This is a genomic window from Cupriavidus sp. GW822-FHT03E04, assembly GCF_058801495.1.
Map to the genome: position 1 here is coordinate 1 of NZ_JBXANI010000031.1, position 54,705 is coordinate 54,705.

The window sequence follows — 54,705 nt, forward strand, 5'->3', positions numbered from 1 at the left end:
CCCATCTTCCCCATGACTGCATCTCCATGTTCAGTTTAGGAAGAATAGGTCTTTCTTTGTTTTGTCTCCACCCTCTTTGCCGGTCAAAGAAAAGTGACCGGCAGCCCCCGCAGGGGGATGTCGTATGGCCCTTGGGTGCAAGAGCCATCGCCGATGAAAGAAACAGCGACACCCCAAGCAGAGCGATGTCGTATAGCTGTTGGGTGCAAGCTGCCATCGCCGCCCAAAGAAACAGCGACCAACCCAATCACTCCAACACCCCCCGATACCTAGTCACCGCCAACAACACAATCTCATCCAGCCCAGCATCTTCACTCCCATCCAGCCGCGCCAGCAAAGCGCGCCGCATACGCGGCTCCCAGAAACGCTTGATATGGCTGGCGATATCCGCCACCGCTTCTTCGCGGTCCGGCATGGCTTCGAAGAAGGTGCCGATCTGGTTCGCCATCTTGACGAGGTTGTCGGAGTTCATGCTTGTTCCGTCCTGCTGTGCAAACGTTGGGGGTGGGAGTAGACCACGTGCCGGCCGGCGCGTACAAAGCCGGCCAGCGTGACGCCGGCATCGATCGCCAGGCGTACCGCGAGCGCGGTCGGGCCGGATACGGCGGCCAGCACGCCGACGCCGGCGCTGGCGGTCTTCAGCACCATTTCGTAGCTGGCGCGGCTGGTCACCAGCACGGCGCCGCGCGAGCGGTCCTCGCCGGTGCGTGCCAGCGCGCCGATCAGTTTGTCGAGCGCGTTGTGGCGGCCCACGTCTTCGCGGACCAGCGCAACCTGGCCGTCGGCGCGCAGCCACGCGGCGGCGTGCGTGGCGCCGGTGTGGCGCAGCAGTTCCTGCCGGGTCTGCAACTGCGCGAATGCGGCGTACATCGCCTCGTCGCTGAAGCTGGCGCCGCTGCTCACGGGTGCCGGGGCGCGCATGACTTCCTGCAGCGATTCGGTGCCGCACAGGCCGCAGCCGGTTCGGCCCGCCATGGCGCGGCGCCGATCCTTGAGCGCGGCGAAGGCTTGCGCCGCGATGCGCAACCGCACCGCGATACCTTCGGGGCGGACCTCGGTCTCTATCTCATAAACATCGCGCGGGCTGGCCACCAGCCCTTCGCTCAGGCTGAAGCCCAGCGCGAAGTCTTCGAGATCGGCCGGCGAGGCCAGCATGACCGCATGCGAGATGCCGTTGTACTCGAGCGCAACCGGCACTTCCTCGGCAATCTCGTCGTCCTCCAGTGCCAGCTCGCCCAGGCGGCTGCGGCTGACCGCGAAGGTGCTGTGGGTGGCCGGCTCGGCGTCGGCCATGGCGAGTTCGCAGAGTGTCATGCCGGCCCTGCCTCGGCGCTGGCCGCCTGCAGCAACTGCATCTGCTGATCGTGGAAATCGCGGTACTGGCGCTGCCATTCGGACGGCTGCGCCACCGGCATGACCTGCACCGCGGTGACCTTGTACTCGGGGCAGTTGGTCGCCCAGTCCGAGTTGTCGGTGGTGATCACATTGGCGCCGGACTCGGGGAAGTGGAAGGTGGTGTAGACCACGCCCGGCTGCATGCGCTCGCTGACGATGGCGCGCAGCACGGTTTCGCCCGCACGGCTTTGCACGCCGACCCAGTCGCCGTCCTTGATGCCGCGTTCCTCGGCGTCGTGCGGATGGATCTCCAGGCGGTCTTCGTCATGCCACATCACGTTCTCGGTGCGGCGTGTCTGTGCGCCGACGTTGTACTGCGACAGGATGCGGCCCGTGGTGAGAATCAGCGGGAACTTGCGGTTCACGCGTTCGTTGGTGGGCACGTAGCGGGTGATGATGAACTTGCCCTTGCCGCGCACGAATGCGTCGATGTGCATGGTCGGCGTGCCCTCGGGCGCGGCGTCGTTGCACGGCCACTGGATGCTGCCGAGTTCTTCCAGGCGCTGGTAGCTGACGCCGCTGAAGGTGGGCGTGAGCCGCGCGATCTCGTCCATGATCTCGGAAGGATGCTTGTACTCCATCGGATAGCCCAGCGCGTTGGACAGCAGCACGGTGGCTTCCCAGTCGGCATAGCGCGCCTTGGGCGGCATCACTTTGCGCACGCGCGAGATACGGCGCTCGGCGTTGGTGAAGGTGCCGTCCTTCTCCAGGAAGGACGAGCCCGGCAGGAATACGTGCGCGTACTTGGCGGTCTCGTTGAGGAAGATGTCCTGCACCACGATGCATTCCATGGCCGACAGCGCGGCTGCCACGTGCTGCGTGTTCGGGTCGGACTGCACGATGTCTTCGCCCTGGCAGTACAGGCCCATGAAGCTGCCGGACAGCGCGGCCTCGAACATATTGGGAATGCGCAGGCCCGGCTCCGGGCTGATCTCCACATTCCACGCGGATTCGAACAGCCCGCGCGTGGTGGAATCCGACACGTGGCGGTAGCCCGGCAGTTCATGCGGGAACGAGCCGATGTCGCACGAGCCCTGCACGTTGTTCTGTCCGCGCAGCGGGTTCACGCCCACGCCTTCGCGGCCGATATTGCCCGTGCACATGGCGAGGTTGGCGATGCCCATCACGGTGGTCGAGCCCTGCGCATGTTCGGTCACGCCCAGGCCGTAATAGATCGCGGCATTGCCGCCGGTGGCGTACAGGCGTGCGGCGCCGCGCAGTTGCCCGGCGGGAATGCCGGTGATCTCGGCCATGGCTTCCGGCGAGTTCTCCGGCAGCATGACGAAGTCGCGCCATTGCTGGAACGCACGGTCCTCGCAACGCTCGGCGATAAACGATTCGGCCATCAGGCCTTCGCTGACGATCACGTGGGCCATCGACGTCACCACCGCCACATTGGTGCCGGGACGCAATTGCAGGTGGAAGTCGGCGCGCACGTGCGGCGAATCGACCAGGTCGATGCGGCGCGGATCGATCACGATCAGCTTGGCGCCGGCGCGCAGGCGCTTTTTCATGCGCGAGGCAAACACGGGGTGGCCGTCGGTCGGGTTGGCGCCCATCACCATGATGACGTCCGCCTTCTCCACCGAGCGGAAGGTCTGCGTGCCGGCGGATTCGCCCAGCGTCTGCTTGAGGCCGTAGCCGGTGGGCGAGTGGCAAACCCGCGCGCAGGTATCGACGTTGTTGTTGCCGAAGGCGGCGCGCACCAGCTTCTGCACCAGGTAGCCTTCCTCGTTGGTACAGCGCGAGGACACGATGCCGCCGATGGCATCGCGGCCATGCTTGGCCTGGATGCGCTTGAATTCGGAGGCCGCGTGGCTGATCGCTTCTTCCCACGACACTTCGCGCCACGGATCCGTGATCCTGGCGCGGATCATCGGGTTCAGGATGCGGTCTTTGTGGGTCGCATAGCCAAAGGCGAAGCGGCCCTTCACGCACGAGTGCCCCTCGTTGGCCTGGCCGTTCTTGTACGGCACCATGCGCACCACTTCATTGCCCTTCATCTCCGCCTTGAAGGCGCAGCCCACGCCACAGTAAGCGCAAGTGGTGACCTTGCTGTGCTCCGGCTGCCCCATGCGGATGATGGAGGTCTCGGCCAGCGTGGCGGTAGGGCACGCCTGCACGCAGGCGCCGCACGACACGCAGTCGGAATCCATGAAGCTGTCGCCCTGCCCCGCCGTCACGCGCGAGTCAAAACCGCGGCCGCTGATGGTGAGCGCGAAGGTGCCCTGGGTTTCCTCGCAGGCGCGCACGCAGCGATTGCACACGATGCACTTGGAGGGATCGTAGGTGAAATACGGATTGGACTCGTCCTTGGCCTCGGCGCGGTGGTTCGCGCCGTCGTACCCATAGCGCACTTCGCGCAGGCCGACCACGCCGGCCATATCCTGCAACTCGCAGTTGCCGTTGGTGGGGCAGGTCAGGCAGTCGAGCGGATGGTCGGAGATATACAGCTCCATCACGCCGCGGCGCAGGTCGGCCAGCTTGTCGGTTTGCGTCTTCACCTTCATGCCGGCTTCGGCCGGCGTGGTGCACGAGGCGGGGAAGCCCCGCCGGCCTTCGATCTCGACCAGGCACAGGCGGCAGGAGCCGAAGGACTTGAGGCTATCGGTGGCGCACAGCTTGGGCACGTTCACACCGGCTTGCACGGCGGCGCGCATCAGCGAGGTGCCGGCGGGCACGGTCACGTCGACGCCGTCGATCTCAAGGGTGACCTGCTGTTGTGAATCGCTGGCCGGCGTGCCGAAGTCGATTTCGTTGCGTGTGTTCAAGGCGGGCTCCCGCTGCGGCCTGGGCCGCATACTGGTGATTCAGAGTGGCGCAGTGGCAGCGCCGGTTCGATAGGCTGAGGCGCTACGCTCAGGCAGCTTTGGCTGGCGCTGCCACGCCAAAGTCTTCCGGGAATGCGTCTAGCGCCGACAGCACCGGGTACGGCGTCATGCCGCCCATGGCGCACAGCGATCCGCCCAGCATGGTGTCGCACAGGTCGCGCACCAGCTTGACGTGCTTCACCGGCTGGTCGCCCGCGATGATCTTGTCGATCACCTCGACGCCGCGCGTGGAGCCGATCCGGCACGGCGTGCACTTGCCGCAGGATTCGATGGCGCAGAATTCCATCGCGTAGCGGGCTTGCCTGGCCATGTCGACGGTGTCGTCGAACACCACGATGCCGCCATGCCCCAGCACCGCGCCAAACGCGGCGAAGGCTTCGTAGTCCATCGGCGTATCCAGCCGCGACACCGGCAGGTACGCGCCCAGCGGGCCGCCCACCTGCACCGCGCGGATGGGCCGTGCGCTGCGAGTGCCCTGGCCGTAGCCCTCAAGCAGTTCGCGCAGGGTCACGCCGAAGGCTTTCTCCACCAGTCCGCCCTGGCGCACATTGCCGGCGATCTGGAACGGCAGCGTGCCGCGCGAGCGGCCCATGCCAAAGTCGCGATAGAACTGTGCGCCGCGCGCGAGGATCACCGGCACGGTGGCCAGCGAGATCACGTTGTTGATGATGGTGGGCTTGCCGAACAGCCCTTCGATGGCCGGCAGCGGCGGCTTGGCGCGCACCACGCCGCGCTTGCCCTCCAGGCTTTCCAGCAGCGCGGTTTCCTCGCCGCAGACATAGGCACCGGCGCCCTTGCGCACTTCGAGCCGGAAGCGCCGGCCGCTGCCGCGGATATCGTCACCCAGCCAGCCGGCCGCCTGCGCGATGCCAACGGCGGATTCCAGCACGGCGATAGCGTGCGGATATTCAGAGCGCACGTAGATGTAGCCATGCTCCGCGCCGACAGCTAGGCCGGCGATGGTCATGCCTTCGATCAGCATGAACGGGTCGCCTTCCATCACCATGCGGTCGGAGAAGGTGCCGGAGTCGCCTTCATCGGCATTGCAGACCACGTACTTGATGGGCGACTGCGCGTTGCGCACCGTCTGCCACTTGATGCCCGTGGGAAACGCCGCGCCCCCGCGTCCGCGCAGGCCGGAATCGGTCACTTCCTGCACGATCTGCGCGCCGTCCAGCGCCAGCGCGCGGGTCAGGCCGGCATAGCCATCGTGTGCGATGTAGTCCGCGAGCGAGAGCGGATCGGTGATGCCCATGCGGGCAAAGGTCAAGCGCTCCTGCCCCTTGAGGAACGGGATTTCCTCGGTGAGCCCCTGCGCCAGCGCATGCGCGCCACCCGCCAGGAAGTCGGCATCGAACAGCGCGGCGACATCTTCGGCGGTAACCGGCCCATAGGCCACACGTCCGGCGGGGGTCTGCACTTCAACCAGCGGCTCAAGCCAGAACATGCCGCGCGAGCCGTTGCGCACCAGTTCGATGCTGGCGCCACGCGCCGTGGCCTCACGCGTGATGGCGCGGGCCACCGCATCGGCGCCCATGGCCAGCGCGCTGGAATCGCGGGGTACGAAAACGGTGATGCTCATGCTTGCACCTCCTGGTCCACTGCCACGTCCGCGCAGGCTTTGATCAGGGCATCGAAGCGCTGCGCCGTGACGCGGCCAGCCAGCTCCCCGTCGATCATCACGGCCGGGCCACAGGCGCACTGGCCGAGGCAATACACCGGCTCCAGCGTGAACTCGCCATCGGCGGTGGTTTCATGGAATCCGCAGCCCAGCGCGCGCTCGGCGTGCGCGGCAAGGGCCTCGCTGCCAACCGACTGGCACGCTTCCGCGCGGCAGACCTGGACCACGTGCCGGCCCGGCTTGCTGTCGCGAAAGTGGTGATAGAAGGTGACCACGCCATGCACCTCGGCGCGCGACAGGTTGAGCGCGCGGGCAATCTCGGGCAAGGCGTCGGCGGGCACGTAGCCTACCGTGTCCTGGATCTCGTGGAGGATGGGCAGCAAGGCGCCCGGCATGTCGCGGCGCGCGGCCACGATGCGGGCGACCGGGTCGCGCACGGCGCTGGCGGCTGGCTTGGCAGCGGAATCAGACATCGAGTCTCCTGGTGGCGCAGCTCGGGCCGGCGCAAGCGCTCAAGCGCGGCGCCAGCGGCAGACGTTGTGGCGCATTGGCTTGCGCGTCTTGCCAGGATTTGCTGCGGGGTGCGGCACGCCGTGTCGCGGCGACCGCGTTATATGCTATTTTTTTCATATCTTGGGGGCTCTGAACGGGCATTCCCCATCTCGCCTGGGCAGTTAAGCGGGCTTTTATCGGGTGCTATGCCTCTTCGAGCGGACTATAGGCAGTTGGCCACGTTCGAGCAATATGCTATTTTTCTCATATGATTCGCATCTCGATCCTGCCCCACCTCCAAATCCGCGACGACAGCGATGCCGCCAGCGCCCCACTAGACGTGTCCCGCCTGGTCACCTTGCTCGGGCATATCGAAAGCACAGGCAGCATCAGCCAGTCGGCGCAGGCGACCGGCCTGTCCTACCGCTACGCCTGGGGCATCCTGCGTGACGCGCAAACCCTGTTCGGCGGCGCGCTGATCGTCAAGACCCGCGGGCGCGGCAGCGCGCTGTCGCCGCTGGCACAGCAACTGGTGTGGGCCAGCAAGCGCATTGCCGCGCGGCTCTCACCCACGCTGGAGAGCCTGGCCTCGGAACTGGAAATCGAACTGAAAAAGCTGGTGGACCAACCCGGCCCCACGCTGCGCCTGCACGCCAGCCATGGCTTCGCGGTGGCGGCGCTGCATGATTTCCTGGATGCGCACCAGGTGCGCCACGACCTGAAATACTGCGGCAGCCTTGAGGCGGTTGCGGCACTTGCGCAAGGTGCCTGCGATATTGCCGGCTTCCATGTGCCGATCGGCGAATTCGAGCGGGACATGCTGGCGAGCTTTGCCACATGGATTCGCCCGCAGACCCATTGCCTGATTCAGCTCGCGGTTCGCTCGCAAGGCATCTTCGTGCGCCCCGGCAACCCGAAGCAGGTCACCACGCTGCAAGATCTCTGCCGCGCCGACGTGCGCTTCGTCAACCGCCAGACCGGTTCCGGCACGCGGCTGCTGCTGGACCTGATGCTCAAGGCGCGCGGCATCGACAGCGGGCGCATCGAGGGTTACAGCAATGGCGAGTTCACCCACGCCGCGGTGGCCGCCTATATCGGCAGCGGCATGGCGGATGCGGGGTTCGGCGTGGAGACGGCGGCGCGCCGCTTCGGGCTGGATTTCGTGCCGGTGCTCAAGGAACGGTACTTCTTTGTGATCGAGCGGGAGCGCCTGCAAAGCCCAGCACTGGCCGGCGCCGTCGCGGCACTCAGGAGCGCCGGTTTCCGGCAGGTGGTGGATGCCCTGCCCGGCTATGACGGTAGCCTGACCGGTACGGTATTGACGCTGGAAGAGGCGTTCCCCGACCGCGCGGGCCCGAGCGACTGACCAGGCTGGAGCTAGCCGGATCTAGCGCGCAGGCGCGCCGTCCGGCACGGCCTCGATCCGCTCGACGCGGATGGCCGGCGCCCACGTGCCGGGCTGGTTTGCGCGCAGCACGGTGCCGGTCACGCCCACCTTCTGGCCGCGCAACGCCTCGGCCTCGCCGACAGGGAATTTCTCCAGCACCCATGCCTCGCCATCAGCGGTGACCAGCACCGGCTGCTGGAACAGGGCGCTGCCCTTGACCATCACCGTGCCCGTCAAGGCGATGGACCGCCCGGCCGGCACCGCGTGCACGCACGCAGCCAGCACGACGGACAGGGCAGCAATCAGGAGCAGGATTCGGCGCATGAGGTTTGTTGGATTGACAAGTCCGGGCGGCGAACATCGCCGCCCGGGAGCCGCCGGAGGCAGATCCGGCGAGCCTGCGCTTAGCGCGGTCAGTACAATCAGTACACCACGACGGATAGCGTAGCGCCGGCAGGCACGCGCACGGTCTCGCTGAACGTGGCACCCCCGTTGCTGCGAACCACCGGGAAACTACCATACGGCTGCAACGTGGCGGGCACGGCCACCGGCAGCTTGCGCGAGGCGCGGAACAGGTCCGGATCGATCAGCGGGAGCGTGAAGCCGCCGTCGACACGGGCCGGGTAGCCGTAACGCGACGGCGACGTCGCGGCTGGCATCAGCGAATTGCTGGTCACGCTCCAGCGCAACAGTTCCTGGCTAAAGCCGGAGTCCGGGCGCGCGGCCTTGATGGCCTGGTCGAGCACGGTCTTGGAGTCCGCGCTGGAAGTCCGGCCCAGCAGGTCCTTGTAAAAGGCCAGGCCGAGTTGCCGGTCCAGGAAGCCGCCGAAGCTGCCCGACACCGAATAGCTCTCGCAGGTGGCGCCGAATCCAGTGAAATTCAGCATATTGCAGTTGAAGTTGCCGTTGCCATAGCTCACGTAGTCCCTGAAACGCACGTCGCGGATCGCGTTGTACGTGGGGTCGATGGTCTGGCTGGCGAAGTCCTCCATCATCATCGCGGACATTTCTTCCAGCCAGCTATCGAATGCGTACTGCTGGCCGGCCTTGACGCCGCGGCGGTAGAAGTTCTGCATATGCATCCCCTCGTGCGCCATGGTCATCTTCATCGACTTCAGGCCTTCGGCGCCGCCCAGGTACAGGGTCTCGGAATCGAGATAGAGCGACAGCGACTCGTTGCTGCGTGAATCCGAGGTGGCCTTCAGGTTGTGCAGGCCCCAGAAATAGCCCACGGTGCCGAATGGCTTGCCATTGTTGTCGAAGTTGAGCACGACGATATCCACCGGCTGGCCGCTGCCGGCGATCAGGTTGTTGTAGCTGTGCGCGCCCCACAACGGGCCGCCGACCGAGGTCAGCATGTCGTAGATGCCGCCGCCGCTAGCGAAGGCGGCAGCCAGCGTGTCGACGAGGGTGCCGGTGACCTTGCCAGGCGCCGACTCGGTGGTCTCCACCCAGATGTTGACGGTGGTGGCGTCTGTCGTGCTCACTTGCTTGACCAGCGTGGCCGCGCGGCGTGTGCCGTCGGTGTGGTACCAGCTCTTGGTATCGTTGAGCACGGAAGCGAGCGGCGGTGGCGGTGCGATTTCGGAAAGGCTGGCCACCTGCTTGCCGCCGGCCAGTGCTGCCCAGCCGGTGCGATTGAACTCGGCAATGTCGCGCAGCGTTTGTTCGTCCTGCCCGGTGGAGACCGACTGAATCGAGAGGTTGCCCAGCACGGACTGGATCACCGACAGCGACAGGCCGGCCGGCATGGCCTGCGCCGTGGCGCCGTTGGTGTAGAGCAGCGTCACGGCCTTGCCATTCACGCCGCCGATGGCAACGGGCACATCGGCTGGCGCGCCGGTGGTGTTGGAGGCAGACCAGACGCCGACGCCGGAACCCGAGTAATTGCTGGCATCCACGGCGCTGCAGCCGCCGCAGGCCGGCGCCAGCGTGGGCGGCACGGGCGCGCTGGCGACCGGCACGGAAGGACTCGCGTTTGTCTGGGCGGCAGCTGGCGCATCGCCGCCACCGCCACCGCAGGCGGCGACAGACATGGCGGCCAGCAGGGCAGCGAGCTGGCTTGCGCATTGGCGGAAGAGAGGACCCCTCATGTTCTAAAGCTCCGATTCTTGTTCTGTGGATGCAGGCCTGGGCGCACGAAGCCTAAGCCACACAAATAACGGCATCCGGGACAAGAGCTTTAACGAGGGAGAAAACTGCAGGCGAGTGCCAGAAGCGCTGCGCAAGCCAATGGATTCAGGCCTTGGCGGCGCCGCGCCAGCGCCGGTACATCGCCATCAGGGGCGTGGCCGATGAGCCGTGCAGCACCACCGATAGCACCACCACGCAGAGCGTGGCGTCGGCCAGCATGGCCCCGTGGCGGAAATCCGCACCATGCGCAAGCGCATAGGCCAGGTAGTAGACCGAGCCGATGCCGCGCACGCCAAACCAGGCAATGAGCCGCCGCTGCGGCGGCTGCAGCGCAACCCCGATGGTGGAGATCCCCACGGCCAGCGGGCGCACCACGAGGATCAGCGCCAGGCCCAGGCCAAGGTACTCCCAGCGCAGCATCCGTACGGAGAGCAGCGCGCCCACCGCCACCATCACGCTAAGCTCGGCTAGCCGCTCGAGGTCCAGCGAGAACTCGCTGACGGTGTGCGCCAGGTAGGCGGCAGCCTTGTCGTGCTGCACGGCCGTGCTCTCCTGCTCCGAGAACACGGTCGCGCCCAGCACTTCGTCGGCCTCGACGTCCTGGTTCTCCTGGTGCTCGACGTGGCGCATGGCCATGCCCGCGGCAAACACCGCCAGGAAGCCATAGCTGTGCACGGCCAGCGCGGCGCCGTAAGCCAGCCCGATCAGGCCGACGGCGAAGAAGCTCTCCATGCCGGCCGCGCCACGCTGGCGCTTGCGCAGGGCCAGCACCGCGCGGCTGCACAGCCAGCCCATGCTCCAGCCCAGGGCCAGGCCAGCCAGCGAGGCCCACAGCAGGTCGACCCACAGCCAACGCTGCCAGCCAACGCCGGCATCCTGCGCGCCCATCAGGCCAAGCGCGAGGATGACGAAGGGAAACGCGGCGCCGTCGTTGAGCCCGCCCTCCCCGGTCAAGCTAAAGCGCATCCGGTCGCGGTCCTGCGTATCCTCGACCTGCACGTCGGAGGCCAGCACCGGATCCGTTGGCGCCAGGATGGCCGCGAGCAGCAGGGCCACGCCCGCAGGCAAGCCCATGGCCCAGAAGCCAATCGCGAACAGCATGGCGATGGTCAGCAGCATCCCCACCGTGGCCAGCCGCAGGGCAACGCGCCAGAGGCGATCGCGCGGATGCACACGCAGCCGCAGCCCCACCGCGAACAGCGATACCAGCAGGGCGATCTCCGTCACGATCTCCAGCGCAACCGCATGATCGCGATCCGTCACATCGCCCCGGATCAGGCCAAGCCCCCATGGCCCGAGCCCGATGCCGAACAGCAGGTAAAGCGCCGACGCCGACAGCGGCAGCCGCTTTACCTGCGAACTGATCAAACCCATGGTGATGAGCAACGCGCCGATGACCCAAGCCCAGGTACCAAACAAGGAACACCTCCTGTAGCGAGCCTTCACTGAGAATAGCCGGAGCCAGGCAGGGCATGCACCGGGGTGAGACGTGCGAAGCGCGCGTGGCATTCAACTTGCTGTGCATCCATGCCTGGCCCGGCGGGCACGCCATGCCGCACTGCGCGCGGCGACTATGCAAGAATGGCTGGCAGCACTTGAAAAAGCTACCGAAGAGGAAGCCTTGCCGATGCTCAGACCGCGCTTTCTTTCGCTCCTCCTGGCATTGCCGCTGGTGGTCGGCCTAAGCGCCTGCTCCACATCGGACGTGCTCAATGCCTTAACCCAAAGCAAAGCCTATGCCCTGAGCACCAACGTGCCCTACGGCGACGGCGAACGCGCCAGGCTCGACATCTATGCGCCGCGCCAGCCGGCGTGCCCAGGCCAGGCGCCGGTCGTGGTGTTCTTGTATGGGGGCACCTGGAACAGCGGGGAAAAGGCCGAGTACGCCTTCGTCGCGGCAGCGCTGGCCGCGCGCGGCATCCTGACCGTGATCCCGGACTATCGCCTCTACCCCGAAGTCAGCTATCCGGATTTCCTGGTGGACAACGCGCGCGCGGTCGCGTGGACGCGGCGCGAGATCGCCGGCTACGGCGGCGACCCGCAACGGCTGTTCCTGATGGGGCACAGCGCGGGTGGCTACAACGCCGCCATGCTCGCGCTCGATGCGCGCTGGCTCGGCAGCTTCGACATGAGTCCCGCCCTGCTGCGCGGCTGGATCGGGCTGGCAGGGGCCTACGATTTCCTGCCGATCGAGAATCGCCAGGCGCAGCCGGTGTTCCACCACCCCGACTACCCGCCCGGTTCGCAGCCGATCGACTACGCCGATGCGCGCTCACCCGCAGCGTTCATCGGCGTGGACGACGGCGACCGCCTGATCAACCCGCTGCGCAACTCCGCGCAAATGGCAACGCGGCTGGAACAACGCGGCGTGCCCGTGCAGTTCCGCAGCTATGCCCGGCTCTCCCACACACTGCTGATCGGCGTGTTCGCCGACCCGCTGCACTGGCTGGCGCCCGTGCGCGACGACGTGGCCAGCTTCATCCTGCAGCGCGCCGGTTGCAGGAGCGCGGCATGAGCGTGGCGTCTGCCTGCCTCTATATCTGCAGGTTCGACAACGCCACCGGCTACGGCTACGGCAAGGGCTGCCGGCACCCGCGCAAGACGTCGTCGCGGCGCGCGAAAAAGAAGGCTCAGTAGACTTCCGGCACGATCATGTTGTCGGGCACCGGCTGGCGCGAGTAGTCGTCGTGCCGCTCGCGCTGCGGCAGCACCACGGGCGGCTGCACGCGCTCTTCATAAGGCATCTGCTGCAGCAGGTGATGGATGCAATTGAGGCGCGCTTTTTTCTTGTCGACCGCCTGCACCACCCACCACGGCGCCTCGTCGATATGCGTGCGCTCCAGCATGATTTCCTTGGCGCGGGTGTAATCCTCCCAGCGCCGGCGGGATTCGAGATCCATCGGGCTGAGCTTCCACTGCTTGAGCGGATCGTGGATGCGGGAGAGGAAGCGCAGGTGCTGCTCTTCGTCCGAGATCGAGAACCAGTATTTGATCACCTGGATGCCGGAGCGCACCAGCATGCGTTCGAACTCCGGCACCGAGCGGAAGAACTCTTCGTACTGGTCGTCGGTGCAAAAGCCCATCACGCGCTCCACGCCGGCGCGGTTGTACCAGCTGCGGTCGAACAGCACGATCTCCCCCGCCGCCGGCAGGTGCGAGACATAGCGCTGGAAATACCACTGGGTGCGTTCGCGGTCGTTGGGCGCCGGCAGCGCCGCCACCCGGGCCACGCGCGGATTGAGCCGCTGGGTGATGCGCTTGATCACGCCGCCTTTGCCGGCCGCGTCGCGCCCTTCAAACAAGATCACGACCTTGTGGCCAGTCTCCACCACCCAGCTTTGCAGCTTGACCAGCTCGCCCTGCAGGCGGAACAGCTCGCGAAAGTACAGCCGCCGCGCAGCCCGCTCGTCGTCGTCCAGGCCGCCGGCGGCTTCGCCGAACAGCGTATCGACATGGTGGTCTTCCAGCTCCAGTTCGAGTTCTTCGTCATAGTGATCGGCCACCTCGCGGTGGATACGCCGAATCAGCTCGTTCTCGTCTGGTCTCATTGCTAACTCCTGTTCGCAACAACGTGGTGACTGGCAGGCTAACCGCGAGATGTGACGCGCTCGTGAATGGTCACCCGTGCGCTCAGTAATCGCCCTGCTTGCGGAAGGCCCAGCGCCCCGCCAGCACGGTGAAGCTGGCCACCAGCACCACCAGCACCCAGAAACCGTGCGGATGGTCCGCCAGCGGAATCCCGCCCACATTCATGCCGAAGAAGCCGGCCACAATGTTGATCGGCAACGCCAGCACGGTGACCAGCGTCAGCGTGAACAGCGTGCGGTTGGTCTGCTCGTTGAGCTTGGCCGCGATCTCTTCCTGCAGCAGCTTGATGCGCTCGACCAGCGCGGCCAGGTCGCTCAGCACCAGCGAAAATTCCTCAGTGGAGGAGCGCAGATCCTGGATGTCCTGGTCCTGCAGCCAGGCGGGAGGCCGGTTGAGCAGGCGGAACAGCGCGCCAGGCTCGGGCGCGAGCAGCCGCTGCAAGCGCACCAGGCCGCGGCGCATGGAGCCAAGCTCCGCGCGGTTGCCGTGCAGACGATGCGAGAGCAGGCGATCCTCGACCTGGTCCACGGTCACGCTGGTTTCGCGCACGATGCGCACCAGCACATCGGCCTGGTCGCGCAGCAAATGCACCAGCAGCGCCAGCGGCGTGTGGAACAACTCGCCCTGGCGCACCGAGGCGCGCAGCTGGTCAACCGAGCGCAGCGGCTTCATGCGCGCTGTCACCAGGATGCGGCGGTCGGCGCAGGCCCACAGCGTGGAGATATCGGTGGTGGCCACGCCGAAGTTGTAGATCACGTCATTGACCACCGCAAGCAGCGCCGTATCCAGGCGCTCGATGCGGGTGGAGCGCGAGCCCTCGCGCAGCGCCTCGAAGAATCCCTCGGGCAGGTCGAGCTGGCCCTTGAGCCAGCGCTCGCACGCGCTATGCGACAGATTGAAGTGCAGCCAAAGAAACTCGTCGCCCGACGCAGGCTGCCCGAGCCACGCGGCCGCCGCGGCGGAATCGATGGGCTGGCCCGGCTCGCCGGGCAGGAAGCGGAAGCCGCTGACCAGACCAACCGGATCGGAGCCGTAGCTGGCTTCGACGATAGCCGCATGCATGTGGTGCCTCTTCGAAAACGCGAATTCGCGAAGATGGGACATTAGCATGCGGGGATGACGGACGGCACCCGGCCATGGGCTGCGGTCTAGGGCATCTCGCTCTTGCCTGCGCCCGCCCGGCCCCTCCCACTGCGTGGGGGGAGCGAACCAGAGAGAGCAGAAAACGATATTCCGTGTAGCCGTGATTCCCGCCTCCAGGCGGAAATCACCCAAGCGCGATGCAAACCGAGGCGTGGAGGTTTGAATCTCCCGTTATGCGGCGCCTCGTCGTCAGGCCAAAAGAGCGGAAAAGAGGGACCCGTGTCTGAGCATCGCCTTAAGGCGATGTGAGTTTGGGTCCCGGCCGCTCTTTTGGTCTGGCGACGAGGAGTCTTTCGCCGCATCCGGGTCGCCTTCTTTGCCTACTTTCTTGGCGAGACAAGAAAGTAGGTCGCCGCCCCGCAGGGGTGGTGAAACTGCAGTTGCCCTTGACGTTGAGCAGTTGCAGTTGCAGTCAACCTACCCCACCCAATCCCCTCACCCGAACTTGCGCCGGGCATCCAGCGCCAACCCGGAACCAATGCCGCCAAACAGATCGCCCTCGATCCGCTGCGCCCCGGGGATCAGCTCGGACAGCCGCTCACGCAGCAAAGGCACGCTGCTGGACCCGCCGGTAAACAATACGGTGTCGATCGCATCCGCCTGCACGCCCGCATCGCGCAACAACGCCTGCACCGTCACCTCGGTCTTGCCAACCAGCTTCGCAATGGACTGGTCAAAGTCAGCGCGGCTGATCGCCATGGTCTCGCCCGGGGCGATGCGCCCGAGGTCGAGCTGCGTCTGCGGCTCGCCCGACAAGGCGATCTTGGCGGCTTCCACCTGGATCGCGAGCCAGTGGCCGGCGCGCTGCTTGATCAGGCTGATCAGGCGGTCCAGCTTTATCTTGTCGGCGGCATCGCGATAGTTGTCCATCACGTGCGACCATGCCTTGCGGGTGTAGACCAGGTTGATGGTGTGCCAGCTCGCCAGGTCGAAATACTGGCCCGAAGGCATCGCCTTGCCATTGCGCAGCTCGCTGCCCAGGCCCAGGAATGGCATCACGCTCGCCAGGCTCAAGCTCTTGTCGAAGTCCGTACCGCCGATGTGCACGCCGCCGTTGGCCAGGATGTCGCCACGCCGGTCGACCTTGCCGGCCCGCTCGGGCGACAGGCGCACTAGCGAGAAGTCGGAGGTGCCGCCACCGATGTCGGCCACCAGCACCAGTTCCTCACGCGCGATCGTGGCTTCATAATCGAAGGCCGCGGCGATCGGCTCATACTGGAACTCGATGTCCTTGAAGCCGGCATCCGCCGCGATCTCGCGCAGCGTCTGCTCGGCGAGCTGGTCGGCCTTGGGGTCTTCGTCGATGAAGAACACCGGGCGGCCCAGCACGACCTTGTCGAAGCTGGCGCCGGCCGAGGTCTCGGCGCGCTGCTTGAGCTCGCCGATGAAGTGCGAGAGCAGCTTGCGAAACGGCATGGCCTGCCCCATGACCTCGGTGCTGTCCTCCATCATCGAGGTGCCGAGCAGGCTCTTGAGCGAGCGCATCAGCCGGCCTTCATAGCCCGCCAGGTAGTCGCCAAGCGCGGCGCGGCCGTAGCTGACCAGCGGATCCTCTGAATGGAAAAAGATCACGGAGGGCAGCGTGAGCTTGCCATCTTCGAGCGGCAACAGCGTGGGTTGTCCCGGCCGGCACCAGCCCACCGTGGAATTGGACGTGCCGAAATCTAGGCCGCAAGCGTTTGACATCATGTTTCTGGTTTCTTCCCTACTGCATGGTTAAGTCCGGGCCGGGATGGCCGTGCTGGCTGGGCCGTCTTTTTTCCGCGCCGGACGTTGCGGCCAGCATGATAGCAAGCCCGGCCGGCACGCCAGGGCCACGGGAGTGCTCAAGCAGGCGCATTCAGCAGCGCGAGTATCTGCTGGTGCAGCCGCGGGTCGCCGCAGGCCACCACGGTGCCGCCCTGCTGCGCATCCCCGCCGGTCCAACTGGTCATGACGCCGCCAGCGCCTTGCACGATGGGAATCAGCGCCTGCACGTCGTAGGCCTTCAGGCCGGCCTCGACCACGGCATCCACATGGCCTGCCGCGACCATGCAGTAGGCGTAGCAATCGCCGCCGTAGCGCTGCATGCGGGCGGCGTCCGCCACGCGGCGGAAGGCGGCGAACTGCGCCGCGTCCTCGAACATCTCCGGCGTGGTGCACATCAGCTTGGCCTGCGCCAGGTCGGCGCACGGCCGGGTACGCAGGGGCTGGCCGTTGAGCCATGCCTGGCTGCCATCGCCGCTGAACCGCTCGCGCGTGAACGGCTGGTCCATGATGCCGATCACCGGGCGCTGGCCGTCGTTGAGCGCGATCAGCGTGCCCCAGAGCGGCAGCCCGGTAATGAAGGCACGGGTGCCGTCGATGGGATCGAGCACCCAGGTCAGCGGCGAGGTGCCGGCCACGCGGTCTTCTTCTTCGCCCAGGATGCCGTGCTCCGGGTATTTCGCCAGGATCAGGTTGCGCATGGCGCGCTCGGCTGCCTTGTCGGCCGCGGTGACCGGGTCGAAGTGCCGGCCGCCCTTGTCCTCTACCGCCGGGGCGCTGCGGAAGTACGGCAGGCTGGCGTTGCCGGCGGCCTGCGCGAGGCCTGCGGCGAAGTCCATGTATTCGATAAGCTGCTCTGCGGTCAAAGGCATGCGGAGGTCCTGGGGTCCGTGGATGGTGTCGGGGCGGCGGCCGTATGCGGCTGCGGGCAGGCCGGGCTGCGCGCGCGCTGTGGGGCAGCGCTGGCCACGCGGCCCGCCAGCATTGTAGCGGGCCGTGGGAGGCGGGCATCGATCGCCTTTGGCGTCTCGCGGGCGGAGTGCTAATGTCAAGAGTGCGGGTAGCCGTCCATGCGTCGCCCAGCAGTCCGTACCTTCTTTCGCCGAGCTCGCTGAGTGACTCCGGGGACACCCGTTGCCGACGTGCCCGCGTGCCAGGAAAAATTTCCGTCCCGCGTGTAAGTTCGTGCCGCCACCGTCGACAAAGGCACATAAACCGTTGCAGCCGCACCTGCGAGCGCCACGGAACATTGGAGAATGACGGTGGACACAGCCTCCCAGCTATCGCGGCCCGCACAGGGCCGCCGCGGACAAACGTCCGCCTCCATCCAGCCGGCATGGGTGCGCATCACCCATTGGCTCAACGCCATCGCCGTCATCATCATGGTGATGAGCGGCTGGCGCATCTATAACGCGTCGCCACTGTTCGGCCTGCATTTCCCCAAGGGCATCACGCTCGGCGGATGGCTGGGCGGGGCACTGCAGTGGCACTTCGCCGCCATGTGGCTGCTGGTCGCCAACGGGCTGTTCTACTTGTTGATGAACGTCCTCACCGGACGGTTCCGCCGCCGCTTCCTGCCGCTGTCGGTGCCCGCCGCGCTGCGCGATATCGCCGCGGCGCTGCGCGGCCGGCTGGCGCACCCGGACCTGGCTGAATACAACGCAGCCCAGAAGGCCATGTACCTGGGCGTGGTGGTGGTCATCGTGGTCACGGTGCTGTCCGGCCTGGCAATCTGGAAGTCGGTGCAATTCCCGCTGCTGCGCGACCTGATGGGCGGCTATGACGCGGCGCGCTGGGTCCACTTCGTGTGCATGAGCGCCATCGTGCTGTTCATCGTGGTGCATGTGGCCATGGTGGCGCTGGTGCCGCGCACGCTGCTGATCATGCTGCGCGGCCGCTGATCGCCGGCCGTGTTCACGCAAACGCATCCACAGAACTGAATCCACAGAGCCGCATCGCGGAGAACCGCCATGAACAAATCCAAACCCATCGTCACGCTAGACCGGCGCCTGATCCTGCGAGACGCCGTGCGCGAACTCGATATGCCGTCGCGCCGCCTGTTCGCCAAGCGCGCCATCACGCTGGGCGGGCTGTCGATGCTGACGGGTTGCAGCCTGAGCGACGACGCCTCGGTGGAGCGCTTTCTCACCGCGGTATCGCGCTTCAACGATCGCGTGCAAGGCTGGCTGTTCGACCCCAAGCGGCTCGCGCCCACCTACGCAGAGTCCATGATCACGCGGCCGTTCCCGTTCAATGCCTTCTACGGCGAGGACGAAGTACCCGAGGTCGACGGTGCCGACTTCCGGCTGGAGGTCGGCGGCATGGTGGCGCGCAAGGATCCGTGGACGCTCGAGCAGCTCTACGCGCTGCCGCAGACCTCGCAGGTCACGCGCCATATCTGCGTGGAAGGCTGGAGCGCCATCGGCAAGTGGGGTGGCACGCCCTTCTCGGAATTCCTGCATCGCGTGGGTGCCGACACCAGCGCGAAGTACGTGGGCTTTCGCTGTGCCGACGACTATTTCACCAGCATCGACATGCCCACCGCGCTGCATCCGCAGACGCTGCTGACCTTTACCTACGACGGGGAGAAGCTGCCGCCCAAGTACGGCTTCCCCATGAAACTGCGCATGCCGACCAAGCTTGGCTACAAGAATCCCAAGCACATCATGGCGCTGTACGTCACCAACACGTATCCCGGCGGTTACTGGGAAGACCAGGGATACAACTGGTTCGGCGGATCCTGATCCGCTTGAAATTGGCCGGCATGATGCCGGCCTGCACACTGACCAACCCAAGGAGATCTTCATGAACAAAATTTTCGCAGCCACCCTGCTCTCGACCACGATGCTGTTTGCGGGTCATGCCTTTGCCCAGGACTCCATGAAGAAGGATGCCATGAGCAATGACAGCAGCATGGCCAAGGACACCATGGGCAAGGACACCATGGGCAAAGACAAGATGAGCAAGGACAAGATGAGCAAGAGCCACGACAAGATGAGCAAGGACAAGATGGGCAAGGACAGCATGAGCAAAGACTCCATGAGCAAGGACTCGATGGGCAAGGACACCATGGGCAAGGACACGACGAAGCAGTAAGCAGTGCGCCCGCTTGCCTGCCAGGCGAGCGGCGGGCCATGTGACAACGCCCCGGCTTTTGGCCGGGGCGTTGCTTTTCGGGCGCAAGGAATCTCAGGCATCACTCACGCGTCACTTCGGCGTCACTTAAGCATCACTCAGGCGTATCGGGACATACCCGCAGCTGCCGTCACTGAAAGGCGGATGAAAGCACTCGCGCCTACTGTGCTTGGTAAGCCATTGGGGTGCGCCTAAGCGCGCGCGCTTGCTGTCGATGACGATCTGTGGCGGAAACCAGCGTAGCCTCGCGCCGCGCCAGCTTCCTCCGATTCGCGCGCAATTCCGCAAAAAATACCGCGCGTAGCCTGGTCCGCCGTGCCTGCCTTGCCGCAGATGCGCGGCCCGGGTTTCACTGCAGGCGAGGGAGACAGCCTCATGGAACTATTCGAACACCTGGCCCTTGGGTTCTCCACGGCGCTGACACTGCAGAACGTTGGATACTGCTTTCTCGGCTGCGTGCTGGGAACGCTGATCGGCGTGCTGCCCGGCATCGGGCCACTGGCAACCATCGCCATGCTGCTGCCGGTGACCTACACGCTGCCCCCGGTGGCTGCGCTGATCATGCTGGCCGGCATTTACTACGGCGCCCAATACGGTGGTTCCACCACCGCCATCCTGGTTAACCTGCCGGGTGAGTCGTCGTCGGTGGTGACCACCATCGATGGCTACCAGATGGCCAGGCGAGGGCGAGCGGGGGTGGCGCTGGCAACCGCCGGCCTAGGCTCCTTCTTTGCCGGCTGCGTGGCTACGCTGATCCTGGCCGCGTTTGCTACGCCGCTGTCGGAACTGGCATTCAAGTTTGGGCCCGCCGAGTATTTCTCGCTGATGTGCCTGGGCCTGATCGGCGCCGTGGTGCTGGCTTCGGGCTCGCTGCCCAAGGCCGTGGCGATGATCGTGCTGGGACTGCTGCTGGGCCTGGTCGGCACGGACGTGAACTCGGGCGCCGCGCGCTTCTCCTTCGACGTGCCGGAGCTGACCGACGGTGTCGACTTCGTCGCACTGGCCATGGGCATGTTCGGCTTTGCCGAGATCATCGCCAACCTGGAGCAGAAGGAAAACCGCGAAACCTTTACCGATCACGTCACCAACCTGTGGCCCTCCAAGGCGGACTTCAAGCGCATGGCGCCAGCGGTGCTGCGCGGTACCGCGCTCGGCTCCATCCTCGGGATCCTGCCCGGTGGCGGCGCGGCGCTGGCTTCCTTCGCGGCCTACTCGCTGGAGAAGAAGACTTCCAAGTACTCGCATGAATTCGGCAAGGGCGCCATCGAAGGCGTGGCAGGTCCGGAATCGGCCAACAACGCCGCGGCGCAGACCTCCTTCATCCCGCTGCTCACGCTGGGCATTCCGCCCAACGCCGTGATGGCGCTGATGGTGGGCGCGATGACCATCCACAACATCCAGCCGGGCCCGCAGGTCATGACCAGCAACCCCGCGCTGTTCTGGGGCCTGATCGCCTCGATGTGGATCGGCAACCTGATGCTGATCATCCTGAACCTGCCGCTGATCGGCATCTGGGTCAAACTGCTGCAGGTGCCCTACCGCTACCTGTACCCGGCCATCCTGGTGTTCTGCTGCATCGGCGTGTTCTCGGTCAACAACCAGACCTTCGACGTCTTCACCGCGGCTGGCTTCGGTGTGATCGGCTACCTGTTCATCAAGCTCAAGTGCGAGCCGGCGCCGCTGCTGCTGGGCTTTGTGCTGGGGCCGATGATGGAGGAGAACTTCCGCCGCGCGCTCTTGCTGTCGCGGGGGACATTCACCGTATTCCTGACCCGTCCGTTGTCGCTCGGCCTGCTGATCGCGGCCGGGCTGCTGGTCTGCATCGTTGCCCTGCCGTCGATCAAGGCCAAACGCGAGGAAGCATTCCAGGAGGAATGACGCCGGCATGGCGACGCCGCCGCGGGCGGGCGCCTCATCGGTAACAGCGTTAGGGAAAGGGCCGGCACAAGCCTACACTGGGAGAGTGCCGGTCCGGCACGGACGGACATCGATGGGGGTATTGAATGAATTACAGTCCCAGGCAACCTGGTCAGCAAACAGCGCCGACCACACCCTGGAAGACACACTTCCAGCAACCCGGCGAAAAGCGCAGGACCTCCCAGCCCGGCCAGTTTGACCCGCAAGCGGTACAGCCCGCCGACAAGAAATAGCGTGACAAAGCCCGTGCCGCAATAGCCACGGGCTTTGTACTTTATAGCGGGGGATTTGGTTTGTCTGTGCGGCCGGGCTGGCGGCCGGCCGGATGCCTGCTAGGCCACGCTGCGCGCTTCCGCGCGGTCGTGGCCGGCCCAGGTCAGGCGCCACCCGGAGGTAGCGGTCTTGGCGACCAGGCCCGAATCCTGAAGCAGCAATAAATGGTGGCTGAGCTTGGATGCATCGGCATTGCCCAGCGCCTTGGCGAGCTGGAGATCCGTCATCATCGCCTGGCTGTCAGCGCGCAGTGCCGTCAGCACGCGGTCCGCGAAGGACATGTCACGCCTCATCTTGCACTCCCGGTGTCTCGAACGCCCCGGCGGCAGCTTGTCACCGCCACCGCCTCGGGTGAGCGTCAGGTGCTGAACGGGAGCACGCCGGCAGCGGCGGCACCCCGCGCTTCTTGCTGCAACGCAAGATGACACGGTCCAGCCTGACGTTCCGTCTCAGTCGCACTTCAGTTGCGCATTATTTGCGCATTATTTGCGCTTTACTCGCGCCTTGATTTGCGCCTTGATTACTTCTTCTTGCCTGCTGCGCCATCATTGCCGACGCGCGACTGGACGGCACCGAACGGTGCTGCGGGCGCGACCGGCTTCTTGGGTTGCTTGGGCTTCTTGGTTTCGCGATTGCCGCGTAATTGACCTTTGGCCATGGTGTGTCTCCACGAGTGGGTTACTGCATTGCGTGCCAGGCGGCAGATCCAGCATACCCGCTTACTCCAGCGTTCAGGGAAATATCGCGCGCGAGGCGCCTGCGCATGACGGAAGCAGGAGAATCGCCTTCGGCCGTCGCCTGATAACCGCGTGCCATCGCCCCGCCAAGTAAATCGGACGCCACCGGGCAAACAGCGTATGCTCGTTGAAGAAAGGAGATCAACATGTCTCAAAATCATGCGATCTACAAGGGGTTCAAGGTTTCGGCCAATGTACGTCGCTCGTTCGACGAAAGCGCCAATGCCGAACTCGCACGGGCGAGCTTTCTCGCCACCGTGACCATCACGCAGGTCAGCGGCGACAGCGGCTCGCTCAGGCTGGTGCCACCTTTGCTCGAGCATGTCGCGCACACGCCGCACGATGCCATCGACCTGGCCGTGTCCTATGCCAGGACCGTCATCGACGACATGTCCACCTTCGTCAAGCGCAAGTAATCCCGCCCCCTCGATTCGCCCGGAATTGCAGTCCATCGCGCGGCCGCCCTGACCGGCCTGGCCGCAGCCACGCCCAGCAAGACTTCCCCACGAAAAAACAGGAGACGACCATGGACCGACAGATCAAGAACAAGGCGGAACTGCGCGCGATGATTCGCGCCGAGCAGCAGAAATTCGCGGAATGCAGCGGCGCCTGCTTCGGCGACGTTTGCTGGCATGCGCCGGACGCAGGCGGCTGCAATTGGAATCTGTCCACCATGGAGGGCGGCGACAGCGCGGCCTGCATCGAGAGGATCCGGCCATTCACGGCCACGCTGCAGGCGCAATACAACATTCCCGACGAGGGGAAGTAAGGCGGCCAGGCGCCTGGTGCCACGTAACTAGTGCCCCAGGCGCTCGATCCGGGCCTTGGCGTTCTCCAGGGCATCCGCCATGGCAAGCTCGCGCGAGCTGAACGCGTTGCCCTGGTTTTCAAAACGGCCGTGCGTATCCAGGGTATAGACCCAGTTCCATTGCCCGAAAGTGCGCTGCGTCAACTCCAGGTTGACGTAATGGCCCTGATAGAAAAAACTCTCCGGCATCGATCACCTCGTTCAGTTACGGCCTGCCGGGCATCGGGCACCGGCTTTCCCGTGATACGACAGGTAGCGCCGGGCCACACCAGCGCCACGAGGGGCGCTATGCGCAACGCCATGTCTATCGTACGCGCAAATCCGCGGGCGAGCGCCGATTGACGGAAAATGGTATCATTGGCAGTCTTGGCCGTTCGCCGACCCTCTTCTCGTCGGCCCAAACGTGCCGGCTGCCAGACATCATCAAAATATTAACGGCAGCCTGTCGGGCGTACACCCGATTCGTTCAGGGCGACAACCGCCCATCACCCTCCCGACCCGGCGGCATGTCCGCTCCGTAACCTGTGCGCATGTACCTGGCGCATCAGCCTGCGCAAGCACGGTCCACTCATCACCAGCTGCCTTTCCCGCGCAAATGCGCGAGACCTGACGTTGCTGGACAACGCAAACACGGCGACCGATCGCCAGAAGAGAGCACGCGGCGCACCATGAGATGCGCTCAACGTTGCCTCAGATCGTCCGCCCGCATAAGGGCAACACCTTGAATCAAAGCATCAATCGCACCAATAGCACCACCCGCGCCACCCGCGCCAATCCGTACACGGTGTCGGTCTACCCGATACAACAAGAGCCAGGCGTGTGGTTTGCGACCTATCTGATCGCCGAATACAAGAACGGCTCCGAATGCATCGTCGCCAACGTCTCGATGCGCCATGCCACGCATGGCACCGAAGCCCAGGCTAAACAGGCCGCCCGACGCGCGGCCGAGAGCGTCGCTGCCGATATGCGCCTGCAATAAGCCGGCCACACGAAAAGCAACCCGCATGCGTCTCAACCTACTGTGCAGCAGGTCTTGCTGCAAAAGGATCATCCTTGGCTAAAGAAGAACTAGTGGAATTTGGTGGACAAGTATCGGAAGTACTGCCGGACAACCGTTTTCGCGTCATCCTGGAAAATGGTTTCCAGGTGTGGGCCTATTCGTCCGGCCGCCTGAAGAAGAACCGCATTCGTATCCTGGCCGGCGATCGCGTCACGCTGGAAATGTCGCCCTACGACCTGACCAAGGGCCGGATCAACTACCGCCACAAGTACTGATACTGGTCGGCCGGATACGCTGCCGCGCCGTCAAGCTGTTGGCCCGCGGCCCCTCCCACCCTCTAACGAAAGGAAGAAACATGTCGATCAGCGAAGAATGGGAAGAGATGCACCTGACGCCAGGTGGCTGGGTAGGCGGAAGCTATCGCCACGTGCCGGGACCGGAAGTCACGGTGGAGCGCCCCGCGGATGAAGTGCTAACCGTGCGCAGGCATGTATGCGCAACCTATTGCGGCCCGTCGCGCGCCACGGAAGACAGGACGCCGCAGACCGAAGACATGGCACTGATCGAATCGCTGCTGGCCCGCTTCGGCAGCCCGGCATTCGGCGTCTAGCCAGGCAGTCCGGACCAGCACGATCTCCCGGGCGCTCCCCGCGCCCGTGCCAGCGCCAGGCAACGCGATGACTCAGCCAGGAAACCGCATGCGCGGCATGCTGACACCAACGCGCGAACCAACCGGGCGCAATTCGCCCTCGAAAGGCTGCGCGCCCAGGTCCAGCACGTAGTCTCCTTCGCCAGCCTTGTCATAGAGGTTGTCACGAATCGCTTGCCCGATCGCCAGCCGGCACAATGCCTCGAAGCTGTCGACCATTTCGCCCGCCAAGGCCGCCTCGTTGGCCTGAACCCCGAATGAACGCCTGCCGTCACCGACGAAACTGGTGAAGCGCACACCCGTCGGATGACTGGAGTCGAGAAAGCTGACGGCTACATGGTAGGCGATGCCCTTGCCTTGCCCCGGTAGCGTGCAGAGGAAGTTGGATGGTGTGGCAACCTTGTTCATGACGTATGCGCTCGCGGCGCCGGCGCAACTGCGCACGGCAGGTTTTGACAGGTAGACCGGCAGGGCGGGCATTGCACGGCGCGGTCCCGTTTCCTCTTGCTTCCCATTGCCTGGCGGTGGCCGCCCCCCCTACGATACCAGTTGGCAACACCTGCATCACGGCAAGCACGGGCAACGCCGCGCTACTGGGCCAGATTCTGCCGGCGCAGCGTTACAGCGTAGCGACAGACTCCCCGGGGATCAGCCCGTTAATAATATCTTCACCGAACTTCACGGCACCCCTGCGCGCCGTGCCGATATTCTCCCAAGGGGTACTTTCCAGGCGGAACACGCGCGTGCGTTCACTGCCGGGCCGATGGCCTTCGCGGCAGATCACCACGGACGCGTTGAAGCTGCGATCCGGCTTGGTCCTCGGCCAGGATTGCGCGGGCTGGATCTTGTACACCAGCGGATAGAGGTCGAAACCCTTGTAGCAGGCGGAAGGCGTATTGTTCATGTAGTGCTCCAGGCGGCTTGATGCCGCAGCTGGCCTTGTGCCGGTTCGCTCGCAATGGCCAATGCCTAGGCCCAATGCGCCAGCACGCGGGCAAGCTAGGGAGCCATCAGGCGATCGACGACAATCACGATCGCGTTCCCTGGCTTGTCCTGCTTGCAATGGACGCCAAGGCGTGCGCGCAGATACCGGTCAAGGCTGCGTTGTAGTTGATATAAGGCGTCCTGGTCCGCGTTGCTCAATTGCTCCGCGACGTCCTGCGCCATCTCTATTTCAAGCGCCCTGGCTGGCCAGGTAAAGCTCCTGGCATCAGGGATCTGCCAGTTTGCCGTCACCACGCGTTGCCCCGCCGGCCAGATCCTGACGTCTTGCCCGGTGATCTCGTCAAGGACGGGCTTCACGAAGGCAACGAGATCTAGCATGACGATGCACCGACGAACGATCGGCGCGCCGTCGGTCCGATGGACAAGCAGGACATCCCGGGGATCTCGTCAACTGGCGACGACGCAGCGGTGGCTGGCTGCTCGGCCAAGCCATGGACAGGCGAGGACATGACAGGCGCGCCTGCGTCATCCTCGTGCAACGACGGACATTGCCGCATCTCGCTCTAGGCGTCAGAGCGAGACGACGGATTGCCCGGGAATCGCGCCGTTGATGATGTCCTCGGCGTAACGAACGACACCACGGCGCGCAGCGCCGACGTTGTCCCACGGCACTGTGTCGAGGCGGAACGTACGGGCCTGCGTCCCCTCGGGCTCGCCACCTTCGCGGCAGATCACGACAGCGGCATCGAAGGTCCGGTCCGGCCTGCGTTCCGGCCAGGTGCGCACCACGGCGTGCTTGTACACGAGAGGGTATAAGTCGAACCCTTTGTAGCTGGCAATCGGATTGATGTCCATGATGCACTCCACAGTTCCACTGAGTCCCACTCTACTCCTTCTACTCCTATTAGGAGCCGCTCCATGACCTTTATTTTGGCCGAGCGGGCGGGACTGGCGCGGGAGCAGCCGCCGGGGCAACCGACGGCATGGCTGCCGCATTGCCAATAGCCGCTGCAGCAGCAACGGGGGGCGTAGCAGCAGCGGGAGTAGCGGCGGCGCCAGGCGCGGTCCGCGCGGGCTTTGCCGCCACGGGCTCGGTCAGGGTCAGCAGCATGTCCGCATACCAGGCAGAGTTCAGCCCAAGCACTTCGTCCTCCGCCAGGTCGCGCGAGCCGACGTCGAAGCGAGCCGAGTGGATGCCGAGCAGCATCCACGGCAGGTCCAGCTTGTCGCCCCGGCCATCGCGCATGCGCGAGACTACGAGCGCGCCGCTGGTGCCGCGGTGAGTCCTGGCATCGGTCAGGAAAAACCCCTGGCCCTGGAAACGCAATCCGTACGCGGACGCGACCACGGCCTGGCGCGCAACCGGCAGATGATGGAGCGCGTCATGAAAACCCAGGGGAAACCCAACGATCAACAGGGAGTCGCCCACCTCGACGCGGTCGGAAGGCTGCGCCAGATGTTCCGGCGTGAAGGCCCGGTAAAGCAGCTTGGGCGGCAACGCCTTGCGCTCAATCTCCACCACGGCGACATCGACCGGACCACCGCCGTCCTCGCCTTCGCGCCAGACGGCAAGCCCGTCACGGTACAGCGGAATCGAAAAGCCGATCGAGTCGGCCATGTTTTCCGGCTGGCTGTGCAGTTCGATCTCGATACGGTCCGGGTGGTGCTTGCTTGGCTCGTCGAACACCACATGGCGGCTGGTCACCACGAAGAGCCGGCCATCGCGCTCGAAGAAGAATCCGCTCGCATTGGTCAGCGGCTGCTGGCCTTCGAAGGACGAGACCCGGACGGCGGCTAGAAGGATGGATTCGACCATAGGCATGATGTTTTATGCGCTTGCGCACCTCGATGATTCCCGGTCGGTAAAAAAAAAGCCCCGCTAAGCGGGGCTTCTTTCTAGGCGATTCGAATCGGCTCGATTAGATCGGCTCGATCTTGGTCGCTGCGGGGCCCTTTTGGCCAACGCCTGCGACGTAACGCACTTTCTGGCCTTCTTGCAGCGACTTGAAACCGCCGCCTTGAATTTCCGAGAAATGCGCGAACAGGTCGTTGCCGCCTGCGTCAGGGGTGATGAAGCCGAAGCCCTTGGAGTCGTTGAACCACTTGACGGTACCGGTTTCCATGCTGGATATCCTTTAAACCTTAAAAGTTCTGGATGAGCCTGATGCTCACCAGGCATGACGATCAAGGAAGGAACATGGAGCAAACGAATCGCCGCTTGGAGGGGACGATCCATAACATCTGAGTAACCGCTTGAAAGATCCTGCACCAACGTTTATACAGGGCTGGGATAGGCATGTCAACTTACTGAAGAAAAAAGTGCCTCATTGGTTGCGGGCACGGTCTTTTCCACACCTCGCGCCACGCATCGCGCGCGCCCACGTGCGCGAACAGATACAAGCTCGCGGCGGCGGTTTATAGCAGCATGAACGTGCTACAGTCACCCACCTTCCGCCGTCGGATTCCGCATGTCGCCTTGCCCAGCCTGCCTCGCCATCGACACCAACCGTGGTGGCTCGCCAGGCCATGCGTTGCTCAGGATCACCGACACGCAGCGCATCAAGGTGCCACGCCGCCCTGCAATGACAGTCAGTACCTTTGTGTGCCAGGCCTGCGGCACCGGCTGGATCTACCGCGACGGCAAGAACGTCGATGCGCAGGGCTGGCAGCTAGCGCCGCAGCAGGCGCCGGTCCCGGACCTTCAATGATCCAGGCACGCGCCTGCATCGACGCGGCGCCGTAGCACCACACCACCAAGACGGGCCCAACAAGCCCCGCAAGCCCATTAGCTGGCAATCACCACCACTGCCGCGTCTTTCACGCGAGACAGCGCTGCACGCCCGCGCCACCTGGCCGCGGCGGCGCGCGTCACGCCTCGCGGCAACCCTTCAGGAACAGGATGATCCAGCGTATCGGACTATTTTTCACCGTCAGCCTGCTGCGTTTGCTCGCCGCCTTGCCTTATAGCGTGTGCGCCCGCGTCGGCATGGGCCTGGGCGCCCTGCTCTATCGCATTCCAAGCCGGCGCCGCAGCGTGGTGCAGACCAACCTGCGGCTTTGCTTTCCCGACCAGAGCGAAGCGCATCGACATGCCCTGGGACAGGCGCATTTCAGCCACGTGATTCGAAGCTACCTGGAACGCGGGGTGCAATGGTATGGCTGTGCCGGCAAGCTGAATGACCTGGTCGAGCTGGAGTCCGCCATCGAGCTCGGCAACACCGAGGCCGGCCCGACCATCTTCCTGGGATTCCATTTCGTGGCGATCGAGGCCGGCTGCATGTTCTACTCGATCAAGCATCCGGTGGCCTCACTCTACTCGAAGATGTCGAACCCGTTGCTGGAACAACTCGCCAAGCAGCAGCGCGGCAGGTTCGGCACGGAGATGATCCCGCGCAATGGCAGCGTGCGCCAGGCCTTGCGCGCGCTCAAGTCGGGCACGCCGCTGATGCTCGCGGCAGACATGGATTTTGGCTTGCGCGATTCGGTATTCGTGCCGTTTTTCAACGTCCCCGCTTGCACGCTCACCTCGGTGTCGCGCCTCGCCGCGCTCAGCGGCGCGCGCGTCGTGCCCTTCACGACCTCTGTCCTGCCTGGCTACCGCGGCTACAAGCTGAAGATATTCGATGCGCTGGCGGGCTACCCCTCCGGCGACGAGAAGGTCGACGCGCTGCGCATGAACGCGTTCCTGGAGCAGCAGGTCCGCGCCATGCCGGAGCAATACTACTGGGTGCATCGCCGCTTCAAGCACCGCCCCGAAGGCGAGGCGCCTGTCTACTGAAATGCCTGCAGCGGCGCGCGCGCGCCGCCCACTTTCCCTTCAGCCTTCGTAGCCATCCAGGCCCACGCGATAGAGCGTGGCGCCCACCGTCTCCAGCAGCGCACGCGCCGCGTCGGAAAACGGCTCGCTGGCAAGCAGCGCGGCCAGGCCGGCCACGGCATCGTCCACCGATAGCTCCACCGTGTCGTCGTTGGCGATGCGCTCGAAGGTGCTGATCACTACTGTCGGATCCATCCAGATTCCCCTGCAAAAGTCGAACTCTGCCCCCGGGCCTGATGCCCGGGCTAGCAAGCTGCGCGCATGGTAGCACCCCGGCGCGGCCTCTCAGCGCTTTGGCGGCAAGGCACGCAGGCGGCGATTCACTTCCAGCAGCGTGTCGCAATCGTCGCCTCGGTTGGCGCTGCGCTCGCGGATATAGGCGGTGATGGCCAGCAGCGGACGCTTGCGTTCGTTGCATGTCGCTGGCGAAGGGTGAGCACAAGGCACTTCCACCTCCTTGACCAGGCTATCGCGCACGATGGTGAGCAGATCACCGCACTGCGCCACTTCGACCGCAGATGCCGCCTCCGTCTGCTCGGCAAAGGCATGGCCTGCCGGCACGCCGAGCGTCACCGCAGCGAACACGACATGACGAAGGCAAACGTGTCTCCCGGGCGCGCGCTTTTCGTGTGCGGCGGATCGACTGAGAACGGCGGCGATAGCACTGCATTTTTTACAAAACGCGGCCTGCATGGGTCGGAGAAAGTGCAAGATGGCGTGTTCTTGTTCGGTAACGACAGGCCAGGGATCTGATCTGGCGGCGGCAACCGCCTGCGCGTGACAGCCACGGGCAAAGCGGCCCTGCCCTGCCCCCCATGCAGGATTCATTCCCTCAGCCGCCGTCCCCCCGCACGCCTTCGGCATTCACGCTACCGGCTTGCCGGCAACGCCGCCAGGCCATCCAGCAGCGCCTTGTGGAACGCCATTGGATCCTGCATCTGCGGCGCGTGGCCCAGCGCCGGAAACTCCACCAGCCTGGCATTCGGCAGCGCCTTCAAGGTGCGCAGCGCCAGCACCGGATAGTTGCCGACCTTCGCGCGGACTTCCGGCGGTGCTGCATCCTTGGCGATGGCCGTAGTGTCCTTGTCGCCGATCAGCAGCAAGGTTGGCGTCTTCAGCGCGCCCAACTCGTACACGACCGGCTGCGTGAAGATCATGTCGTAGATCAGCGCGGAGTTCCAGGCCACCTGCTGCTTACCCGGGCCGCGGTTCATGCCCGCCAGCATCTGCACCCAGGGCTCGTACTCGGGGCGCCACGTGCCCACATAGTAGGTAGCTTTTTCGTAGCTGCGGATCTTGTCAGCGTTGGTGGCGAGCTCACGGGCATACCATTGATCCACCGACAAGGATGGCACGCCCAACGCCTTCCAGTCTTCCAGGCCGATCGGGTTGACGAGCGCCAGTTGCTCCGTCTGTTGCGGATACATCAGCGCATAGCGCATCGCCAGCATGCCGCCCGTGGAATGCCCGATCACCGTCGCCTGCTGGATCCCGATGGATTCCAGCAAGGCGTGGGTGTTGCGCGCCAGTTGCTGGAAACTGAACTGATAGTGCGCCGGCTTGCTGGATTTGCAGAAGCCGATCTGGTCCGGCGCAATGACGCGATACCCGGCCGTGCTGAGTACCTTGATCGTGTCCCCCCAGGTCGCCGCGCAGAAGTTCTTTCCATGCAGCAAGACCGCGGTGCGGCCGTTGGCGCGCTCTGGCTTGATGTCCATGTAAGCCATCTGCATCGCCTCGCCTTGCGAGGTGAACGCAAACTGCTGCACCGGCGCCGGATAGTCGAAGCCTTCCAGCTCGGGGCCATATGCGGGCCCATCGTCGGCGGCAGCCAGCGCGACGGGGGCGGTGGCAACGGCTGCCAATGTGAGCAAGGCAAGCAGGAATTGGCGATGAAACGTCATGGGCGTGGTCTCGGCTAACGAAAAAGAAACGGACAACGGCCTTACGCCGCCAGCCGCGCGCGCTCCGGCGGCGCGGCAAAGTCCAGCACCGGCCCCGCCGGCACCACGCCACTCGGATTGATGGAGCGGTGGCTTTCATAGTAGTGCCGCTTGATATGGTCGATATTGACCGTCGCCGCAATCCCCGGCAACTGGTAGATGTCGCGCGTGAAGCCAGACAGGTTCGGATAGTCGGCGATGCGCCGCAGGTTGCACTTGAAGTGCCCCACATAAACCGCGTCAAAGCGTACCAGCGTTGTGAACAGGCGGATGTCGGCCTCGGTAAGCCGGTCGCCCAGCAGGAAGCGGCGCGTGGCGAGCCGCGCCTCGAGCCAGTCGAGCGTATCGAACAACGGTGTCACCGCCTCTTCATAAGCGTCTTGCGTGGTGGCAAAGCCGGATTTGTAGACGCCGTTGTTGAGCGTGTCGTACACCCGTGCGTTGACTTCGTCGATTTCCGCGCGCAGCGCCGCCGGATAGTAGTCGCCCGCCTTGGCGCCAATACCATCGAAGGCGGTGTTGAACATGCGGATGATCTCTGACGACTCGTTATTGACGATGGTTGCCCGCTGCTTGTCCCACAGCACGGGCACGGTGACGCGCCCGGTGTAGTCGGGATCGGCGCCGGTGTAGACCTGGTGCAAGAGCCGCGCACCGTTGACCGTGTCCGGCACCACGCCCGCGCCCTCGGCGAACGTCCATCCCTCGCCGAGCATCAGCCAGTGCACCGTGGATACGCTGATCATCTCTTCCAGCCCCTTGAGTGTGCGCATGATCAGCGTGCGGTGCGCCCACGGGCAGGCCAGGCTCACGTACAGGTGATAGCGCCCGGCCTCGGCCTTGAAGCCACCGGCGCCGCTCTGGCCGGCGGCGCCATCGGGCGTCACCCAGTTGCGAAAGGCAGCGTCCTTGCGAACGAAGCGGCCGCCGGTGGATGCCGTGTCGTACCAGCGGTCTTGCCATTTGCCGTTGACGAGCAGTCCCATGTCGATACTCCTTTTTTGATGCGGTGAGGTAGGCGTCTTAGTCGGCGCTAACGGGTTGCGACGGCGCGTCGATGAACTGCACGATAGCTGAAATGGTCTGCCCTGGCGCTTCTTCCATCAGCCAGTGCCCCGAGCCCTTGACGATCACGCCTTGCACATGGGTGGCGACGAGACGCGCCTGGTCGATCAGGAAACTACCCGAAGCCTTCTCGCCCGCCAGCACCAGCATGGGCATCGGCAGCGGGTGCTTTGCCAGCGCCGCGAAGTCTTCGGCATCCTGCGGGAACGCACGGAAGAACTCGAATCCCGCGCGCATCCGGCCCGGCTTGGCGTAGTTGGCAGCATAAATCCGGCGATTTGCCTCCGACACCGAGTGCTTCGGGTCAGCGGCGAAATCGTTCCAGAAGTGTTCAAAGTAGGTACGCTCGCGGCCCTTCACCAGCTTCTCCGGCGTGTCGCCGTAGAAGTTGAAGTGCCACTTGTCGCGCAGCAGCCAGACCTTTTGCCAGTCGCCCACGCCGGGCAGGAACGCGTCCATCAGCGTCACGCTTTCCACTTCGCCCGGGTATTGCGCGGCGTAAGTGTAAGCCACCATCAGGCCGATATCGTGGCCAACAATGTTGATCTTGCGATAGCCGAGAGCCTGGACCATGGCGTGAATGTCCTGCGCCATGTTCTTCTTCTCGTAGCCCGACTCAGTCATCGCCGAGTCGCCCGCGCCGCGCAGGTCCGGCGCGATCACCGTACGCTTGTCACCAAGCTTCGCCATCAGCGGCAGCCACATATGGCTGGATTCCGCGTAGCCGTGCAGTAGCACGACCGGCGTGCCACTACCGCGCCCGGATTGCAGGTAGTGCAAGGCAACGCCGTTCGCCTTGATCGTATGAGAGACGACGGCGGCGGCAGCGGCTTCGGCGCGTGGCGCAGCGAGCGCGCCGAACACCAGCAATGCGGCGCCGGCGTAGCTTGCGATGCGATGAATGAGAGCCATGACTTTTCTCCGGTGACTGTGCCATGGCTGGACGTACTCTCCTGGCCGACGGCGCTTGCAAACAAAGGGGTTTCGGGAATCGGGTGAAGCATTGCGACGAATATTGCGCCGGCACATGTGTTTTGCCGTACGATTTTCCCGATGAACTCGTTCGACGGAGTTGAACATGTTGTCAGAAGACGAACTGGCCTTGCTGGAAGCCATCCGGGACAGCGGCAGCCTCTCGCGCGCCGCGGCGCGCCTGGGCAAGGCGCCATCGACCGTCTCCCACGCCGCCCGGCAACTGGAGGGCCGCTTTGACGCCCTGCTGTTCGACCGCCGCCGCTACCGCCTGCAACTCACCCCTGCCGGCCACCTGCTGGCCGAAGAGGCCGCGCGCCTGATGCAGGACGTATCGCGCATGACCCAGCGCGTGCGGCAGGTGGCGAGCGGCTGGGAAGATCGTCTATGGATCGTCACGGATGAAGTGCTCGAGTTCGAATTGCTGATGCCGGTGATCCGCAGCTTCGATGCGCTCAAATCCGGCGTGGCGCTGCGCCTGACCCACGAAGTCCTCAGCGGCACCTGGGAAGCGCTGCGCGACGGCCGCGCCGATGTGATCGTCGGCGCGACCAATGAGCCACCCGCCATCCCCGGCCTGCGCTGGTTCGAGCTCGGCGTGGTCGAATGGGTCTTTGCCGTGGCGCCGCGCCACCCGCTTGCCAGCGTAGCCGAGCCGCTCACGCGCCAGCGCATCTCGGCGCACCGGGGCGTGGCTGTGGCCGATTCATCGCGCGGTACCGCAGGGCGGGCCTACGGCCTGGTGGGCGGGCAAGCCTCGCTGGCCGTGCCGAGCATGCGCGCGAAGATCCTGGCGCAGCGCGAGGGGCTGGGCGTCGGCTGGCTGCCGCGGCACCGCGTGGCTTCGCTGCTCAAGCGTGGGGAGCTGGTGGAAAAGCGCACGGCCGATCCGCGCGAGCCCAACACGCTGTATGTGGCGTGGCGGGGCGACCATGAGGGCCGCGCGCTCGAATGGTGGCTGGATCAGTTTCGGCAGCCACGGCTGGCGAAGCGCCTGGTGCAGGGCATGGATCTGTTTGCGCAAGCGGGCCCGAACTGGCCGCCGGCAGGATAAGCAAGATCAACAAGGTGCCGATGCTGCGGGCCGTTCCATACCGCTGCTGATGTGTGCACTCCGACAGGCAGTTGCCCGCAAGCAGCAATTTATAGAGCGTGGCCGCGCGTGGTCGAGGAATGAAATCAAAGCCCGGCCACAATGTGGCGCATGGCCGGGACGCCGTCGATTTCCATGGCGCAGCCAGTACCGGCCTGCCAGACGCTGCCAAGGCTGCCACTGCGCAACAGGTGCGGCGGCCAGTCGTCACGGATGGCTTCGGGCCCAGTGAAGCTGTCGCTGAGCAAATTCCCCGAGGCGGCCTGATTCCGTGCGCCGGCCAGGCGCTTGAACGACACCTGGATGCGACCCCGCCAGCCGGGTCGATGGTTGGCCCACAGGGCATCGACTGCCGCGGCCAGGCCCGTTCGGTCCGGCAGGCGGGTGTGGTTATGCACCAACTGCACCAGATCGGTGAGCCAGTGCGCCGGTGCGCCGAGCAGCTGCTCGGCCCATTGAGCGCTGACGCTCTGCCAGACCACCAGCGGGTAGCGGCGCCCCACCCGGTCTCGGGACGCGGCCATGACACCAATCAGGTAGCTGCCCTCGCTGGGGAACTTCAGGCCGCGCGTGCGCAGGATGAAATGACACGGTTCAGCCGCGCGCAATCGGGCTTGGCCCGCGAGGCTGGGTGGCGTCAGATGCAACCAATGCGGCGCCTGGCCGACAATGGAAAGCGCTGGCGCCCGGACCGGAGCTTCGGCCTGCCCGGGGTCGAACCAGTTCCGCCACATCGCCACCTGGGCCAGGGGCGCATTGTGGCGAACAAAGTCCCCTTGCGCTGGCAGCTTGCCGAAAATCGACGGTGCCGTAATCACCCCGACCTCCCCGGACACTGGAAGCCCTGCAGCAGGGCGGTGGTCCATGGATTCGCGAGACTGCCGGTGTTGATGTCGAGCTTCGCCTTGCGGCCGTCAAAGTCATACTCGGCCACGAAGTGGCTGGCTGTCGCCGAGCCGGCCAGCTTACCCTTGGCAATCACGCGCATCAGGGCCCACGGGCCGTTGGCGGTCAACGTCGAGGTGTCGGGGCGGATGCGCGGGCTGGCGGTGATTTCGGCACCCTGCCCGCCGCGCGGGCCTGGCCAGGTCACCTTGAGCGGGATCACCGGGCCGTGCACGTAGCGCTGGCTCTGCCCATCGAAATCCATGTTCAGCTCGACGATTTCGGGATCGAGCTCTATGACCTTCAGGTCGACCTTCCAGGCCATCTTCTTTGCGCCCGGATCACGGAAGAACACCTCCCGGATCTCCTTGGCGCGCTGGAACGGCACCAGGCTCGGGCCGGCCACCGGTGGCACATCGGGCGCGGTCAACTTGTAGCGCCACGGCGAGATGGTGGTATCCACGTGTGGAGCCAGTACCTTCTGGAAGAAGTCGTCCAGCACACCGCCGGTAGCAAAGACGCGTGCAAGATCCTCCGGATCCACGTCCTGCATCGACGTCGGCGTGAACGGATACTTGCCGTCGACGGCACTGCGGCAACTTTCGCCGATCACAGCGTCCATCTGGGCAATCAGGATGTCGCCAACGCCCTTGTTGACATCCCGGGTGCCCTGCACGACCAGATCGGCCAACACCGCCTTGAAGGGCGCCGGCAGCTTGGCCGCCTCCATGCGCAATTGCGCCCCAGCCTCTGACGGGGGCGGCAGGTTCCGGGTGTTCAGCGCATTGTTGGCCACTACCAGGCTGGTGTAGTAGGCGTTAACCATGCCGGCTATCGTATCCAGCTGCGGCTTCCCGGCGGCAGCCTGCGCACCCGGGTTGGCGGCATCGGCCTGGCCGGTCACCACTTCGCGCAGCGCGGCGAAGCGGCTGTCGACCACCTCGCGCTCCTGGCGAGCCTCGGCGCGGGCGGTCAGCGCGTTGACCTTGTCGGATTTCTTGTCCAGCGCGGACAGCGCCTTCTCCGCCAGGGACTTATCCTCGGGGTCCACCGGACGGCTCAGCGTGGTTTCCTGCACCGCTGCCCGGCCCAGCCGGGCCAGCGGGGAGTCCGGCGCGGCGAAATTGCGCAGGATCTCCAGGTCAAAGGCCAGGTTGTTGCCGGTCACCGTCCGGATATCGCCCAGGAATTCCTCCCAGTGCCGCGCATACTCGCTCAGGTACAGGCGTCGAATCTCGCGCGTCAGGGGATCGTTGCCTGTCAGCTTGCCCGCGGCGCTCTCAAGCGTTTTTTTTTGAGCGCCGAGCCCCGTGCCCCTTCCCATGACCCAGGTATCAACCGCCTGTGCCTTGCCGACGAATTCCGGCAGGCGCGCATTGAACAGGTCGTGGTAGCCGGCGTAGGTGAAGAGCCCAGGGATGCCCCGCTCCAGCGGCTCACCACTGGCTCGGGTGAAGACCGTGCCAGCCTGCGGCCCGACCGCGCGCACCAGCGTGAAATCCTGTGGCGCCTCCTCCATCATGGCCGCCTTGGCGCGGTCGTAGAGGCGTTCGACGGAAGTATTTCCATCCAGGAAATCCCGCGCCGAGCGGATCAGCGCCTCGTTCTTTGCGTATGGCGACAACACGGGACGACTGCCATCCAGCAGGCTGTCCAAATGCGCGAGCACAGCCACCCGACCACCGAAGGCCTCCGCCCCGTTGCCGGTTGCCCAGTCGCTTTGCAGCCAGCTGCGCACGTCGGACGCGTTGAACTTGTCCCTGTCGTGCAGCATCAGGTAAACCCGCAGGGTGTCGTAGGTCTGCTTGGCATCGCGCTGATCGACCGCGGTGGACAGCACGGCTTCGACCCGGCGTACCAGGTATGGCACCAGCAGGTTGTCCTGCAATCTCGTATGGGTCTGGGTCGCGGCGCCCAGCAGCGGCGGCACGCTGTAGAGGCCATACCGCCAGTCGACAGACGGATCGGCCAGATTCAGGCTGGCGTAGGCGGGCAGGTCGCGGGCCGCAGCCAGCACCTCGGGCATCGTATCCGGCTGCGGCTTCTTGTAGAAGCTCGTCACGGTGGCGGCGAGCGCCTTGGCCTTCTCCTGCACCACGTCCTGATAGTTATGGTTGTGGCCGAAGCTGTTATAGAACGCACCGGCCAGCCACAGGAAGATCACCAGTGCCAGCGCGTGGACAAGCAGGCGCAGCAGGCGGAAGCGGAATTCCCAGCGCAGGTTCGGCTTCACCAGGTGCGCCTCGGGCACGATGATGCGCTTGAAAACATCCTGCAGGAAGTAGCTGCGGTTGCCGGTGGCCTTCCCCGCGGCGGCGCCAGCGGCTTTGCCCGCCTTGCCACTGCCAAGCAGTTCCCGGAAGACGGTGCTTGCATCTGCGACCACTGCCCCCTCTGTTTGCGCGGCACTGGTGAAATACACGCCGCGCAGCATGGCATTGCGCTCGGTGTCGTCGTACCGCGAGTCCAGGAACATCTGCTCCAGCATCGCGACAAGCGGTTCCGTCAGGCTCCTAAGCTCATCGCGCAAGGCATAGAGCGCCTTGCGCCGGCCCACATCGAACTCCTCGGACAGTCGGCCCTCCAGCCCCACCTCCAACCGCGTCACCAATGACTGCATCTCCTTGCGGCACTGCGCAGCGGCATCAACAGCTGGCTGTCGCGGCCACCGCTTGCGCTTGCCCGCAACCGGCAAGGTGAACCCCCAGGGCTGGGCCCGCCCCTCGCTGGTCAGGCATTGGAAGTAGTCAGTGAAGCCGGCAAGCTGATCGAGCTTGGTCACCAGCACATAGATGGGGAACTGGATGCCCAGTTCCTCACGCAGTTCGGCCAGGCGCGCCCGAATCCTGGCCGCTTCGGCAACCCGCTCCTCGGCGGAATGCCGAAGCAGGTCCGCCACGCTGATCGTCACCAGCGCACCGTTGAGCGGGGCGCGGGCACGGTGTTTTCGCAGCAAGCCAAGAAAACCCTTCCATTCGGCCAGATCGATCGCCGAACCCGATTCCTGCGCCGTGTAGCGGCCTGCCGTGTCGATCAGGACCGCCTCGTTGGTGAACCACCAATTCGTCTGCTCCGTGCCCTGCCGTGCGCGAGCCGCCGCGCTCATTTGCTCGGCAATCGGGAATTGCAGCCCGGCGTTCAACAAGGCTGTCGTCTTGCCAGCCCCTGGCACGCCGACCATCATGTACCAGGGCAGTTCGTAGAGGTAGCGCCGTCCCTCGAACAATCGGCCGATCCGGCTGCCGGTGCGCATGCCCTTAAGCTGGCGCAACGCAGTCTGGATGGCGGTGTTGAGCGCGGCAACTTCATCCTTGGCGACCACCTCCTGGCGCTTCCCGCCAAAGTTCAGCAGGCTCGCGACGAAGGTCTCATCCGTACGTGCACGCTGCCAGATCAGGTACAGCACATACGCAACGAACACGAGGACAATGGCCGAGATCAGCAGGATACGGACCGAACTCGGCGCCAGCGGATGGCTGGCGCCAACGGCAAGTAACGGCCCCGCGTGCCAGATCAGCAGGCATAGCGCGGCGACCCCGATCGTGGACACCGGCCAGCCAAGCAGCCAGAAAAGCGCCAGCGCCAGCAACAGCACGATGGCGGTGGCGCGCGCGCCGAGGCCCGCCAGCGGATGCATGCCATTGAATCCAAGCAGCGGTCCGATAAACCAGATGGCTGCCGCCACCAGAAGCACGGCGACAAGTGCTAGCGTCTGCCGGGAGACGAGCGCGCCCCCAATACGTTTCAGAAATTCCATGCCTTGACCCCGGTCACTGCGTAACGACGATCTCAACCCGGCGATTCTTCGCTCGGGCTGCCGGCGTCTTGTTGTCGATAAGTGGCTCGGTATCGCCCTTGCCAATCGCTTCGAGGCGCCCCTTGGCCACGCCCTTGCTGGCCAGGTACTCCGTCACGGTCGCGGCACGCTCCTCGGACAACGCCTGATTCGAGGGGAACCTGGCCGTCTTGATGGGAGCGTTGTCGCTGTGGCCGATAACGGTCACCTTGCCGGAGACCTTGCTGATCTCCCCTGCGACCTTGTCCAGCAGCGGCAAGATCTTGCCGCTTACCTCGGCCCGCCCGCCGCCGAACATGTCGTCGCCGCGGAAGGTCACGGCACTACGCGTCGCGTCCTCCTGCACGCTGACGACCCCGCGGGCAATCTCGTCCTTGAGTAACTCAGCCAGGCGCAGCGCCTTGGGCGGCTCCGGCGGTGTGATCTTCCCAATGGCAAGGATCTGCTGCTCGAGATCGTGCGTGCGGAGCAACAACTGGTATTTGAACCAGGCGAACAAGCCAAAGAGCGCAAGGGCCAGCACCACCACCGTGACCCATACCGGCACCGTGCGTAGCCGGCTGAGTCGTCCTGCGTCCGCGCCACGCCAGTTGGGCGAAAGCTCGCGCGGCACGCTCTCGCGTGCGCCACTGATCAGGTGGAAGAGGCGCTGGCGGATCTCGTCCAACTGCCGGTGACCATCGGTCTGCCCGGCATAGCGCCCTTCGAATCCCAGCGATAGAACGTGATAGAACACCTCGATGACCGGCATATGCTCGTGGGGACTGCTCACCAGCCGACCGAGCAGATGAAAGCATTTGGTGCCTCCTTCGGTGTCCCCGTGCAAGCTGACAAGCAACCCTTGCTGCGGCCAACTGTGTATGCCCCATGCCTGATTGTGTGCAGCCTCGTCCAGCGCTGTGCACAAGGCATAGCTCGCTGCCAGGATATGCTCGCGGCGCACATTGGCCCTTTCGCACAAACCGTGAAAGCGTTTCACTTCACGTGTCAACAGGGCCTGGAGCCGTGGCACATCCTCCTCGTCCAACCCCTCCGGGACGTCGGCAAGTGCTCGCAGAAGTGGGCGTGCAGCTTCTAGCAAGGGGGATCTTGCGCCCGCGAGTTCAGCTACCGTCTCAGGGGCAAACCTGGCGTCTGCGATGCCGGCGCCGGAAGCGTCCTGATAAGGCTTGGTTCCTGACCCCGTCGATGCGTCCGGATTGTTCATATCCCTTTCCGTCATCAGCTACGCACCCCCCAAAGGTCAACCTGCAGATCGGGAAAATCGCCGGCAACATGTAACGCCAGCCCACCAAATTTCTCAACTTGCTTCCAGAGAGGATTCTCTCGGGCGAGCTCGAAGTAGACATAGCCCGCATTGAACGGAATCTGCCGCGGCGGTACCGGAAGCGCCTGGAGTGGAATCCCCGGCAAATGAGACCGGATCAAGTCGATCAGGCGCTCGGACGGGCCCGCCTTTGCCTGAGCCGGAAATTGCTGCTGCAGCGTATCCACAGGCATTTGCGCCGCGACAGCCAGCACGAACGTCGTGAAGCGCTGGATCTGCGCAGGGTCCAGCACAGCCAGCCGGATGCCGTGCGGCTGAAGTTCAAGCTCAATCCGCTGTGCGGCACGCTCAAGAACCACATTGAGCAGCAAGCGCAGGTCGTCGAACAACGGCTTCAGGCAAACATGTGGGGCATCGTGTCGGTAAGCGGCATGCTCCACAGGTCGACGGCTGTGCGTGCGCACGAATGTCGATAACTCACCAGACAGCACTGCCAAATGGACATAGAGAACTTCCGGTGAAGCAGCTTTGGCGGCCAGCAGATGCGCCAGAATTGGCTCATAACGATTCAGCAGCTGCAGAATCAGATACTCGCTGACTTCCGCTGCATCCCCACCCCGCATACTCACGGCGCAAAGGCGCTCGGCCATGGCAGTAGCACGCATGCGCAGCAGGCCGTGAATTTCGGTAAGCCAGCTGAACAGCAGTGGGCTGGCAGCAAAGGTGCTGACCGGCGGAATCAATGTCCCGTCAAGCCTTGCGCTACCATCGGCGCGAACCTCGCTGACTCGTGCCAGCGGCATGCCGAGCCACGCGCTGGTCAACTCCTTTTCCGTGAGCAAGCGCAGGCGCAGGTCGGCCAGCTGGATCAGCTTCGGACCCTGCGAGATCGAGTTGGCGTCGAGCAGATCTTCCTCAAACGTCCGGAATCGCGCCAACGAATCTGCGGCATCGTCAAAGTCGGTCTCCTGTGCGTTCGGCGTGCGGATCGGCACGGCCAGACAGACCATCTGGCCAACATGTTCATGCCGAAGCGCCAACGGCGCTGGCGATGAAACCTGCCCCGGCGCATCGAATGGCGTACCGTCCGGAAAGATGCCGGCGGCAGCGGAGACAACGAGCTTCCCTACCGCGAGCGCTTCGGTATCAATGTCAACTTGGTTAAAACCCCAGAAGAACGGGCCAAGCGCCGCGCTGCGCTTATGGGCGTATTGCTCAAGATAGCGTTCTTGTTGCTGGAACAGCTGTGGACGTAAAAAGAGGCCTTCGCTCCAGACGACTTTGTTATACCAACTCATTGAATCACTCAATTTTTGTAACGTTGATGGTCAACTGATCAAGCAAGACCTGCAGCTTGATCTTGCGTGCCGGAACTACCGCCCTGTACCACGCGGCTTCCGGTGCTGGCGGCAGCTTGTAGACCGTTCGCCAGGTAGCCTTCCCAAGATCGTTGTAACCAACAAGAAAGCCCAGTGCCGTGGTTGCCGGATTCAGCTTTCTTTCGAAATCCCGGGTTTCGTCCGGCCGAAGGATGAACTCGTCACGAGAGAGGAGATCTTCAAGAAGCAGCGTCTTGTCTGAGCTTTGCAGCGTGAAGTAGTCTGCGTTTGCGAATGTCCCATCGGACTTCAGCTCGTACATGCGCACCAGAACAGGACTCGCTCGCCCCCTCGCATCCGGATTGACAGTTGGCTTGGCTTCCGCACGGAGCACCAGCTTCATCTGTTCATTCTGCACGGGACTGGCCGCGCAACCGGCAAGCAAGGCAATCGCCATCGGCCAATAGCGGTACAACTGACGCATGCTCAGCCTCCGACGGCGGCAGGCTGCGAGCCGATCAGCTCGCAACCGCATTCGCAGCGATGTCCGTGCAGCGCAACTGGCCGCCCTTCCACGAGAAAGGCCGGGTCCCCTTCGGTGATGGCGTTGATCCCGTGTGGACGCCCGTCCGAGTAGTGCTCCGGGCAATCGACCAAGTCCCCCTGCCGGGCGATAGGCCGGCCTTGCAAGAGATGGAATGCGGAACCCGTCATGACGCGTCCGCCGTGCGTGGTAGTGTCACCCACTGTGATAATTGGCAAATTCATGTTCTCACTCCAAAATGACCTGAGCCGGTCGCGGTATCTGCCGGCATTTCCTGCCTCGGCTCGAAATCGCCCCACTCCTGATTTTCAATCCCCTGAAACGCGCTGCTCGTACGGGTCGCCAGGCTCGATCCGGCACGCCTCCTCCACCTCCCCCGGCCAAACCGGCACCTTGTTCGTCGGCATGCAAAGCAAACGCCCGAACAAGGTAATCAGTGCGAACGGCGTGCCAAACAGCAGGAACGCATAGCCATAGTTGAAGTTGCTGAAGGCCACCTTGGCAGCAAACAGGAAAGACTCACGCTTCTCCGCAATCGGCAGGTACCGGCGCGGCATTGGAATACGCTGCGGGCCCTCTTCCATATAGCGGCGCAAGTATTCCCAGTGAGCAGGCAGCAGGTCCTTGGTGCAGTGAATCCCCATCGAGAAGGTATCGAGCACCGTCTTCTTGTCCGGCGCCAGCACATGGCCGCGAATATCCCAGACTAGCGAAGGCTGCCCTGCATTAGGCTGACCCGGTCCCATACAGAAATAGATGTCTTCCCACTTGAGCGCCAGAATTCCCCCTGCGCTTTTTCGGCGGAATACATAGACCGTTCGGTTTCTCCGGTTCAGGCGAACCGGCCAGTGAGTAACGGAAAACGCTTCAAATCGAACAAACCACCCAATAGATATGATGGCAAATATGGTTATCAACCAGAAGGCTACCAAGAATAGTATGATCTCCCCCGTCTCTTCCTTTACTTTTCCAAGCTCTTCAAACAGCTCAAACCAAGTTATTCTGAGCACCAATACCAACGATCCACATCCCAGAACAAATAAAATGGCAAATGCGAATCCCTTCCAAGCATAGTACTTATCAACCACCTCAATGAAGGTCGAGTTCAACCTGATTAGCGCATCCCAATCCCGCACGTCTTCGCCGTCGCTCACCATCGCTGGCCGCTTCTGAGATAGGTGTTCTGTACGCTCCTGCTCGGTCAAAGGACGGTTGATCTTGTACTTTGGTATCTGCCCTGTAAAGTCTATCGACATACGTCTCTTACCCCAATGCCAGCTGTAATTCCTGCATTTCCTGATAACCGGCCTTGAAAGCTCCATCGGGTTTCTCGCCTTGGAATTTCCCCAAAACGCGACGCTTTAGCCACTCTTTCAGCTTGTTATCGACCACCGGTCCATCTGCCGGCCCTTGCTGCCTCAACTCGAGATTGACCCACTTCTGATTGTTCAATCCCCTGAAACGCGCTGCTCATACGGGTCGCCAGGCTCGATCCGGCACGCCTCCTCCACTTCCCCCGGCCAAACCGGCACCTTGTTCGTCGGCATGCAAAGCAAACGCCCGAACAAGGTAATCAGTGCGAACGGCGTGCCAAACAGCAGGAACGCATAGCCATAGCTGAAGTTGCTGAAGGCCACCTTGACAGCAAACAGGAAAGACTCGCGCTTCTCCGCGATCGGCAGGTACCGGCGCGGCATCGGAATACTCTGCGGGCCCTCTTCCATATAGCGGCGCAAGTATTCCCAGTGAGCAGGCAGCAGGTCCTTGGTGCAGTTAAGTCCCATCGAGAAGGTATCGAGCACCGTCTTCTTGTCCGGCGCCAGCACATGGCCGCGAATATCCCAGACTAGCGGAGGCCGCCCTGCATAAGGCTGGCCAGGCCCCATACAGAAATAGATGTCATCCCATTTGAGTGCAAGTATTCCCCCGGCACTTTTTCTGCGGAATACGTAAACCATGCGGTTTCGTCTGTTCAAGCGCACGGGCCAGTGCGTAAAGGTAAAGGCCTCGAAGTGACCAAACCAGCCCAGGAATGTAAGAAGAGCAATTGATAGAATCCACATAGCAACAAGGAATAATATTAATTCTCCAACCTTCTCCGGGACTTCGTGCATCTTCACGAACAATCCGTGCCACGTCATCCATATGATCATTGCGCTCCATCCGCAACCTATTACAAAAGCGAAAGCAAAAGCGATCCCCTTCCAGGCATAGAATTTGTCCACCACCTCGATGAAGGTCGAGTTCAATCTGATCAGCGCATCCCAATCCTGTACATCCTCGCTCTTGCTTACCATTGCCTTTCGTTTCTGAAATAGCCGGTCCTCGCGCTCCTGCTCAGTCAGAGTCCGGTTCACCTTGTACTTTGGCGTGTTCCCGGTATAGTCCATCGTCATACGTTTCTTACCTCAATGCCTGCTGCAATTCCCCTAGACCAGTGGGGCATTGCTGGAATCTGTCCCACGCACAAGTACCGTTCAACTCGCGACTATCTGCCGACGCTTTCTGCCCCGACTCGAGATTGATCCACTCCTGATTTTTCAATCCCCTGAAACGCGCTGCTCATACGGGTCGCCAGGCTCGATCCGGCACGCCTCCTCCACTTCCTCCGGCCAAACCGGCACCTTGTTCGTCGGCATGCAAAGCAAACGCCCGAACAAGGTAATCAGTGCGAACGGCGTGCCAAACAGCAGGAACGCATAGCCATAGCTGAAGTTGCTGAAGGCCACCTTGGTAGCAAACAGGAAAGACTCGCGCTTCTCCGCAATCGGCAGATACCGGCGCGGCATTGGAATACTCTGCGGGCCCTCTTCCATATAGCGGCGCAAGTATTCCCAGTGAGAGGGCAGCAGGTCCTTGGTGCAGTGAAGCCCCATCGAGAAGGTATCGAGCACCGTCTTCTTGTCCGGCGCCAGCACGTGGCCGCGAATATCCCAGACTAGCGGAGGCCGCCCTGCATAAGGCTGACCAGGCCCCATGCAGAAATAGATTTCTTCCCATTTGAGTGCCAGCATTCCCCCGGCACTTTTGCGGCGGAAAACGTAAACCATGCGGTTGCGCCTATTCAAGCGCACGGGCCAGTGCGTAAAGGAAAAGGCCTCAAAGTGACCAAACCAGCCCAGGAATTTAAGAAGTACAATTGATAGAATCCACATAAAAACAAGGAATGATATTAGCTCTCCAACCTTATCCGGGCTTTTGCTCAAATTCACGGACAATCCGTACCACGTCATCCATATGATCACTGCGCTCCATCCGCAACCCATTACAAAAGCGAAAGCAAAAGCGATCCCCTTCCAGGCATAGAATTTGTCCACCACCTCGATAAAGGTCGAGTTCATTCTGATCAGCGCATCCCAATCCTGTACGTCCTCGCTCTTGCTCACCATCGTCTTTCGTTTCTGAAATAGCCGGTCCTCGCGCTCCTGCTCGGTCAGAGTCCGGTTCACCTTGTACTTTGGCGTGTTCCCGGTATAGTCCATTGTCATATTTTTTTATCCTAATGCTTGCTGCAGTTCCTGCATTTCCTCACGGCCAGTCTGGAAGGCGTGCTCAGGTCTTTTGCTTTGGAATTTCCCCCAAACGCAGCGCTTTAGCCACTCTTGCAGCTTGTTGTCGACCACCAGCCCGATAATCACCTGCAGCGCGAAGAACGCAATCAGCGCCAAGATGACAAATGGCCCAGACCATGCCCCCATTGCAGCGATGGTAAGGAAGACCCCGATTCCTGCGGATAAGCCATAGAGCGCGGCCAAGCCGTAATTTTCCTGGCGAATCTGCTCGATCGCGTTGACGGTGTCCCAGACGGCCACGATCGCCGCCGCGACCCCGCCAAAAACACGCCCAGCCAAGCCGAGCCAAGTGATGTTCGCCAGTGGCTGCTTAAGCAGCAACCGCCCAAGCGGCGTCCTTCCCCAAGGCGTCTTTTCCAGAACCTTCTCCGTAACGTCGCAGATCGTCGCTGCAAGCGCTGCGCCTGCCGCGCGCATCCGCCAGCCCTTCTCCGACCTTTCCCATCCAGACGCCTTCTCTTCGCCATCGATGGCCTTCGACAGGACCGCGACTTGGATCAGTGCCATGACCGCACCCAGGCGTATGCTGCTGGTAATGGTCGACCGGAAGCGCGCGGCCAGGCTGCTCTCGTACTGCTCCAGCGTGCGTATGGACTTTGCCGCCCACCTTGCCTGCTCCGCCGGTTTGAGACCTGCCGGCATGCGCTCAAGATGCGCCCCCTCCACCACCACCAGGAACCGGCCCTTGAAGGTTCCCTCCTGTACTTCGCCCTTGATCTGCAGCAGGCGCATCTCGTCTGCCACAGCCTTCTTGATCTGGTTCTCGGAATAGGCTGGCTTGCCTCCGGCATCGGTTTGCAGGCGCAGCATGCTCCGCAGCATCTGTTCGCGGAACTTCTTCTTGGTGCCCACCACATCCACCACCACGATCGGCTTGCCGATGCGCACGCCAAGCGTTGCAACCAGGGTCATCCATGACTTGCCTGCCGCCTTGTCCAATCCGCGACCCAGAAACGCGGCGCCGGAGCCGGCGATGTACATGACCAGGCGTGCCAGATTGTCGGCGCTTGCCTTTTGTTCCACCGTCTGGCCAAACAGCTTCTCCGCCCCCTCCACCAGACGCTTATAGCTATCCATCAGGCTGTCCCAAGGCAGCGCTGCCAGATCCAGGCTGCCGGCAGCACCCTCCTTCAGCTTGCTGATGAGGGAGTCGTTATTGATGCCCAGGGCCCGCAGCAGATGATTCTTCGGGTCGGAGATGTCGCCATCCAGCCATTTCTGATAGAGCAGGCTGCACGGTCGCTTATCCTCTGTACCCATGATCATCCGGGTCAGGACGCTTTCGTAGACGAAGCCGCTGGCCAGATCTGCGGTATCAAAGTTGCAGGTGAAGTAGTGCGTGGTTCGGCTGTTTGTCAACCAAGCTGCATGTGCCTCGGCCAGCGGCAGGATCATGCGCTGGTCGAATTTCCCCAGCGCTTCCTTGTAGCGCTTATCAAAACTGGCGCGCGCCGGCTCGTTGTATTTGTCAATGTAGGGGCCCCACGCCTGGTCCTTTACCTTCTTCAGGTCTTCGGCGGTGACCTCGTATCCCTTTTCGATCCGCTCGACATGGCGTTGGGCAAGCTTGGTCCCGCCGACGTAGTCAATGGCACGTTCCAGCGCCATCGCGCTGCTTTCGTTGCCGTAGGCTTGTGCCTTCAGATTCTCCGCGGCGGTCAGCTCAGCAAGCTCCGCGCTATGCTCGACCGCATCCTTCATGCCCAGAATGGCGGCATTGACCGTCACCTCACGCGCCCAGTCGGGTCGGCTGTTGAAGCGCTGCAGTTCGTACTGCATCAGGAAGGAGAGCTCCTGGGCGATGCCAGCCGGGTCTGGCAGGGCAAGGAACAGGGCTTTGCTCTGTGCCGGCTTCACGCCTTCAAGCGCGGCCGTCCTTTCGCACAACGCTGCATACTGATCATTGACCGGGTGCCAGGGCCACGGCGCAAAGTCAAAGGATGCTGGCTTGGTACGGTTGGTCAGATAGAAGTCGGCGACCTGCTTGTCCAGTTGCGCGATCCGCTCGGCGTGCTGGTGATTCTGCGTGGCCAACCATTTCTGCACGTCAAGCACACGCATGTGCCTGTCCCGGTATGCGGCATCGCGGTGCCGCTCGATGGTTGCCGCCGTCCACTCGGTGTCCGAGACCCCCAGCCAGACTTTGGTCGCCTGCTCCGGGCGTGGAACCGTGACACACATGGCGATAGCGGCGTGCCCCGCCTGCCCGCAATTGAACTTCGCCTCCTCGGCGGATGGCGCGGGCTTCCTGGGGTCGAATTCATACAGATACCCCTCCGGAAGCACCATATAGCCCTTCAATGGCTGCGCCTTGTCCGCTTCATTCCAACAGTACAGGTAGCTGGCTCGCAGGCGGCGCAGCACGTACTTCGCGGGCGCCACCGGCACCGCGGTGATCCATTGCGCAAACGGCCCGCTCGGCTCCGGCACCGTGCTCGTCTCCGGCGCAATGCCGTAGCGCACAGGATAGATCGCCAGTCCACTCTTGTCGCAGAACTTGCAGCCCTTCATTGATATCCCCTCTCCGATGCCGGTTTGCGCGAGCCGAGATGGCTTGCGATCTGCGCGCGCTGTTCAAAGCCCCATTGGTTCGCCATCGCGGCAAACAGTCCACGTTCGTCAGCACTTCGCTTGATCAGGTCGTCCACCTCGGGATAGGCATCCAGATCGGGGTGGATTGTCATGCTGTGCTGCGCGTACGCGATCAGGTCGACGCCATCAAGCTTGTGGCGGTCCAGCCCACGCTGCAGCAGGACATCGATCCTGCGCATGGCGTCCATGGACGCCGTGAAGCCGCCGGCACGTTCCAGCTCGTCGTGAACGGCATTCACAAGAACGATGCGGCCCAACGCCAAGGCTTCTTCCCTTGAGAGGGTCTCACTGCGTTCGTCGTCGATCTGCGGAGCGGCTTCGGTCACCCATCCCTTGCCGGGGGGGCAGTAGGTCCATTTCGTGATCGGTCCGTAGAGCGACCGCTGCTTGCGAGGCCCGAGAATGCGCAACAGATGCCGAAACACTCTCGGGTCGTAGTAGCGGAACAGCGCCTTCGGCTCTCCTTCGACATGAAGGAGGAGCCTGCGGCTAAGATGGCCCTGGGTCTCGCCGAATGTCGCGCTGGTTGAGATCAGGCCAGATATCGCGGGTGCCGCACCCGACGACGCCTCATAGCTATGGCGGTCCGCCAGCGCCTTGCGTTGCTCATCGTTCAGGCCTCGCAGATCTACCAGCCATGGAAACAGGTGCCTCTGCTCGCCCATCGGTTCCAGCACCAGTGAACTGTGAGGCAGGCCATGCAAGTCGCTGTCGCTATCCAGGTTCAGCGGGTCGAGCAACAGACAGTCATGCCCATCCAGGTATTCGAGAATCATGATCTGCCTCAGCTCACTGGCACAACGGCCTGTCCGCTACTTGCGGCGTCGCGCACCCCGAACTCACAGACTGCGCTCTTGGCCAGCTTTGGCCACGCCACGGTCTCTGTCGATGGGCCAGTGAAGCTATGCCCCGCGGCATGGGCGGTATTTGTTCCGCGCGTGAGGTGCGTGATCCCGGCGTCGTTGTAGCGTGTATGACTGCTACCGCCGCCAATCAGCAGTTCCTTCTTGGCCAGAATGCGGATGTTGTCGTCGGTGCTGATGATGTCGATGCCAAGCTTCGCAAAGAACTGCATGACATCGTTCTGTGCTTGCAAGGTGATCGGCCCCTTTGCAGCGAACAGACGGATGCCTAGCAGATGCGCGCACAAGGAGAACATGCCGCGAACACTCGCGAAGAATCCTTTGCCAGTATTCAGAGACAGATGCTCTCCCGTTGTGATCGTCGCGTGCCGGCTACTGTGCAAGTGGGTATCGGTAGTGGCTGTAGCAACGATACCCGCCGCGCTGGCGACAACAATGTGAGGCTCTGCCAGCATACCGGACAGGCTTTCGTCTCCTTTGATCGCATCGTTCTGGCGCGCCATCGCCTTGGCAACGCCATCTTGCTCATCGTGCTGCGCCTGAGCCTGAACAGAGGCTTGCTGCAACTGCTCCGCGAGCGAAAGCGCTCCGCGCAAACGATCCATTGCCTCGGACAGGTCCAGCGCTGCACCTTGTCCGTGCATACGCAGTTCACTGGAGACCAATGTCCCCGCCCCTGACCGGAGCGCCATATGACCATCGGTCCGCAGCTCTGCGCCTTCTCCCCGGCGGTCCTTGCGACCGGCGTGATCGGGTACGTTCGTCAGATAACCCAGGTTGAGCTGGGATAGCTGATGATCCGATGAAAGCTGACTCTGTATCTGGTCCTGCGTATCGTCCATCAATAGATGGTTGTGACGCTCACCAAACAACTCCTTGCTTCGAATCCCCGACAGCGCATGCTGCCCCGGCAGCGCCCACGGCGGCATATTGAGCTGGTTCGGTGCCCGCCCGACGATCAGCGGGCAATCCGGATCGCCGTTGAGGAAGGCAACAATGACCTCCTGGCCGATACGCGGAACATGCATGGCGCCAAACTGCTCGCCGGACCAGCCGTTGACGACACGAATCCACGGTGAGGAGTTCTCGTCGTGCTTCCCATAGCGGTCCCATTCAAACTGGATGTTCACGCTCCCGTGCTCATCGCACCAGATTTCCTGGTTCTTCGGCCCGGTCACGACCGCCCGCTGCAGGCCGGCGACGCGCGGCTTGCCGACCGTACGCGGCGGCCGGAAGACTTCGTCGGTGGGATGGCCTTCAAAAGCCACGCGGCAGGCAAACCGCTGCCGGCTGCCGGACTCGCCGCCGACGTCCTCAAGATCGAACGTCGTGCTGGTCACGAGGAACTCCCGGTTCAACGCGGGATTGCCGTGATTGCTCACCGTGTAGGTGCAGCCCGGCGCCACGCCACGCAAGGCACCGACACCGCGCACGCGCCGGCCCCGGGCACGGCGCTCTTCCATGCGAATCCTCGCCCGCATGTCGCCTACCGCCGGCTCCACATAGTCGCCCGGGTACTCGTAGCGCTCAAAGTCGGCGAAGCCGGTTTCGCGTGGCTGGCTGTTGTCGGTGGTCAGGTCCGCCCGCGGCTTGCGAAAGTCATAGTCATTCAGCGTGACCTTGCCCGTGCGCAAGCGGTTGACCGGATCGAGGCGCACCAGATGTTCCTGATCCACCTTGAATCCATGCGGATAGATGGGCAGCGTGTGATAGGCCTCACTGGGGAAACTGCGATACGCTCCCGTTTCGGAGGCCAGGATCAGCCGATGGTGCCCACCGTCATGCTCAAAGAAGTACGTGATGCCATATTCTTCGGTCAGGCGCTGGATGAAATGGGCATCGGTTTCCCCGCTTTGCACTTCCCAGACCAGCTTGGGGTAGATCGATACGTCAAGACGCTTCTCCACCGAGAACGGATAGTCCGCCAGGACCTCATCCAGGATCTCGATGACTGTCTTCTTCTGGAAGGGCTTGAAATCCGAAGTCTGTGTGGCGAGCCACAACCAGGGTCGCAGCGTGAACCGGTACAGGCGATTCTCCGCAGCGCCGCCAACCTGTTCGATCTCCGAGATGACACCCGTGATCTCCCGATGCCCGGCGCCAATGCCGCCCAGCAGGCCCGTGCCCATGCCATCGAGCTCGATCGTCACCGTCATCTCGCGCCCGATCATTTCATCGGGGTCCGCCTCGGCGAGGAACTGCTCGGCCGCTGGCGAGACCGCTCGCAGATCGACCTTGTAGGTAAACAGTTCGCTCAAACCTTCATGGCCGGAGAGCCGCACAAATTCCAGCTGCGGCTGCCCGAGCAGATCGGGGATGGCTGCACTGGAGACGCTGACTGTCCGGCGCCGTCTTCCCATGAGGTTCTCCACATCATTTCGCATGCTCATGAGGTCATCTCTCAGGCCAGTGGCCAGAAGTAAAGCGTTGAGCGGAACCCGTAGCTGCCATCCGCATCGGCCGTGTCGGCGTAGCCCATGTCCTCGTAGCCGAGCTTGTTGTCGCGCCACGCCATGCGCCACCCCATGCGCCGCGTCGAAGCTGCCAGCACACGATGCAGGTCATGCGATTCGAACGCCGAGGCCAGCCAGGCATTTCGCAGCAAGTCAATGTGCCCGCCGTCGTAGCCGGGCGTCTCGTCAAAGGCGATGATCCCCTGCTCGGTCCATGTCATCAGACCCCGCAGGTTCGTGACATCGAGCCGACGAGGGGCGCCCAGGTAAGCCGGACCGCTCAGCCGCTCGGCCAGGCGTGCCCGGCTGGTCTCGATCTTCATGCCCTTGTACCGGCCGAGCAGAATCGGATCGTTGCCGTCCACATGGACGCCGCACGCCATTAACGCAAGGCTCATTCGGATCGCGCAGGCGTTCTCACAGGCCGGATCGTCAAGGCGGCTTTCCCAGCCAATCTGGCGGAACAAAGCCAGCCGGGACCGGCGCAGGGCGGCCTCGTCGCCGTGCTCGGGCTTCGGATAGGCATGCCAGAGGTCATCGAAGCGCAGTGAGAGAGCCATGTCCGTTGATGGTCAGATCAGGTCAGCGATCCCGCCGGCTACGTCAAGCGTGGCCGGCGGGCACGGTCAAGACAATCAGGCTTCCTTGTTGCCCTTGATGTCGTAGCCCGCGGTCACGGCGCCGCCGCTGCCGCCCTGGGCGTTCTGCACCACGTACTCCTGCTTGATCTTGGAGAACGACAGGGAGACCTTCTCGCGCATGCGCAACTCGTCATCCACCGAACCCTTCGGGCTCACCTTGGTGACGACCACGTCGGTCATGGTGAGCTTCAGGTATTCGAGCGGATTGCCGCCGGCCTTGCGCACGACCAGCACCGCTTCGTTGATGTGCTTGCCGGTCAGGCAGTACTTCATCAGGTTGGGCGAAGCGCGATCGATGAAGTGGTCGAAGGACAGGTCCGACACGGTCGCCTTGCCGGCGCCGCCGCCGCTACCCGCGTGCATGGTGGACTGCTGCTCGATGCTCCAGTCCCAGGCCAGCACTTCGATTTCGTTCTTGTGCGAGGTGTCCTGCGACTCGCCGTCGATGCCGTTGATCTTCAGGAAAATGTCCTGTGCCATTGCAAAACTCCTTCACGTTAAGACAGGTACTGCAGACAAGAGCCACAACAAGGCCCCCGCCCCCAAGGGATCAGGGGCGGGGGTGCCTGATGCGGGACTACCGGTACATTTCAGGCCTCGGACGACGCTCAGGCGGCGTCCTTGACCGATGGCAGGCGCGCCACCAGTCGCAGCGACACCGTCAGGCCTTCGAGCTGGAAGTGCGGGCGCAGGAAGAACTTGGCGCTGTAGTAGCCGGGGTTGCCTTCCATTTCCTCGACGACCACTTCGGCGGCCGCGAGCGGACGGCGGGCCTTGGTCTCCTGCGAGGAGTTGGCCGGGTCGGCGTCAACGTAGTTCATGATCCATTCGTTGAGCCAGCGCTGCATGTCCTCGCGCTCCTTGAAGGCCCCGATCTTGTCGCGCACGATGCACTTCAGGTAGTGTGCGAAGCGCGAGCAGGCAAACAGGTACGGCAGCCGTGCCGACAGGTTGGCGTTGGCCGTCGCGTCGGCGTCGTAATACTCGGCTGGCTTTTGCATCGACTGCGCGCCGATGAAGGCCGCATAGTCGGTGTTCTTGCGGTGGACCAGCGAGATAAAGCCGTTCTTCGACAACTCGGCTTCACGGCGATCGGAGATGGCGATCTCGGTCGGGCACTTCATGTCGAGGCCGCCATCGTCGGTCGGGAAGGTGTGGCACGGCAGGTTCTCCACCACACCACCGCTCTCCACGCCGCGGATCAGCGTGCACCAGCCGTACAGCTTGAACGAGCGGTTGATGTTCACCGCCATTGCGTAGGCGGCGTTGCTCCACACATACTTGCGGTGGTCGGCGCCGTCGGTGTCTTCCTCGAAGTCGAATTCATCAACCGGGTTGGTCTTGATGCCGTATGGCAAGCGCGACAGGAAGCGCGGCATGGCCAGCCCCACGTAGCGTGCGTCTTCCGAGTTGCGCAGGCTGTTCCACGGCGCGTATTCCTGGTTCTGGAAGATCTTGGACAGGTCGCGCGGATTGGCCAGCTCCTGCCACGAGTCCATCTGCAGCACGGACGGCGATGCGCCGGCGATGAATGGCGCATGGGCGGCCGCCGAGATCTTGGCGAGCGAACCCAGCAGTTCCACGTCGGGCGGGGTGTGGTCGAAGTAGTAGTCGGCGACCAGGCAGCCGTACGGTTCGCCGCCGAGCTGGCCGTATTCCTCTTCGTAGATGCGCTTGAAGAACGGGCTCTGGTCCCAGCCGATGCCCTTGTACCGGCGCAGCGTGCGACGCAGGTCCTCCTTGGACACATCCATCACGCGGATGCGCAGCTTGTCATCGGTCTCGGTGTTCGAGACCAGGTGATGCAGGCCGCGCCAGGCCGACTCCAGCTTCTGGAAGGCTTCGTGGTGCAGGATCAGGTTGATCTGCTCGGAGAGCTTCGTGTCGATGGCGCCGATGATGGCCTCGATGCTCTTGTACGCATCGTCGCTCATGGTGAACGCGCTGGCGAGCGCCTGCTCGGCCAGGGTCTTGACGGCGAGATCGACGGCCTCGCGGGCCTGGTCGGTCTTGGGCGAGAACTCGCGGCTGATCAGTGCGGCGAAGTCCGATTGCTCTACGGTCGCGAGGGCTTGCTGTTGCT

At 63.6% G+C, this 54,705-nt stretch carries 57 protein-coding genes (1 of these 57 only partly in view); 15 read left to right on the top strand and 42 right to left on the bottom strand.

Going from position 1 to position 54,705, the window contains the following annotated elements; all coding sequences use genetic code 11:
* Positions 1-247: 247 nt before the first annotated feature.
* From AC1RQC_RS33495 to AC1RQC_RS33515, 5 genes are all read right to left on the bottom strand, one after another.
* Positions 248-472, bottom strand: coding sequence for a formate dehydrogenase subunit delta (locus AC1RQC_RS33495; RefSeq protein ID WP_150988629.1), 225 nt, complete (start codon positions 470-472; stop codon positions 248-250).
* A complete protein-coding gene (gene fdhD, locus AC1RQC_RS33500; protein WP_492885833.1) occupies positions 469-1,314 on the bottom strand; it encodes a formate dehydrogenase accessory sulfurtransferase FdhD in 846 nt (281 codons plus the stop codon). The genes AC1RQC_RS33495 and fdhD overlap by 4 nt, the downstream gene beginning before the upstream one ends.
* Positions 1,311-4,166, bottom strand: a complete 2,856-nt coding sequence (gene fdhF / locus AC1RQC_RS33505; protein ID WP_492813088.1) for a formate dehydrogenase subunit alpha — start codon at positions 4,164-4,166, stop codon at positions 1,311-1,313. The genes fdhD and fdhF overlap by 4 nt, the downstream gene beginning before the upstream one ends.
* Before the next feature lie 88 nt (positions 4,167-4,254).
* The gene (locus tag AC1RQC_RS33510; RefSeq protein ID WP_492830642.1) at positions 4,255-5,808 is read right to left on the bottom strand and encodes a formate dehydrogenase beta subunit; all 1,554 of its coding nucleotides are present in this window, start codon (positions 5,806-5,808) and stop codon (positions 4,255-4,257) included.
* Positions 5,805-6,320 carry a formate dehydrogenase subunit gamma gene (locus tag AC1RQC_RS33515; protein ID WP_492375290.1) on the bottom strand — a complete coding sequence of 172 codons (516 nt, stop codon included), beginning with the start codon at positions 6,318-6,320 and terminating at the stop codon, positions 5,805-5,807. The genes AC1RQC_RS33510 and AC1RQC_RS33515 overlap by 4 nt, the downstream gene beginning before the upstream one ends.
* 287 nt (positions 6,321-6,607) lie before the next feature.
* On the opposite strand from AC1RQC_RS33515, the gene AC1RQC_RS33520 reads away from it, so the two are divergent.
* Positions 6,608-7,705, top strand: coding sequence for a substrate-binding domain-containing protein (locus AC1RQC_RS33520; protein ID WP_492375289.1), 1,098 nt, complete (start codon positions 6,608-6,610; stop codon positions 7,703-7,705).
* Between the two features lie 21 nt (positions 7,706-7,726).
* On the opposite strand, the gene AC1RQC_RS33525 is transcribed toward AC1RQC_RS33520, so the two are convergent.
* From AC1RQC_RS33525 to AC1RQC_RS33535, 3 genes are all read right to left on the bottom strand, one after another.
* Positions 7,727-8,050: a hypothetical protein gene (locus AC1RQC_RS33525; RefSeq protein WP_492375288.1), complete on the bottom strand. Its 324-nt coding sequence runs from the start codon at positions 8,048-8,050 to the stop codon at positions 7,727-7,729.
* 98 nt (positions 8,051-8,148) lie between these two features.
* Complete coding sequence (locus AC1RQC_RS33530) at positions 8,149-9,819, bottom strand: M30 family zinc metallopeptidase (RefSeq protein ID WP_492813092.1); 1,671 nt, start codon at positions 9,817-9,819, stop codon at positions 8,149-8,151.
* 145 nt (positions 9,820-9,964) lie between these two features.
* The gene (locus AC1RQC_RS33535; protein WP_492885835.1) at positions 9,965-11,278 is read right to left on the bottom strand and encodes a cation:proton antiporter; all 1,314 of its coding nucleotides are present in this window, start codon (positions 11,276-11,278) and stop codon (positions 9,965-9,967) included.
* Positions 11,279-11,486: 208 nt separating this feature from the next.
* Between AC1RQC_RS33535 and AC1RQC_RS33540 the strand changes: the two genes are divergently transcribed.
* Positions 11,487-12,374 carry an alpha/beta hydrolase gene (locus tag AC1RQC_RS33540; RefSeq protein ID WP_492813094.1) on the top strand — a complete coding sequence of 296 codons (888 nt, stop codon included), beginning with the start codon at positions 11,487-11,489 and terminating at the stop codon, positions 12,372-12,374.
* Complete coding sequence (locus tag AC1RQC_RS33545) at positions 12,371-12,496, top strand: hypothetical protein (protein WP_492813096.1); 126 nt, start codon at positions 12,371-12,373, stop codon at positions 12,494-12,496. The genes AC1RQC_RS33540 and AC1RQC_RS33545 overlap by 4 nt, the downstream gene beginning before the upstream one ends.
* On the opposite strand, the gene ppk2 is transcribed toward AC1RQC_RS33545, so the two are convergent.
* From ppk2 to hisN, 4 genes are all read right to left on the bottom strand, one after another.
* A complete protein-coding gene (gene ppk2 / locus AC1RQC_RS33550) occupies positions 12,490-13,407 on the bottom strand; it encodes a polyphosphate kinase 2 (protein WP_492375283.1) in 918 nt (305 codons plus the stop codon). The two genes, AC1RQC_RS33545 and ppk2, sit on opposite strands and share 7 nt — an antisense overlap.
* An 82-nt stretch (positions 13,408-13,489) precedes the next feature.
* Positions 13,490-14,509, bottom strand: coding sequence for a transporter (locus tag AC1RQC_RS33555; protein WP_492813098.1), 1,020 nt, complete (start codon positions 14,507-14,509; stop codon positions 13,490-13,492).
* 516 nt (positions 14,510-15,025) lie between these two features.
* Positions 15,026-16,279 (bottom strand): Hsp70 family protein, encoded by a 1,254-nt coding sequence (locus AC1RQC_RS33560; RefSeq protein ID WP_459372993.1) that lies wholly within the window; start codon positions 16,277-16,279, stop codon positions 15,026-15,028.
* Between the two features lie 137 nt (positions 16,280-16,416).
* On the bottom strand, positions 16,417-17,208 hold the full coding sequence (hisN, locus tag AC1RQC_RS33565) for a histidinol-phosphatase (protein ID WP_492813100.1): 792 nt from the start codon (positions 17,206-17,208) through the stop codon (positions 16,417-16,419).
* A 384-nt stretch (positions 17,209-17,592) separates the two neighbouring features.
* Between hisN and AC1RQC_RS33570 the strand changes: the two genes are divergently transcribed.
* From AC1RQC_RS33570 to AC1RQC_RS33585, 4 genes are all read left to right on the top strand, one after another.
* The gene (locus tag AC1RQC_RS33570) at positions 17,593-18,237 is read left to right on the top strand and encodes a cytochrome b/b6 domain-containing protein (RefSeq protein WP_492373378.1); all 645 of its coding nucleotides are present in this window, start codon (positions 17,593-17,595) and stop codon (positions 18,235-18,237) included.
* 69 nt (positions 18,238-18,306) lie between these two features.
* The gene (locus tag AC1RQC_RS33575; RefSeq protein ID WP_459372991.1) at positions 18,307-19,080 is read left to right on the top strand and encodes a molybdopterin-dependent oxidoreductase; all 774 of its coding nucleotides are present in this window, start codon (positions 18,307-18,309) and stop codon (positions 19,078-19,080) included.
* A 61-nt stretch (positions 19,081-19,141) separates the two neighbouring features.
* A complete protein-coding gene (locus AC1RQC_RS33580; protein WP_492373377.1) occupies positions 19,142-19,432 on the top strand; it encodes a pentapeptide MXKDX repeat protein in 291 nt (96 codons plus the stop codon).
* A 414-nt stretch (positions 19,433-19,846) separates the two neighbouring features.
* The gene (locus tag AC1RQC_RS33585; protein ID WP_006157964.1) at positions 19,847-21,349 is read left to right on the top strand and encodes a tripartite tricarboxylate transporter permease; all 1,503 of its coding nucleotides are present in this window, start codon (positions 19,847-19,849) and stop codon (positions 21,347-21,349) included.
* A gap of 371 nt (positions 21,350-21,720) precedes the next feature.
* Here AC1RQC_RS33585 and AC1RQC_RS33590 read toward each other — a convergent pair whose 3' ends face one another.
* Together AC1RQC_RS33590 and AC1RQC_RS33595 are read right to left on the bottom strand one after the other, a co-directional pair.
* Positions 21,721-21,942, bottom strand: a complete 222-nt coding sequence (locus AC1RQC_RS33590) for a hypothetical protein (RefSeq protein WP_043344159.1) — start codon at positions 21,940-21,942, stop codon at positions 21,721-21,723.
* A gap of 239 nt (positions 21,943-22,181) precedes the next feature.
* Entirely contained in the window at positions 22,182-22,319 is a 138-nt protein-coding gene (locus AC1RQC_RS33595; RefSeq protein ID WP_006157962.1) for a hypothetical protein, read from the bottom strand.
* Positions 22,320-22,544: 225 nt separating this feature from the next.
* Between AC1RQC_RS33595 and AC1RQC_RS33600 the strand changes: the two genes are divergently transcribed.
* Positions 22,545-22,814 (top strand): hypothetical protein, encoded by a 270-nt coding sequence (locus AC1RQC_RS33600; protein WP_006157961.1) that lies wholly within the window; start codon positions 22,545-22,547, stop codon positions 22,812-22,814.
* 110 nt (positions 22,815-22,924) lie between these two features.
* Positions 22,925-23,167, top strand: a complete 243-nt coding sequence (locus AC1RQC_RS33605) for a hypothetical protein (protein ID WP_492885837.1) — start codon at positions 22,925-22,927, stop codon at positions 23,165-23,167.
* A gap of 27 nt (positions 23,168-23,194) precedes the next feature.
* On the opposite strand, the gene AC1RQC_RS33610 is transcribed toward AC1RQC_RS33605, so the two are convergent.
* Positions 23,195-23,395: a hypothetical protein gene (locus AC1RQC_RS33610; RefSeq protein ID WP_150988681.1), complete on the bottom strand. Its 201-nt coding sequence runs from the start codon at positions 23,393-23,395 to the stop codon at positions 23,195-23,197.
* Positions 23,396-23,879: 484 nt separating this feature from the next.
* On the opposite strand from AC1RQC_RS33610, the gene AC1RQC_RS33615 reads away from it, so the two are divergent.
* The 3 genes from AC1RQC_RS33615 to AC1RQC_RS33625 all read left to right on the top strand — a co-directional run bounded on the left by AC1RQC_RS33615 (position 23,880) and on the right by AC1RQC_RS33625 (position 24,816).
* The gene (locus AC1RQC_RS33615; protein WP_492885839.1) at positions 23,880-24,185 is read left to right on the top strand and encodes an isochorismatase; all 306 of its coding nucleotides are present in this window, start codon (positions 23,880-23,882) and stop codon (positions 24,183-24,185) included.
* Between the two features lie 74 nt (positions 24,186-24,259).
* Positions 24,260-24,481 carry a translation initiation factor IF-1 gene (gene infA / locus AC1RQC_RS33620; RefSeq protein WP_006157957.1) on the top strand — a complete coding sequence of 74 codons (222 nt, stop codon included), beginning with the start codon at positions 24,260-24,262 and terminating at the stop codon, positions 24,479-24,481.
* Between the two features lie 80 nt (positions 24,482-24,561).
* Positions 24,562-24,816 carry a translation initiation factor 1 gene (locus AC1RQC_RS33625; RefSeq protein ID WP_150988684.1) on the top strand — a complete coding sequence of 85 codons (255 nt, stop codon included), beginning with the start codon at positions 24,562-24,564 and terminating at the stop codon, positions 24,814-24,816.
* A 72-nt stretch (positions 24,817-24,888) separates the two neighbouring features.
* On the opposite strand, the gene AC1RQC_RS33630 is transcribed toward AC1RQC_RS33625, so the two are convergent.
* The 6 genes from AC1RQC_RS33630 to AC1RQC_RS33655 all read right to left on the bottom strand — a co-directional run bounded on the left by AC1RQC_RS33630 (position 24,889) and on the right by AC1RQC_RS33655 (position 27,923).
* The gene (locus AC1RQC_RS33630; RefSeq protein ID WP_150988687.1) at positions 24,889-25,263 is read right to left on the bottom strand and encodes a hypothetical protein; all 375 of its coding nucleotides are present in this window, start codon (positions 25,261-25,263) and stop codon (positions 24,889-24,891) included.
* 211 nt (positions 25,264-25,474) lie between these two features.
* Positions 25,475-25,759 carry a hypothetical protein gene (locus tag AC1RQC_RS33635; protein ID WP_150988690.1) on the bottom strand — a complete coding sequence of 95 codons (285 nt, stop codon included), beginning with the start codon at positions 25,757-25,759 and terminating at the stop codon, positions 25,475-25,477.
* Positions 25,760-25,854: 95 nt separating this feature from the next.
* Positions 25,855-26,178 (bottom strand): hypothetical protein, encoded by a 324-nt coding sequence (locus AC1RQC_RS33640; RefSeq protein ID WP_416047718.1) that lies wholly within the window; start codon positions 26,176-26,178, stop codon positions 25,855-25,857.
* 192 nt (positions 26,179-26,370) lie between these two features.
* Positions 26,371-26,655 carry a hypothetical protein gene (locus AC1RQC_RS33645; protein ID WP_492885841.1) on the bottom strand — a complete coding sequence of 95 codons (285 nt, stop codon included), beginning with the start codon at positions 26,653-26,655 and terminating at the stop codon, positions 26,371-26,373.
* Positions 26,656-26,725: 70 nt separating this feature from the next.
* Positions 26,726-27,622 carry a trypsin-like peptidase domain-containing protein gene (locus AC1RQC_RS33650; RefSeq protein ID WP_492373374.1) on the bottom strand — a complete coding sequence of 299 codons (897 nt, stop codon included), beginning with the start codon at positions 27,620-27,622 and terminating at the stop codon, positions 26,726-26,728.
* A 97-nt stretch (positions 27,623-27,719) separates the two neighbouring features.
* The gene (locus AC1RQC_RS33655; RefSeq protein WP_006157950.1) at positions 27,720-27,923 is read right to left on the bottom strand and encodes a cold-shock protein; all 204 of its coding nucleotides are present in this window, start codon (positions 27,921-27,923) and stop codon (positions 27,720-27,722) included.
* Between the two features lie 345 nt (positions 27,924-28,268).
* On the opposite strand from AC1RQC_RS33655, the gene AC1RQC_RS33660 reads away from it, so the two are divergent.
* Together AC1RQC_RS33660 and AC1RQC_RS33665 are read left to right on the top strand one after the other, a co-directional pair.
* The gene (locus tag AC1RQC_RS33660) at positions 28,269-28,508 is read left to right on the top strand and encodes a hypothetical protein (protein ID WP_267605672.1); all 240 of its coding nucleotides are present in this window, start codon (positions 28,269-28,271) and stop codon (positions 28,506-28,508) included.
* 191 nt (positions 28,509-28,699) lie between these two features.
* Positions 28,700-29,578, top strand: coding sequence for a lipid A biosynthesis lauroyl acyltransferase (locus tag AC1RQC_RS33665; RefSeq protein WP_492373373.1), 879 nt, complete (start codon positions 28,700-28,702; stop codon positions 29,576-29,578).
* A 39-nt stretch (positions 29,579-29,617) separates the two neighbouring features.
* On the opposite strand, the gene AC1RQC_RS33670 is transcribed toward AC1RQC_RS33665, so the two are convergent.
* The 5 genes from AC1RQC_RS33670 to AC1RQC_RS33690 form a co-directional block, all read right to left on the bottom strand.
* Entirely contained in the window at positions 29,618-29,812 is a 195-nt protein-coding gene (locus AC1RQC_RS33670) for a hypothetical protein (RefSeq protein ID WP_043344120.1), read from the bottom strand.
* A 90-nt stretch (positions 29,813-29,902) separates the two neighbouring features.
* The gene (locus tag AC1RQC_RS33675) at positions 29,903-30,202 is read right to left on the bottom strand and encodes a hypothetical protein (RefSeq protein WP_492373372.1); all 300 of its coding nucleotides are present in this window, start codon (positions 30,200-30,202) and stop codon (positions 29,903-29,905) included.
* Between the two features lie 284 nt (positions 30,203-30,486).
* Positions 30,487-31,521 (bottom strand): alpha/beta fold hydrolase, encoded by a 1,035-nt coding sequence (locus AC1RQC_RS33680; RefSeq protein ID WP_492830635.1) that lies wholly within the window; start codon positions 31,519-31,521, stop codon positions 30,487-30,489.
* Positions 31,522-31,562: 41 nt separating this feature from the next.
* On the bottom strand, positions 31,563-32,546 hold the full coding sequence (locus AC1RQC_RS33685) for a glutathione S-transferase family protein (protein WP_492885843.1): 984 nt from the start codon (positions 32,544-32,546) through the stop codon (positions 31,563-31,565).
* Positions 32,547-32,583: 37 nt separating this feature from the next.
* On the bottom strand, positions 32,584-33,537 hold the full coding sequence (locus AC1RQC_RS33690) for an alpha/beta fold hydrolase (RefSeq protein WP_492885845.1): 954 nt from the start codon (positions 33,535-33,537) through the stop codon (positions 32,584-32,586).
* A 166-nt stretch (positions 33,538-33,703) separates the two neighbouring features.
* Between AC1RQC_RS33690 and AC1RQC_RS33695 the strand changes: the two genes are divergently transcribed.
* Positions 33,704-34,651 (top strand): LysR family transcriptional regulator, encoded by a 948-nt coding sequence (locus tag AC1RQC_RS33695; protein ID WP_492830632.1) that lies wholly within the window; start codon positions 33,704-33,706, stop codon positions 34,649-34,651.
* A gap of 125 nt (positions 34,652-34,776) precedes the next feature.
* Here the strand turns inward: AC1RQC_RS33695 and tagF are convergent, their stop codons facing one another.
* The 16 genes from tagF to tssC all read right to left on the bottom strand — a co-directional run.
* Positions 34,777-35,526, bottom strand: coding sequence for a type VI secretion system-associated protein TagF (gene tagF, locus AC1RQC_RS33700; RefSeq protein ID WP_492830631.1), 750 nt, complete (start codon positions 35,524-35,526; stop codon positions 34,777-34,779).
* Positions 35,505-39,332 (bottom strand): type VI secretion system membrane subunit TssM, encoded by a 3,828-nt coding sequence (gene tssM, locus AC1RQC_RS33705; RefSeq protein WP_492885847.1) that lies wholly within the window; start codon positions 39,330-39,332, stop codon positions 35,505-35,507. Before tssM ends, tagF begins: the two co-directional genes overlap by 22 nt.
* A gap of 13 nt (positions 39,333-39,345) precedes the next feature.
* Complete coding sequence (tssL, locus tag AC1RQC_RS33710; protein ID WP_492373366.1) at positions 39,346-40,578, bottom strand: type VI secretion system protein TssL, long form; 1,233 nt, start codon at positions 40,576-40,578, stop codon at positions 39,346-39,348.
* Positions 40,579-40,592: 14 nt separating this feature from the next.
* A complete protein-coding gene (gene tssK / locus AC1RQC_RS33715) occupies positions 40,593-41,936 on the bottom strand; it encodes a type VI secretion system baseplate subunit TssK (RefSeq protein WP_492373365.1) in 1,344 nt (447 codons plus the stop codon).
* Positions 41,937-41,940: 4 nt separating this feature from the next.
* On the bottom strand, positions 41,941-42,441 hold the full coding sequence (gene tssJ / locus AC1RQC_RS33720; protein ID WP_174427080.1) for a type VI secretion system lipoprotein TssJ: 501 nt from the start codon (positions 42,439-42,441) through the stop codon (positions 41,941-41,943).
* A 2-nt stretch (positions 42,442-42,443) separates the two neighbouring features.
* Entirely contained in the window at positions 42,444-42,725 is a 282-nt protein-coding gene (locus AC1RQC_RS33725; RefSeq protein WP_492373364.1) for a PAAR domain-containing protein, read from the bottom strand.
* A gap of 84 nt (positions 42,726-42,809) precedes the next feature.
* Positions 42,810-43,757, bottom strand: coding sequence for a DUF6708 domain-containing protein (locus tag AC1RQC_RS33730; RefSeq protein ID WP_492885851.1), 948 nt, complete (start codon positions 43,755-43,757; stop codon positions 42,810-42,812).
* A gap of 7 nt (positions 43,758-43,764) precedes the next feature.
* Positions 43,765-43,953: a hypothetical protein gene (locus AC1RQC_RS33735; RefSeq protein WP_492885853.1), complete on the bottom strand. Its 189-nt coding sequence runs from the start codon at positions 43,951-43,953 to the stop codon at positions 43,765-43,767.
* Positions 43,950-44,897 carry a DUF6708 domain-containing protein gene (locus tag AC1RQC_RS33740; protein WP_492885855.1) on the bottom strand — a complete coding sequence of 316 codons (948 nt, stop codon included), beginning with the start codon at positions 44,895-44,897 and terminating at the stop codon, positions 43,950-43,952. The genes AC1RQC_RS33735 and AC1RQC_RS33740 overlap by 4 nt, the downstream gene beginning before the upstream one ends.
* A 144-nt stretch (positions 44,898-45,041) precedes the next feature.
* Complete coding sequence (locus tag AC1RQC_RS33745) at positions 45,042-45,989, bottom strand: DUF6708 domain-containing protein (RefSeq protein ID WP_492885857.1); 948 nt, start codon at positions 45,987-45,989, stop codon at positions 45,042-45,044.
* A gap of 6 nt (positions 45,990-45,995) precedes the next feature.
* The gene (locus AC1RQC_RS33750; RefSeq protein ID WP_492885859.1) at positions 45,996-48,584 is read right to left on the bottom strand and encodes a T6SS effector BTH_I2691 family protein; all 2,589 of its coding nucleotides are present in this window, start codon (positions 48,582-48,584) and stop codon (positions 45,996-45,998) included.
* A complete protein-coding gene (locus tag AC1RQC_RS33755) occupies positions 48,581-49,441 on the bottom strand; it encodes a DUF4123 domain-containing protein (RefSeq protein WP_492885861.1) in 861 nt (286 codons plus the stop codon). The genes AC1RQC_RS33750 and AC1RQC_RS33755 overlap by 4 nt, the downstream gene beginning before the upstream one ends.
* 8 nt (positions 49,442-49,449) lie before the next feature.
* Entirely contained in the window at positions 49,450-51,918 is a 2,469-nt protein-coding gene (locus AC1RQC_RS33760; protein WP_492885863.1) for a type VI secretion system Vgr family protein, read from the bottom strand.
* Positions 51,919-51,929: 11 nt separating this feature from the next.
* Positions 51,930-52,541, bottom strand: coding sequence for a T6SS effector amidase Tae4 family protein (locus tag AC1RQC_RS33765; protein WP_492885865.1), 612 nt, complete (start codon positions 52,539-52,541; stop codon positions 51,930-51,932).
* 75 nt (positions 52,542-52,616) lie between these two features.
* Positions 52,617-53,102 carry an Hcp family type VI secretion system effector gene (locus AC1RQC_RS33770; protein WP_043344077.1) on the bottom strand — a complete coding sequence of 162 codons (486 nt, stop codon included), beginning with the start codon at positions 53,100-53,102 and terminating at the stop codon, positions 52,617-52,619.
* 128 nt (positions 53,103-53,230) lie between these two features.
* On the bottom strand, positions 53,231-54,705 hold the 3' portion of the coding sequence (tssC, locus tag AC1RQC_RS33775) for a type VI secretion system contractile sheath large subunit (RefSeq protein WP_492373356.1). Its footprint extends 19 nt past the window's final position; only the last 1,475 of its 1,494 coding nucleotides appear in the window; its start codon lies off the right edge, out of view; the stop codon is at positions 53,231-53,233.

What these genes read in the sequence shown, in the direction of transcription:
- AC1RQC_RS33515 (WP_492375290.1), bottom strand. Translation starts at nt 6,320, where the DNA reads ATGTCTGATTCCGCTGCCAAGCCAGCCGCCAGCGCCGTGCGCGACCCG.
- AC1RQC_RS33580 (WP_492373377.1), top strand. Translation starts at nt 19,142, where the DNA reads ATGAACAAAATTTTCGCAGCCACCCTGCTCTCGACCACGATGCTGTTT.
- tssJ (WP_174427080.1), bottom strand. Translation starts at nt 42,441, where the DNA reads ATGCGTCAGTTGTACCGCTATTGGCCGATGGCGATTGCCTTGCTTGCC.
- tssM (WP_492885847.1), bottom strand. Translation starts at nt 39,332, where the DNA reads ATGGAATTTCTGAAACGTATTGGGGGCGCGCTCGTCTCCCGGCAGACG.
- AC1RQC_RS33765 (WP_492885865.1), bottom strand. Translation starts at nt 52,541, where the DNA reads ATGGCTCTCTCACTGCGCTTCGATGACCTCTGGCATGCCTATCCGAAG.
- AC1RQC_RS33575 (WP_459372991.1), top strand. Translation starts at nt 18,307, where the DNA reads ATGAACAAATCCAAACCCATCGTCACGCTAGACCGGCGCCTGATCCTG.
- AC1RQC_RS33495 (WP_150988629.1), bottom strand. Translation starts at nt 472, where the DNA reads ATGAACTCCGACAACCTCGTCAAGATGGCGAACCAGATCGGCACCTTC.
- AC1RQC_RS33610 (WP_150988681.1), bottom strand. Translation starts at nt 23,395, where the DNA reads ATGCCGGAGAGTTTTTTCTATCAGGGCCATTACGTCAACCTGGAGTTG.
- AC1RQC_RS33725 (WP_492373364.1), bottom strand. Translation starts at nt 42,725, where the DNA reads ATGAATTTGCCAATTATCACAGTGGGTGACACTACCACGCACGGCGGA.
- AC1RQC_RS33680 (WP_492830635.1), bottom strand. Translation starts at nt 31,521, where the DNA reads ATGACGTTTCATCGCCAATTCCTGCTTGCCTTGCTCACATTGGCAGCC.
- AC1RQC_RS33690 (WP_492885845.1), bottom strand. Translation starts at nt 33,537, where the DNA reads ATGGCTCTCATTCATCGCATCGCAAGCTACGCCGGCGCCGCATTGCTG.
- ppk2 (WP_492375283.1), bottom strand. Translation starts at nt 13,407, where the DNA reads ATGAGACCAGACGAGAACGAGCTGATTCGGCGTATCCACCGCGAGGTG.
- AC1RQC_RS33510 (WP_492830642.1), bottom strand. Translation starts at nt 5,808, where the DNA reads ATGAGCATCACCGTTTTCGTACCCCGCGATTCCAGCGCGCTGGCCATG.
- AC1RQC_RS33605 (WP_492885837.1), top strand. Translation starts at nt 22,925, where the DNA reads ATGGACCGACAGATCAAGAACAAGGCGGAACTGCGCGCGATGATTCGC.
- AC1RQC_RS33630 (WP_150988687.1), bottom strand. Translation starts at nt 25,263, where the DNA reads ATGAACAAGGTTGCCACACCATCCAACTTCCTCTGCACGCTACCGGGG.
- AC1RQC_RS33540 (WP_492813094.1), top strand. Translation starts at nt 11,487, where the DNA reads ATGCTCAGACCGCGCTTTCTTTCGCTCCTCCTGGCATTGCCGCTGGTG.
- tssL (WP_492373366.1), bottom strand. Translation starts at nt 40,578, where the DNA reads ATGAACAATCCGGACGCATCGACGGGGTCAGGAACCAAGCCTTATCAG.
- AC1RQC_RS33655 (WP_006157950.1), bottom strand. Translation starts at nt 27,923, where the DNA reads ATGGAAACCGGTACCGTCAAGTGGTTCAACGACTCCAAGGGCTTCGGC.
- AC1RQC_RS33585 (WP_006157964.1), top strand. Translation starts at nt 19,847, where the DNA reads ATGGAACTATTCGAACACCTGGCCCTTGGGTTCTCCACGGCGCTGACA.
- AC1RQC_RS33525 (WP_492375288.1), bottom strand. Translation starts at nt 8,050, where the DNA reads ATGCGCCGAATCCTGCTCCTGATTGCTGCCCTGTCCGTCGTGCTGGCT.
- AC1RQC_RS33750 (WP_492885859.1), bottom strand. Translation starts at nt 48,584, where the DNA reads ATGAAGGGCTGCAAGTTCTGCGACAAGAGTGGACTGGCGATCTATCCT.
- AC1RQC_RS33745 (WP_492885857.1), bottom strand. Translation starts at nt 45,989, where the DNA reads ATGACAATGGACTATACCGGGAACACGCCAAAGTACAAGGTGAACCGG.
- AC1RQC_RS33625 (WP_150988684.1), top strand. Translation starts at nt 24,562, where the DNA reads ATGTCGATCAGCGAAGAATGGGAAGAGATGCACCTGACGCCAGGTGGC.
- AC1RQC_RS33645 (WP_492885841.1), bottom strand. Translation starts at nt 26,655, where the DNA reads ATGGACATCAATCCGATTGCCAGCTACAAAGGGTTCGACTTATACCCT.
- AC1RQC_RS33560 (WP_459372993.1), bottom strand. Translation starts at nt 16,279, where the DNA reads ATGATGTCAAACGCTTGCGGCCTAGATTTCGGCACGTCCAATTCCACG.
- AC1RQC_RS33530 (WP_492813092.1), bottom strand. Translation starts at nt 9,819, where the DNA reads ATGAGGGGTCCTCTCTTCCGCCAATGCGCAAGCCAGCTCGCTGCCCTG.
- AC1RQC_RS33635 (WP_150988690.1), bottom strand. Translation starts at nt 25,759, where the DNA reads ATGAACAATACGCCTTCCGCCTGCTACAAGGGTTTCGACCTCTATCCG.
- fdhD (WP_492885833.1), bottom strand. Translation starts at nt 1,314, where the DNA reads ATGACACTCTGCGAACTCGCCATGGCCGACGCCGAGCCGGCCACCCAC.
- AC1RQC_RS33590 (WP_043344159.1), bottom strand. Translation starts at nt 21,942, where the DNA reads ATGTCCTTCGCGGACCGCGTGCTGACGGCACTGCGCGCTGACAGCCAG.
- AC1RQC_RS33685 (WP_492885843.1), bottom strand. Translation starts at nt 32,546, where the DNA reads ATGGGACTGCTCGTCAACGGCAAATGGCAAGACCGCTGGTACGACACG.
- AC1RQC_RS33730 (WP_492885851.1), bottom strand. Translation starts at nt 43,757, where the DNA reads ATGTCGATAGACTTTACAGGGCAGATACCAAAGTACAAGATCAACCGT.
- AC1RQC_RS33695 (WP_492830632.1), top strand. Translation starts at nt 33,704, where the DNA reads ATGTTGTCAGAAGACGAACTGGCCTTGCTGGAAGCCATCCGGGACAGC.
- AC1RQC_RS33555 (WP_492813098.1), bottom strand. Translation starts at nt 14,509, where the DNA reads ATGCATGCGGCTATCGTCGAAGCCAGCTACGGCTCCGATCCGGTTGGT.
- AC1RQC_RS33755 (WP_492885861.1), bottom strand. Translation starts at nt 49,441, where the DNA reads ATGATTCTCGAATACCTGGATGGGCATGACTGTCTGTTGCTCGACCCG.
- AC1RQC_RS33770 (WP_043344077.1), bottom strand. Translation starts at nt 53,102, where the DNA reads ATGGCACAGGACATTTTCCTGAAGATCAACGGCATCGACGGCGAGTCG.
- AC1RQC_RS33740 (WP_492885855.1), bottom strand. Translation starts at nt 44,897, where the DNA reads ATGACGATGGACTATACCGGGAACACGCCAAAGTACAAGGTGAACCGG.
- AC1RQC_RS33595 (WP_006157962.1), bottom strand. Translation starts at nt 22,319, where the DNA reads ATGGCCAAAGGTCAATTACGCGGCAATCGCGAAACCAAGAAGCCCAAG.
- AC1RQC_RS33665 (WP_492373373.1), top strand. Translation starts at nt 28,700, where the DNA reads ATGATCCAGCGTATCGGACTATTTTTCACCGTCAGCCTGCTGCGTTTG.
- AC1RQC_RS33650 (WP_492373374.1), bottom strand. Translation starts at nt 27,622, where the DNA reads ATGCCTATGGTCGAATCCATCCTTCTAGCCGCCGTCCGGGTCTCGTCC.
- AC1RQC_RS33615 (WP_492885839.1), top strand. Translation starts at nt 23,880, where the DNA reads ATGCGCTCAACGTTGCCTCAGATCGTCCGCCCGCATAAGGGCAACACC.
- AC1RQC_RS33670 (WP_043344120.1), bottom strand. Translation starts at nt 29,812, where the DNA reads ATGGATCCGACAGTAGTGATCAGCACCTTCGAGCGCATCGCCAACGAC.
- AC1RQC_RS33760 (WP_492885863.1), bottom strand. Translation starts at nt 51,918, where the DNA reads ATGAGCATGCGAAATGATGTGGAGAACCTCATGGGAAGACGGCGCCGG.
- hisN (WP_492813100.1), bottom strand. Translation starts at nt 17,208, where the DNA reads ATGCCTTTGACCGCAGAGCAGCTTATCGAATACATGGACTTCGCCGCA.
- AC1RQC_RS33660 (WP_267605672.1), top strand. Translation starts at nt 28,269, where the DNA reads ATGTCGCCTTGCCCAGCCTGCCTCGCCATCGACACCAACCGTGGTGGC.
- tssK (WP_492373365.1), bottom strand. Translation starts at nt 41,936, where the DNA reads ATGAGTTGGTATAACAAAGTCGTCTGGAGCGAAGGCCTCTTTTTACGT.
- AC1RQC_RS33640 (WP_416047718.1), bottom strand. Translation starts at nt 26,178, where the DNA reads ATGCTAGATCTCGTTGCCTTCGTGAAGCCCGTCCTTGACGAGATCACC.
- AC1RQC_RS33545 (WP_492813096.1), top strand. Translation starts at nt 12,371, where the DNA reads ATGAGCGTGGCGTCTGCCTGCCTCTATATCTGCAGGTTCGACAACGCC.
- AC1RQC_RS33520 (WP_492375289.1), top strand. Translation starts at nt 6,608, where the DNA reads ATGATTCGCATCTCGATCCTGCCCCACCTCCAAATCCGCGACGACAGC.
- AC1RQC_RS33600 (WP_006157961.1), top strand. Translation starts at nt 22,545, where the DNA reads ATGTCTCAAAATCATGCGATCTACAAGGGGTTCAAGGTTTCGGCCAAT.
- AC1RQC_RS33570 (WP_492373378.1), top strand. Translation starts at nt 17,593, where the DNA reads ATGACGGTGGACACAGCCTCCCAGCTATCGCGGCCCGCACAGGGCCGC.